This window comes from Flavobacterium riviphilum, from assembly GCF_055231795.1.
Genome location: NZ_JBUYSY010000009.1, coordinates 57,672 through 106,667, shown reverse-complemented (window position 1 = coordinate 106,667; position 48,996 = coordinate 57,672). Strand labels below are relative to the sequence as shown.

Below are 48,996 nucleotides of genomic sequence, written 5' to 3'. Positions count from 1 at the left end.
AGCTTCCCAAACCAATGTGTCTTGTAATGGTGGTTCTAATGGAGCTGCATCTATCAATACACCAACGGGTGGTGCTGGTGGATACGCTTATAATTGGACACCGGGAAATCCAACTGGAGATGGAACCACTTCTGTAACTGGCTTAACAGCTGGAACTTGGACTTGTACCATAACCGATGCTAATAGCTGTACTACTGCTGTTAACTTTACCATTACACAACCAACCGCTTTAACAGCTACTGCGGCTTCCCAAACTAATGTGTCTTGTAATGGTGGTTCTAATGGAGAAGCATCTATCAATACACCAACGGGTGGTGCTGGTGGATATACTTACAATTGGACACCGGGAAATCCCACCGGAGATGGAACCACTTCTGTAACTGGTTTAACAGCCGGAACTTGGACTTGTACCATAACCGATGCCAATAGCTGTACTACTGCTGTTAACTTTACCATTACACAACCAACTGCTTTAACAGCTACTGCGTCTTCGCAAACCAATGTGTCTTGTAATGGTGGCTCAAATGGAGCGGCATCTATCAATACACCAACGGGTGGCGCTGGTGGATACACTTATAATTGGACACCGGGAAATCCTACCGGAGACGGAACCACTTCTGTAACTGGTTTAACAGCCGGAACTTGGACTTGTACCATAACCGACGCTAATAACTGTACTACTGCTGTTAACTTTACCATAACTGAACCAAACGCTTTAACAGCTACTGCAGCTTCTCAAACCAATGTGTCTTGCAATGGTGGCTCAAATGGTTCGGCTTCCGTAACGCCTTCGGGAGGTGTTGGGCCTTATACTTATTCTTGGTCGCCTTCGGGGGGTACAGCGGCTACAGCAACTGGACTAAGTGCGGGTACTTATACTGTAACAGTAACAGATGCTAATTCTTGTTCCGCTACACGAAACTTCACCATTACACAACCAACGGCTATTGATTTCGCAACAACCGTTTTACCTGGTTACGATTACAATTCTAGCTACAACCAATCTATAGTAGCCTCAAGAGGAACAGGAACGAAAACGTACGCCATTACGGCAGGAAGTTTACCTTCTGGTTTTTCGTTATCAACCACTGGACAAATATCAGGTAGTTCAACTCAAATTGCGGATAGTAATTTTACGGTTACTGCAACAGATGCTAATAGTTGTACTGCAACCTATAATTATGTATTAACATTAAATCAAATCCCAATTACAGTAACTGCTGCTCCTTCCCAAACTAAAGTATACGGGGAGAGTGATCCAGTAATAACCTATACAGTTTCCCCAAGTTTGCTTGCTGGTGATTCATTTACTGGGTCTTTAACTAGGGTCAGTGGGGAAGAAATTGGAAATTATGCCATCAATCAAGGTTCGCTTTCAGCTGGGCCCAACTATTTAATTACTTATGTTGGCGCTAACTTTGCTATCACTGCAAAACCAATTACGGTAACTGCTACTCCTTCTCAAACTAAAGTATACGGGGAGAGTGATTCAATAATAACCTATACAGTTTCCCCAAGTTTGATTGCTGGTGATGCGTTCACAGGGACATTAACTAGAGCTGCGGGAGAAAATATCGGAAACTATGCTATTAACCAAGGAAGCTTGAGTGCTGGCACAAATTACACCATTACTTATGTAAGCAATGATTTTGAGATTACCGCCAAACCAATTACTGTAACGTCAACTCCATCGCAAACGAAAGTTTATGGCACGGCAGACCCTATCTTTGCTTATACTGTTGCTCCTGATTTAGTAAGTGGTGATGCATTTACTGGAGCATTAACTAGAGTGGCAGGAGAAAATATTGGAACGTATACCATAAATCAAGGAAATTTGAGTGCTGGATCTAATTATACTATTACTTATGTAAGTAATGATTTTGCGATTACTGCAAAACCAATTACAGTGACTGCAACTCCATCGCAAACGAAAGTTTATGGCACGGCAGACCCTATCTTTGCTTATACTGTTGCTCCTGATTTAGTAAGTGGTGATTCATTTACTGGAGCATTAACTAGAGTGGCAGGGGAAAATATTGGAAACTATACCATTTCACAAGGAGACTTAAGCGCAGGTTCAAATTACACTATTACTTATGTAAGTAATGATTTTGCTATCACTGCAAAACCAATTACGGTAACTGCTACTCCTTCTCAAACTAAAGTATACGGGGAGAGTGATACAATAATAACCTATACAGTTTCCCCAAGTTTGATTGCTGGTGATGCGTTCACAGGGACATTAACTAGAGCTGCGGGAGAAAACATCGGAAACTATGCTATTAACCAAGGAAGTTTGAGTGCTGGAACGAATTACACCCTTACTTATGTAAGCAATGATTTTGCGATTAGTGCTAAACCAATTACAGTTACGGCAACTCCATCGCAAACCAAAGTATATGGAACGGCAAATCCAATTTACTCCTATACTGTTGCGCCAAGTTTAGTAAATGGTGATGTATTCACTGGAACTTTAACCAGAGTATCAGGGGAAAATATTGGAAACTATACCATTTCACAAGGAGACTTAAGCGCAGGTTCAAATTATACTATTACTTATGTAAGCAATGATTTTGCTATCACTGCAAAACCAATTACGGTAACTGCTACTCCTTCTCAAACTAAAGTATACGGGGAGAGTGATACAATAATAACCTATACAGTTTCCCCAAGTTTGATTGCTGGTGATGCGTTCACAGGGACATTAACTAGAGCTGCGGGAGAAAACATCGGAAACTATGCTATTAACCAAGGAAGTTTGAGTGCTGGAACGAATTACACCCTTACTTATGTAAGCAATGATTTTGCGATTAGTGCTAAACCAATTACAGTTACGGCAACTCCATCGCAAACCAAAGTATATGGAACGGCAAATCCAATTTACTCCTATACTGTTGCGCCAAGTTTAGTAAATGGTGATGTATTCACTGGAACTTTAACCAGAGTATCAGGGGAAAATATTGGAAACTATACCATTTCACAAGGAGACTTAAGCGCAGGTTCAAATTATATTATTACTTATGTAAGCAATGATTTTGCTATCACTGCAAAACCAATTACGGTAACTGCTACTCCTTCTCAAACTAAAGTATACGGGGAGAGTGATACAATAATAACCTATACAGTTTCCCCAAGTTTGATTGCTGGTGATGCGTTCACAGGGACATTAACTAGAGTGGCAGGGGAAAACATCGGAAACTATGCTATTAACCAAGGAAGTTTGAGTGCTGGAACGAATTACACCCTTACTTATGTAAGCAATGATTTTGCGATTACTGCAAAACCAATTACGGTAACGGCAACTCCATCGCAGACCAAAGTATATGGAACGGCAAATCCAATTTACTCCTATACTGTTACGCCAAGTTTAGTAAATGGTGATGTATTCACTGGAACTTTAACCAGAGTATCAGGGGAAAATATCGGAAACTATGCTATTAACCAAGGAAGCTTGAGTGCCGGAACAAATTATACTATTACTTATGTAAGCAATGATTTTGCTATCACCGCTAAACCAATTACGGTAACGGCAACTCCATCGCAAACCAAAGTTTATGGAACGGCAAATCCAATTTACTCCTATACTTTTACTCCTGATTTAGTAAGTGGTGATGCATTTACTGGAGCATTAACTAGAGTGGCGGGAGAGAACGTAGGTGTTTATGCTATAACACAAGGCTCCTTAAGTGCGGGTGGAAATTATACCATTATATATAATGGCTCCAATTTTACTATTACCAAAGCAGATCAATTAATTACTTGGAATCAATCTTTAGGATTAGGTTGTAATGGAGAAACTAGTCTTGTTATGACCGCAGTCGCTACTAGTGGTTTAGCAGTAAATTATACTTCATCTAATCCAGCCATCACAAGTGTATCAAATAATTCATTACTTTTCCAAAATTATGGATCAACAACCATAACAGCTTCGCAACCAGGCAACATGAATTACAAAGCGGCTCCAACTGTAGTTATACCAGTAATAATTAGTCAGCCTAACCTAATTAGAAAACAATTTGAAAATATTCTATTCTTTGACAACAGTTCCAAGAGTTTTATATCGTATAGCTGGTATAAAAATGGGGGGTTAGTTCCGGGCCAAACGTCACAATATTTCAAAGAAAGTGGCGCCTTAAATGGAACATATTATGCTGTAGCAACAAAATCAGACGGAACAGTAATTACCACCTGTCCACTAACTTTATCGCCATCAGCAGAAGAGGAGTACATCAGAATTGTTCCAAACCCTGTTAGAAGTAATGCGAGTTTCCAATTGCTGACGAATATTAGTTCAAACAAATTACAAAATTCGCGTATTGATCTCTTTAGTTTAACTGGAACCTTGTTGAAAACTATACCAACAAGTCAAAGTACTATTGACATTATAGCTCCGAGTGTTGAAGGAATCTATATTTTAAAAGTAACCTTGACAAATGGAAAGTATTTCACTAAAAACCTTTTAGTAAAATAATTTACATAATATGACATTCTAATTTTAATAAATGGGGACGGATTATTCTAATAAAAACAAGTTTTAAATCGCCAATTACAACAAGTTTGCGTAATCTAAAACCAATAAATGAAAGGAGATCAATTATTATAAACTCAAAAAAAATTACATCTATGATAGTCAATAGTAAAAACATAATTGGAACCATTGCTTTTTTAATTTCTCACGGAATAGCTGCACAGTTTTATGTAGGCATACAATCTGGAATAGCAGCTATTGAAAGTGATATTAATGGTAAACATACAAGTAATCGCCTAGGCGGAGCTGTAAAAGTAGGTTATATCTACCCTCTAAATACGCATTTTGGCATTGGTTCAGGGCTAGAGTTTTCACAATACAAACAAGAAGTTTCTTTGTATCAACCTTCTGCAACACTTAGTAGTTTTGAAATTGATGCTTCATCTTCTGCATTTATTTATAATGTTTCTACGAAAAATTATAGAGAAAGACAAACCTTACATGCCGTGCAAATTCCTCTTTTTATTCAGTATAAAAGAACTATTAACAAGGGGATTGATTTTAATTTTAGAGCTGGAGCTAAATATTTTTTACCTGTAAACTATAGAATTAAAGCAACGGCCGATTACGTAAAGGGAAGCGCTTACTATCCAGATGTAAACTTGACTATTGACGATTTACCAGAATATGGTTTTGGTAGCCAGACCAATTATTCTTCTTCAGGAAAGTATAAAACCAAAGGAATTATAATGAGTGCTTTTGAGTTAGGATTTTCATTTGATATGGGAAGCAAGCATTCGTTATATACGGCCATGTTTCTAGAAAATGGATATGGTACCATTTTAGACCTAAACAAGAATGAATCCTACATTAGTTATAACCCAACATCAGCATCTGACAGGAAACCTAATGGTTTGTATAGTACTGATAAAGATGCTAAAATTAAACCTGTAGCTTTTGGTGTAACACTAGGATGGAACTTTGAATAAGTTCATTATTCAAAATAACACGAAAGGTCTTGACTTAAAAATCGAGGCCTTTTTTTTCGCAAAATATTCTCTTTCAAGGACATCAATAAAACTACATGAAATTATCATTAGGAAATAGTTTTACTCCTCAAAACAAAAACTGCACGAAAATTACTTTCGAACAGCTTTTTGTTTTAATCGAGAATGATTGGCCTTGATTCAGCTATAGCATTACTTTACCAATAAATTATATAAAATAGTCCATTTTGTCAGTTCGAGCGCAGTCGAGAACCATCTTTACATCTCGACTGCGCTCAATATAACAAGAATACAATTGCATTATATTGAAATAGTATTTATTATTAGTTTAACATCGCTTTTACCTCATCCAAATCACCATCTATAGCCCCTACTTTAAGCCCCAAAATATGAGCAATCAAGGGATACACACTTACGTTCCGGAAAGATTTCACGACTTTATTTTGAGCAAAATTAGGTCCTTTGGCATAAAAAATGGCCTGCATTTCGGGCATTGTATTATCATATCCATGGGTCCCTCCTTTTACAGTATTTTCGGGTTTATAGACCAAACTGTAGCCTTTTTGTGCCTCAATTATAAAATCCAACGCTCTGGGATTGGATCCAAAATGCAATCGCTTAGGCACCTTTTGTGAAGGATACCATTTGATGTTCGGTACTTCTTTTAAGGCCTTGGCTATTGCCTTCTTATACCCTGCTTTGGCTTCAATACTCATAATCGGGTTAATTACTGCAGCATAACCGTACCATTCGGGTTGCAAATAATCCAAAACGGCCACTTTTTTATCATTGCTAATGGGCGCCATACCATGATCCGAAACGACTATCAAATTTATTTCGTTGGCAATAGGAAGGCTAGCCAATTGTTGCTCTAATTGCCCGATAACGGCATCCATTTGAGCAACCATTTTCCTGTTTTGGTCAGATAAAGGACCAAAGTCATGTCCGGTAGCATCGGGTTGATCAAAATAAAGGGTGATGAGATGTGGGCGCTTCGCTTCTGGCAATTGTAACCAATCCATGACCGTAGCAATTCGGGTGTCGTAACTTACGGTATCATCATATTCCCTGAAGATACTTGGACTCATGGCCCCAGTATCCGAACCTGGCCAATAAAAACAAGCCGCTTTTACCCCTTGCTGCTCCGCAAGATGCCAAATGGGAGTGCCTCCAAAAAACTGAGTGTCTTTTTTGGCCGAGGTTTTCAAAGAAAACTGTTGCTTCGTATTGGGGTCTAAAAAGGCATTATTTACAATGCCGTGATGGTCAGGATATAAACCTGTAGCAATAGAATAGTGATTCGGGAAGGTTTTGGTGGGATAACTAGGCTGCATGGATTGGGCTTTTACTCCTTTTTTGGCCATATTATCAAGATTGGGTGTTTCAAAATATTTTGGATAATCCCAACGAAAACCATCTAAAGAGACCAAAACCACATATGGTTTCTTGTTGTTTTGTGCTGTAGCCACTAGACCTACTATTAGCAACAGTACAATATATACTTTTTTCATATTTCTAATTTGGCGCAAAAATACGACATTCAGGAGGAATATTGGGTAAATGAGTGATTTGGCAACTTTCGAAAATCGTAAAACACTGTATAACAAACAATAGGCATGAGTTTTGATACTATTATACCTATTAATATCAACTTAAACAATAGTTTTATGCTTAAAAGAACCGTATTAATCGAAAACAAAAGTTCATTAACTACCAAGCACGGGCAATTGGTTATACAATCTGAAATAAGAGATAGCACCTTACCCATTGAAGACATAGGCTTTTTGGTCCTAGATCATCCCGAAATTTACTTGAGTATTCCTGCCATGAATTTGCTAATCGAAAACAATTCGGCTGTAATTGTTTGCAACAAAAATCATTTGCCCAACGGACAATTTTTGAACCTCAACAGCCATCACATTCAACAAGAAATTTTCAAAAACCAAATTGAGGCTTCGGTGCCACTTAAAAAACAATTGTGGCAACAAACAATAATAGAGAAAATTACCAATCAAGGGCTTTTATTGGCTACTATTACTGGACAAAAAAACAGTTTCGATTTTTTAGCATCCAAAGTACTCAGTGGTGACACTACTAATATGGAAGGCGTAGCCGCAAGTCAATATTGGAAAAGTTTTTTTGAAACCACAGACATCGCCTTCAAAAGGGAACGATTTGGTGATTATCCAAATAATTTTCTCAATTATGGCTATGCTATTCTCAGAGCAGCCACTGCAAGAGCCCTTTCTGGTAGTGGATTGTTGAACACTTTAGGCATTCATCATAAAAGTAAATACAACGCTTTTGCTTTGGCGGATGACATTATGGAACCCTTTCGCCCCTTGGTAGATGAAAAGGTTTTTCAAATCATTCAAGAGTATCAAGAACAAGACCTCAACACCAAAATTAAAGCTGAGTTATTACAAATCCTTACACAGACGGTTTATTTTGAAGACGAAAAAAGTCCATTGATGGTGGCTTTACAAAAAACAGCCAGCTCTTTACAGCAATGTTTTACTGGCGAACGCAAGAAAATAAAATATCCTAAATTATGGACTTAAACGGGTACCGAATTATGTGGTTGTTTGTATTTTTTGACTTGCCCACCGAAACCAAAAAGGATAGAAGAAATGCTTCTCAATTTAGAGGTAATTTACTCAAAGATGGTTTCAGCATGATGCAATTTTCAGTATATATAAGACACTGCGCTAGTAGTGAAAGTGCCGATGTACACGAAAAAAGGATCCACCAACTCTTACCTCCTATGGGTAAAGTAAGTATATTGCGCATCACCGACAAACAATTTGGCAACATTATGAATTTTTGGGGCAAAGCCGAAGTTCCAAAAGCACCGCAGCCCACACAATTGGAATTATTTTAATCTACAAAATAAAAAATGCCTCAATCTTGCTTTATCAGGGCAAAAAAGAGGCATTTTTTTATACGATATTTTCATTTAATTTCTTGATTATTAGAAGGTAAACCACCAACTAATATCGTGTCTTCTAATCTTTAATCAAACCACAACTTAAATCAGCTGTTAAGCAAATGCCTAAAGAATATCGTGTCTTCTAATCTTTAATCAAACCACAACTTGGCTTTCTAGTTCTGCTTTGAACGTGTAATATCGTGTCTTCTAATCTTTAATCAAACCACAACAGCACGCCATTGTTGTAGGTGTATTCCGCTAATATCGTGTCTTCTAATCTTTAATCAAACCACAACTGTAAATCGTCTAAGGTTTTTAGGTTGTTAAATATCGTGTCTTCTAATCTTTAATCAAACCACAACTGCGGTAGTGGTGAGCGTTGCCTTGCTGAAATATCGTGTCTTCTAATCTTTAATCAAACCACAACTCGGATTGCGAGCACTATGAGATAAGACCCAATATCGTGTCTTCTAATCTTTAATCAAACCACAACGATTTCTTTGTCGGTATACATAACTACGCTAATATCGTGTCTTCTAATCTTTAATCAAACCACAACAATAGTTTTTTGTACTCTCTCAAGCTCAGAAATATCGTGTCTTCTAATCTTTAATCAAACCACAACTTGGATATTTACGTTAACCGCAAACAATGGAATATCGTGTCTTCTAATCTTTAATCAAACCACAACCGTTTTTAAATCAACCTTTACATTTTTCCAAATATCGTGTCTTCTAATCTTTAATCAAACCACAACACTCATCCGTATGTACGACCTGCGTAGAGCAATATCGTGTCTTCTAATCTTTAATCAAACCACAACCTACATTTTCTAACCTAGATACTTTAGCAGAATATCGTGTCTTCTAATCTTTAATCAAACCACAACTAATGTTATTGATTTCGTTTTTTTCGGCTTAATATCGTGTCTTCTAATCTTTAATCAAACCACAACTTCTTGGGTTTTGTAGCTGCTTAGTCATTAATATCGTGTCTTCTAATCTTTAATCAAACCACAACTTAGTGACAACGGCAATTGCGCTTGGAGTTAATATCGTGTCTTCTAATCTTTAATCAAACCACAACTACGCAGGGCGAAGTTGAGAAAATGATCAAAATATCGTGTCTTCTAATCTTTAATCAAACCACAACTACGTGACCAACAAAGACCTCAAATCCATGAATATCGTGTCTTCTAATCTTTAATCAAACCACAACAGAAAAAGTGATGAAATAATACAGAAATGGAATATCGTGTCTTCTAATCTTTAATCAAACCACAACCATTGGCGATAAAACACTACGATAAAATAATATCGTGTCTTCTAATCTTTAATCAAACCACAACACTACAGCGTTGAGTTTTGATGACGATACAATATCGTGTCTTCTAATCTTTAATCAAACCACAACTTGATTACCATAATCTTTACTGAAGCTTGAAATATCGTGTCTTCTAATCTTTAATCAAACCACAACACTATATCTGAAGAGCAGTTTTTTTGTATCAATATCGTGTCTTCTAATCTTTAATCAAACCACAACGGTACCAGAATTCAATCACGGAGAAACTTTAATATCGTGTCTTCTAATCTTTAATCAAACCACAACATTTTCGTAGTGCTTCCTATGAAGTGAGTAATATCGTGTCTTCTAATCTTTAATCAAACCACAACAATCGTGACGATCATACGCTTATAATGATTAATATCGTGTCTTCTAATCTTTAATCAAACCACAACCGTTACCAGTAAAGAATTCTATAAAAGCAGAATATCGTGTCTTCTAATCTTTAATCAAACCACAACTGTAAACGAAACCGATACGTTAACTTTAAGAATATCGTGTCTTCTAATCTTTAATCAAACCACAACGCACAGGAGCAAGCTGATATTCGAATGAAAATATCGTGTCTTCTAATCTTTAATCAAACCACAACTACTGATAAAATGTCAAGCACCTATGACAGAATATCGTGTCTTCTAATCTTTAATCAAACCACAACTAAGGCTTCCAAAAAGAAAACGGAAACAGAAATATCGTGTCTTCTAATCTTTAATCAAACCACAACAGATTAACGCTAACGGTTGAAGTACCAAACAATATCGTGTCTTCTAATCTTTAATCAAACCACAACATTAGCAACTATGATATATAACTCTTCTAATAATATCGTGTCTTCTAATCTTTAATCAAACCACAACATTTAAAAGTGAACACAGGGCGAAGTGAAAAATATCGTGTCTTCTAATCTTTAATCAAACCACAACTGTTTTGGCTTTGAAAAATGTAATAAACTGAATATCGTGTCTTCTAATCTTTAATCAAACCACAACAGAAAAGACTGTACAGTTAAGTAGTGACGAAATATCGTGTCTTCTAATCTTTAATCAAACCACAACAGAAAAGACTGTACAGTTAAGTAGTGACGAAATATCGTGTCTTCTAATCTTTAATCAAACCACAACAACAACATACGCCAATGGGCGAACGATAGAAATATCGTGTCTTCTAATCTTTAATCAAACCACAACATCGACCATTGTAATGTAGGGTTATTGAGAATATCGTGTCTTCTAATCTTTAATCAAACCACAACATCTTCAGTTTCATAAAGTCTATCGTAAGAATATCGTGTCTTCTAATCTTTAATCAAACCACAACAAACTTTAATTCAGTTCTTATAAATGTTGAATATCGTGTCTTCTAATCTTTAATCAAACCACAACAAATTCTTCTCCGTGAATGTTCCTTACTAAAATATCGTGTCTTCTAATCTTTAATCAAACCACAACGAGCCAACGACTTATATTTTCCAGCTAAAAAATATCGTGTCTTCTAATCTTTAATCAAACCACAACAGCGTAAAAACTCATTAATTCATCAGGCAAAATATCGTGTCTTCTAATCTTTAATCAAACCACAACTCTCGCTTGGACAAAGGGATTTTCCATGTCAATATCGTGTCTTCTAATCTTTAATCAAACCACAACAGATATATTGAAAACATTTTCAATCATTTTAATATCGTGTCTTCTAATCTTTAATCAAACCACAACTCATAAATTCCTACTTCATTTTTTTTCATTAATATCGTGTCTTCTAATCTTTAATCAAACCACAACTTGCGCTTGGTCAAAGGGATTTTCCTTGTCAATATCGTGTCTTCTAATCTTTAATCAAACCACAACAAAAAACTAAATCGTTTTAGTTAATGTTTTAATATCGTGTCTTCTAATCTTTAATCAAACCACAACTTGCGCTTGGTCAAAGGGATTTTCCTTGTCAATATCGTGTCTTCTAATCTTTAATCAAACCACAACCTATTCGTCCGCTTAACCTATACCGTTGTAATATCGTGTCTTCTAATCTTTAATCAAACCACAACTGTAGTGTTTTACCTTTTCCTCACCCTAAAAATATCGTGTCTTCTAATCTTTAATCAAACCACAACGGTGCTTATGTTCAAGTTCCTGCTGAGTTTAATATCGTGTCTTCTAATCTTTAATCAAACCACAACTTGATAAGTACTCATAATTTAGAATTTCACAATATCGTGTCTTCTAATCTTTAATCAAACCACAACTACGGAAAAGGCTATATTAATAGTATTTCAAATATCGTGTCTTCTAATCTTTAATCAAACCACAACTCATAAATTCCTACTTCATTTTTTTTCATTAATATCGTGTCTTCTAATCTTTAATCAAACCACAACGTATACTTATACACAAATAAAGCTTATTTAATATCGTGTCTTCTAATCTTTAATCAAACCACAACCTTTCGACCTCAACGCCGTAAACTAATGTTAATATCGTGTCTTCTAATCTTTAATCAAACCACAACACAAAGCACCAATCACACCTAACGAGTTTAATATCGTGTCTTCTAATCTTTAATCAAACCACAACGGGATGCGACGATTTTTGAACTATGCAAGGAATATCGTGTCTTCTAATCTTTAATCAAACCACAACAGTATCCTCGAAGTTTAATTGTAGTTGATGAATATCGTGTCTTCTAATCTTTAATCAAACCACAACTTTGTGGCCTAAATTCGCACAATTAGGAGAAATATCGTGTCTTCTAATCTTTAATCAAACCACAACGTTGGAACGATTTTATTACTAATCCTTTAGAATATCGTGTCTTCTAATCTTTAATCAAACCACAACTGAGGCTCTGTAAATGTCGGCTAGTGCGCTAATATCGTGTCTTCTAATCTTTAATCAAACCACAACTTCTCGTTTGTTTTGTGCTTGTATTTTTAGAATATCGTGTCTTCTAATCTTTAATCAAACCACAACTTTTCAGGGAACTTATTTAATATTGCTTGTAATATCGTGTCTTCTAATCTTTAATCAAACCACAACTGGTAACAATATTACTGCTACTGCCGAGGCAATATCGTGTCTTCTAATCTTTAATCAAACCACAACAGATCCACAACAAGGGAGCCCCTTTACGGTAATATCGTGTCTTCTAATCTTTAATCAAACCACAACAGAAAGCTACTGCATCCCTGCTGGGCGGATGCCCTACCTTTCAGTTGTGGTTTGAGATGTTTAAGAGGTCGAAAAACTTATGTCAAAGAACTTTTAGAATTTTTGCCTTCCAATAATTGCCATTATTTCTATTTCATTGGCATTGATTTTATAAAAAATGGTATCAACTCCACAAACACAATATCTATATCCTTGACGAAAACGAATAGCTTCTGGAAATAGATACGGATTTGATGCAATTTTTGAAAAGCAATCAAAAAACATATCATAATATTTATTGGCTTGAAGAATTCCGTAACGACCAATTCCATATTCAAAAATCCGAGCCAAATCCTCCTCAGCTTGAATATTAAGTTTATAACTAAACATTTAGTTTTTTCTTAATATCTGCTAATAATTCCTCTTTTGTTTTGGTGCTAAATCCACTTCGCTCCGCTCTATCAAGCTTCATTCGTACAAATTCAACATATTCATCATGTTCTCTTGCTTGCTTGATTAAATAATTTACCGCTTCACTTTTGCTCGTAAATTCTTCATTTGCTACTTGCTGTTTTAACCATTCATCATTTTGATTGGCTAAAGTGATACTTTGTCGTGTCATAACAATAATTTTAGTTGGTGTAAATTTACACCAAACTTTTGAAAAGAAATTACATTCTTGAAATTTTTACTGATACTTAAATTTTTAGTTTGATTGGATTAAAACACCTATAAAACTCTAACTTTACCTAATGAACTAATTTTAAATTCTATATTATTCAATAAAAAATTAAAATTACCCATTGTTAATCTCAACCATGGTACGGGATTTTCAAATTCTATTTGTGAGTTTTTAAGCCCATTATCAGCCATATATTTTACTATCGTCATTTCTTCTTTATTAGCGCTACTTTGTTGCATAGCGGTTTTGTGATGTCTAAACTGTATTCTACCGTCTGATTCAAAACCGATAACTTTATACAATCTATTTACTAACTCAGAATCTTCTAGTTCTTCTAGCTCTAATTTGCTCTCATTATAAAACAATACAAGATCTCCCTTTTTCACAGTATACTTAAGAGGTAAGTCCGATTTCAAATGAACATCTGGCACAATTGAATTTTGCTTCTTTAAATCATTACTTAATTTATAATAATTACCAGCATCCATATAATTTAATAATTCAAATCCTCGTTTTGTATTACCTTTTTTATCAAGTCCTTCATATATTGCCATAGCATAATTTTCTCCGTTAACACCATATACTTTTTGTTTATGTTCGTGTCGGGATTTTGATAAGTTACCATGTTCTTTAATATGCAATGGATTTTTTACGGAGTTGGCATACAAACGAACTTTCTGAATTGGAATTCCTTTTTCTTCATTCATCCAAACTTTTTGATTATCGGCAATTTTATTTTTTTGTTGAGGATTGGAAGAAATGATCAAAACTTTATTAGCAATGGCTTCTTTTACTTTTTCTTTTACTACTTCATCTACAATGTTTTCTACATCAGTGCCCTTAATACTTTCTATATCTTTACGGATTACATAACGGATTTCTTCTTGATTCAAAGGATTCTTAATAGCTCCGTAAATACTATCTTGATGCAAAGATCCACGAACGGTATCGCCTTGTTGCACTCTTGGTATTCTCTTTCCTTCTGAATTTAACTTATAAATTATTTTACCGTTTTCATCTTTTTGAGGTACTTTTTTACCGTTTTCATCTTTAGTCATTTTAGCCAAATACTGTTTTTTACCACGAACACGAATGATTTTCTTCGACTGTTTTTTTACATTATCAGGAGTGTGATGCGAAACCAATATTTCTTCCTCTATTTTCTTAATATCTTCTGTGAAAGTCGACCAAGGTTTAGAATCGGCTAATAATTTTCTAGCCAATGGTAAGTTTTCATTGTCTTCATCTGTCCAAGCTTTTGCTAATACATCGTACTTGTCTTTGGTCATACAAGCAATAGTTATAGCATCTATTGTATGATGCGTATGCTTACTACGGTCTTTTTCTACATAATATTTTTTACCGTCTTTACTATAACTTTCCTGAATACCCCATATTTTTCTAAATTCGGCAACCATTCCCCCTTTTACACTTTCCACTCTTGTGAAATAAGAGTTTAAATACGCACGAGAATACTTGGTAATAATTCCAGTGTCTGGGATTTGGCTGTTTTTAAAACCTACTTTTGGTTCTTTCCAAACAAATCGATCATATTTGCCTTTAAGATAATCTCTTTTCAACGTTAGAAAATGTCTTCTTCGAATTTTCTTATCTTTAGCATCTTTGGTTGCAGCAGCTTTTATACCTCTAGAAAGCTGTTCAATTTCCCAAGATAGTTTGTCGGCTTCAAATCGCCAGTGGTCCACACGTTTTAGAATCTCCTCGTGATTTGCTAACTCAATCGGCATTTTGTTTTTCTTTATTTCACGATTAAAACGCTGGCTACACAAGGTTTTATTCATTAAGGAATTATCTTGCGAAATACTTCTTGGTACAGTATGTTCGATATCATACTTCGGGTTTTCGCCAATAAAATCACAGATACTGATATTTTTCCCTTCCTCATAGATTTCTTTCTTCTCCTGCTCAATCCATAATTGATAACGTAATAAATCATCTTCTGAAGGTTCAATTTCTTTGTTACATTCCGCAAAATACAAAGCCTTTATTTCTTTTCTGTACTCCTCTTTTTTGATTTGATTTTCTTTTTGAAAATCTTGAATCGCTTTTCGTTTGTTAGCATCGTTTAACTCACGAGCCAATTCGATATGCACTCTTGTTTTTTCATCTACTAAACCTTCAATAATCAAGGTGTTTAAAACTTTACGTAACTGATGCAAAGCCCGCATTGCCATTGGATTTTTAATCGATGAAATTAATGGACTACCTAAAACAACTTTTTTATTACCAAATTCATCTTCAATTACTTTCTTTTTGAAAACATCAATATCCGAAGGATGAAAAAGTTTATTCAACTTGTTAGGATTACTGCAATAGATTTCACCATCTTCATTTTCACCTTTTAAAAATTCCAATACTTTTTCGTCTAAGCGCTTAACAGAAATGTATTCGTATTTCTTTAATTGTTCTATAAAAACTGGGAATAAATCCTCTACAATTTCTTTTTGATTCTCGATTTCTTTAAAAAACGAACTCACTTTTTTAACTAAATCTGCTTTATAAGACGATTCTGCTTCTATTGAATAATAACAATTGTTTACTTTACAATCTTTAATTAACCCGTTTACTATTTCTAGTTTACTGTTCTCAAAACTATTGTTTTCAATAATTTCAGCAATTCTATTTTGGATGTACAGCCTTTCTTCTGGATTTTTCCAAATGTTTTCGTCTACAATCTTTTCAATATTAGCCATAAATACCGCATGCGAATAGAGCAAACCTTGTTTGAGATAAGGAAGTATTTTATTAATTGCACTTAAACTCAAACTCGCAAAATCTTTCTTCAATCTTATTTTAGAATATGATTTGGCTCTTTTTTCATCCAAACCTAATTTCTCCATCGCATATTCTTCCAAATAAGCATCTGAGGTAGAAACCGTCAACAAATGCCATAAATCTTTGTAGTCTACCTCTCGTTTTACAAATTTGCCTTTACTATTTTTTGTTTCATATGTCCACGTTTTTGTATTCCATTCTTCTCCTAATACATTTTTTAAAGAGGCTGAAACTACACAACCAGCAACACTATCTTTTGCTTTGTAATTAAAAATATACGAGGAAGCTTTTGCACTTGATGACTTATAAAAATCAGGAGTATATCCTTTTGGAGTAAGTTCTTTGGATAGGTCTTCGAAATTAAAGTTGTCTTTTTTTCTAAAAAACTTTGGAATTAATTGTTGCTTTTCTTCTATAGTTAAAAAACGCATTTGTTCGTCTTGTGGTGTTTTAATTTTAATAGTATTAAGGTAAGACCACATACGATAGGCTTCAAAATCAGGATGAGAAATGGCGCATCGAGATTTCGTTTTATCCAAAGAACATTTTCCAATTAATCCTTTTTGTGATTTTAAAGGTCGTTGAAAAAATATGGCTCGGTATAACTCTTTAGCCAAACCAGAATATCTTTTTTCAGGTATATTCTCATTTTTGTTAATTGAACTTAAATTTTGCACTTCGCAAATTTTTTCAAATTCATTCAAATAATGAGATTCACGAGCTGTGTAATGATTTCGTATTTTGCCTTTGTTGTATAAACTAAAAAAGTATTGTCCTAAAGTTTCAAAGCCACCATCCTTTATAGCTTGGGAAATCTCTCCAATTTCTTGTTTTACCGCACCTTGATCTTCTTTTCTATTTAATCTAGCTATGATTTCTGTTTTAGCTTTTTCAAATTCATTTGCTTTAATTATTTTATCTAAAGCATTGTATAAAGATTTAAGCTTCTTTTCACCCTCATCTAACTCCTTCGCATTTTTATCTAAAATATCCAAGCCATCAAAATATTCCTGAATTTCAATCTTTAAGTCGTTAATGGTGGTTGTTTCTTCTATTCTGCTTTCAATGTTTGGAGCATGTAACTCAATAACACCCTCAGCGGATTGATCTAAACGATTACTTAAGAAACCTCTTCTTTGTGCCAAATGATAAAAAGCTCTTCCTAATTCATAAAGTGCAACCTTATCTTTACTCGCTTTATCTCTAAATACATAGGGGTTAATATTATTGTCGTCATCGGTACGCAACCACTTTAAGAACTCTTGATTTAATGGATATTGCTTAAACCCTGATTTACGCCAAGCCTCTACTTCATCAAGAGATAATGGACACATCCCATTTTTTGACAAAACTTTTAAAGTTTCATATTTACGAAGTTTTCTTCTAAATTTAATCTTACGTGCACTTCTATAACCTGTTCTTTCAGCTGCTCTAGAACTTTCAATCCCTTTTTCGGACTTCACCCCCTCAGAAAATATTCTAACTCCTTTATCTACCAATGAAAACTCATTACCTTCTTTATCCACAATCGCCCACCCGATCGAGTTCGTACCTAAATCTAATCCCAATATTTTTGCCATAATACAATCAATTTTGTAAGAATTTTTAAAGCTATGAAAAAAATAATTAACCACATTATGGTTTCCCATATTAGGATTAAAGATTTTTTTTCCTACATTTACCTCAGATTAAAACTTCTAATCTTTAATCTTATCACAATAAGGCTATATGCCGTAGGTGAAAGCCTTAAGTCCTGCTTCGGTGGGACTTTTTTTTTGGAACCACATATTTTATTACTTCGTCCTCATCAAATTTTCAATTCATCAGCATGAACTTTTAAATTCGTCCGCATGAGCCAATCAATCGACCGCGGTCGATTCACTAAATGACCGCGGTCGATTGAACAATTGACCGCGGTCAAATTCACGAATCATCAAAACAAATCCGTATCTTTGTCCGTATCATCCCAAATAGCACACCTATGGCTGTACCCTATACCATCGTTCAAAAAAAGATCCCTAGCCCATCAACACCGGCTATTTCCTATTATCCACGCGTTACCAAAAGTGGGGCGCTAGATCTTGACGAATTATCAGAAAGGGTTTCCAATAGTTGTTCGGTAACCCAATCGGATTGCTATGCCGTGGTCATTGGTTTAGTTAACGAAATTGCCAAGGGTTTAGAACAAGGCAATATCGTACATTTGGGGCAATTGGGAGCCTTTCAAATTAGCGTTCAAAGCCACCCTAGTGCCACACCCGATGAGGTAAATCCCTCCAAAATAAAACGAAGCACTATTGTCTTTCGGCCGGGTAAAAAATTAAAAAAAATGCTTGCTCAACTTACATTCATCCCAAAACTCAAATCCTAATCATTTTTTCACTTGATAAATCTTTTTCTATGATAACTTATCTCCCTTTTTTTGTTAGTTTCCTGGTAGCGCTCGCTCTAGGTTTTTTTATGGGCAAAATTTTTTATGCTCAACAATCCAAAACTGCCCTTACGTTTTTGGAGGAAAAAAACAAACTCATAAGCTCTCAACATGCGGCCGAGAAAGAAGCTCTCGAAAAACAACTGGCTTGGCATCAATCCGAAAAAGAGGCCATCCGATTGGAAAAAGACAGCTTGGCACTGCAGCTTTCCAAAAAGGAAGTCGATTTTGATAATCTATTAGAGCGTCATAAAGAACAAAAAAATGAGGTAGAACAATTGCAAGAAAAATTCGCCAAAGAGTTCGAAAACTTGGCCAACAAAATTCTGGACGAAAAATCGAATAAGTTTACTGAGCAAAACAAGGAGAATTTAAAAAACATCTTGAGTCCGCTTCAAGATAAAATCCAATTATTCGAGAAAAAAGTCGAAGACACCCATAAAGAAAGCATTGACTATCATGCGGCCTTGCGTCAACAAATTCTTGGGCTACGCGAAATGAATTTACAAATGAGTAAAGAAACCATCAATTTGACCAAAGCACTTAAAGGCGATAGTAAAATGCAAGGCAATTGGGGCGAGTTGGTTTTAGAACGCGTTTTGGAAAAATCAGGTTTGGAAAAAGGGCGTGAATACGAAGTACAGCAAAGCCATCAAACCGCCGAAGGACAACGCGTATTGCCTGATGTCGTGATTCATTTGCCCGATGGTAAAAAAATGATTGTCGACTCCAAAGTATCCTTGACCGCCTATGAAAAATTCTGCAACGAAGAAGACGATAGCTTGCGAGCAACCTATTTGAAAGAACACGTAGCTTCTATCAAGCGTCACGTAGAACAATTGGGCGAAAAAAACTACCATGACTTGTACCAAATGGAAAGCCCCGATTTTGTCTTGCTTTTCATTCCTATTGAACCTGCTTTTGCCACTGCACTTCAAGAGGAATCGAGTCTCTACAATAAGGCTTTTGAAAAAAACATTGTAATTGTAACCCCCTCCACGCTCTTGGCTACCTTACGCACAATCGATAGCATGTGGACCAACCAAAAACAACAAGAGAATGCTTATGAAATAGCACGTCAAGCCGGAGCATTGTATGATAAATTTGAAGGTTTCCTTGCCGATTTAATCAAAATAGGTAAAAAAATAGACGAAAGTAAAACAGAATACGGAGCTGCGATGAGCAAATTGTTTGAAGGCAAAGGCAATTTGATTATAAGTGTTGAAAAACTTAAGAAAATGGGCGCGAAAGCTAAAAAATCCTTACCCGATGTCGTGCTAAAAAGAGCTGAGATCAATTGCGACTCTCAATTAGAAGCTTAACCGATTGGTTTTTTTATTTACCTTAAGAAATTATTAAGATTTTATAATTGTGAACTACCGCATAAAAACGTAACTTTAAGGTAACCAATAAGTTATCAGCATGACAAGAATTCTACTTTTAATTTTCATCTGGGTTTCCTTTTCTGCTTCCGCTCAAGATCGATTCTCTTCTGATCAGGCGTGGGTTGATTTTGAAGCTTCGGTACCATTATTTGAAGAAATAAAAGCCAAAAACGAAAAGGTTTCCTGTAATGTAGAATTAAAAACCAGCGAGTTAAACTGTACGTTGTACATCAAAGATTTTCAATTTAAGAGAGAGTTGATGCAAAAGCATTTTAACAGCAATTATTTGGAAAGTGATCGTTATCCAAAGGCAACCTTTATTGGCAGGATAAACAAATTTGATTACAAATCATTATCCGCCAACGGCAACGAATATCAGATAAAAGGCATGATTAGAATTCATGGAAAATCCAAACCATTAATTTGCAAAGCTTGGGTTAAGAAAACAGAAAATGGACTAGAAATTAATTCTAATTTTATTTTAGTAACAGATGATTTTAACATAGAAATCCCTTCTTTAATTGCAAACAAAATATCCAAAGAAGTCCAAGTTCGTTTGTTAGCTCAATTGAAATCATAAGCCTACAGTATTCACTCTTAAATTTTGAGATTATGACAAAGGTTACATTTTACCCTGTAAAAAGATTCGCACTTGTTATCTGTGCTCTGGTAGGTTTGTTTTCGTGCAATTCGGACAATTCGGACAGCGATTCAACAACAGCCAACATCAACAATATTGTAGCGATAGTCACTAGTGGAACATGGAAAATCACCTATTTCTATGATTCCAATAAAGAAGAAACCAATAATTTTTCTGGTTATAGTTTTACTTTTGCAAACAGTGGTGTGTTAACAGCAACCAATGGCACGCTAACCCACACCGGAACTTGGTCTGTAACCAATGATGATGATAGCAAATCCGACTTGGACTTCAATTTGGCATTTTCAACTCCGGAAACCTTCGTAGATTTGACCGATGATTGGGATATCATAGAAAAAACAAATTCGACTATTAAACTTAAAGACGTAAGTGGAGGTGACGGGTCGATTGACTATTTAACCTTTACGAAAATCTAAATTGCAAAACTCCCAAATATATACTAAACGTTGAAGACTATTCAACGTTTTTTTTTTAAATTGTATTTTTTTCTAAAATACCAGAATTAAAAATCGGGTGGCAATCGCTTCAAAATCTTACTTAAACCTACTTGACCTTACTAAAAACGTTACCTATGAATAGAATTCAAAATTTCCTTGATCTACATGTTGGAGAAGAAGACAAACAGAAGGTACTTGAAAACGTCAAAGCCAATATTTCATTTAGAGGTTCATCCGTTTGGATTTTGGCCTGTGCCATTGTAGTAGCCTCGGTAGGACTGAATGTCAATTCCACGGCCGTAATTATTGGAGCCATGTTGATATCACCTCTTATGGGGCCTATAGTGGGAGCAGGTTTTGGTTTAGGCATCTATGACTTTGATTTATTAAAAAAAGCCGCCAAAAACATTGCAATTGCAACCATTGTAAGTATTGTGGTTTCTACGATATACTTTTATGTGAGCCCTTTCAAAGAAACGCAATCTGAAATTTTAGCTAGAACAACTCCTACCATCTATGATATACTAATAGCTTTTTTTGGAGGCTTAGTAGGCGTAATTGCGACCACTCGTGTAGAAAAAGGCAACCCTATCCCCGGAGTAGCTATTGCCACTGCCTTAATGCCGCCACTTTGCACCGCTGGCTATGGATTGGCCATCGGTAATTGGAAGTATTTTTTAGGTGCCCTTTTTTTATACACTATCAATTGCGTATTTATTTGTATTTCGACTTTCATTATTGTCAAATATCTAAAATATCCCGAAGTAACTTTTGTAGACTCCAAATACCGCAAGCAAATCAAACAAACCATATCAACTATTATTGTCTTACTGATTGTCCCTAGTGTATATTTTGGCTATCAATTATCGCAAGAGAAAAAATACAACCAACGTGTGGCCGAATTTATAAATGAAGAATTCACAGATAAAGGATACGCCATACTGTATCAAAAAATCAATTATCAAAAAAAGCCAAAAAGTATAGAATTGGCGATTCTCAATAAAAAAATTAACAAACAAGAACAACGCAACCTCAATAACCTTTTAAAGAGGTACAAGATTTTCAATACACAATTGATTTTTAAACAAGATACAACCGATCTTAAAAAGTTTATTTTAGAAAATAGTGTCACAGAAAAGGCGAAAGAAAATGAAAAAGACCTGACGATTATGACTTTAAAAAATAAAATCAAAGCCAATACTTTCAATAACGATAAGCTTCGAGAAGAGGTCTCGATTTTGTTTCCTGAAATCACAGATATTTCTGTAGCCAATCATATTTTTAACGAGAACACAGACAGTACCACGACAAAAACTGTAGCAATTTATCGTAGTTCTAAAAAAATAAGCACAAAAAACGAAATGATTTTAAAACAATGGCTAGCCAAAAGAATCAACAAGAAAAGTGTTGCTTTATACCAAGAAGTGCCTTAAATTATCTCAAAATGCGGTTTACTTGAGCAAAATTTCTATGATAATACGATTCTTTGGTTGAAGATATAATTACCCCCTGAGATGTTGAAGAATGAATGAATTTAATTTCGTCACCAATTACATCTACCACCATACCCACATGATTAATTCTTCGACCACCACGGGTTTTAAAAAAAATCAAATCACCTTTCTTGGCTTCTAAAGGAGCTATTTTCACCCCAATATTTGATTGCTCAATAGATGATCTTGGTAACTTAATATCCATTGAATTAAAAGTAGCACAAATAAGTCCTGAACAGTCAAAACCCGCACGAGTTGTCCCCCCAGGTCGATAACGCACTCCAATATTATCCGATGCTCTTTCTATTAATTCATCAGCAATTGATACATCACCAAAAAAATGATCCGAATGATTTTCAACAACTACAGTATCTTGAGTAACTTCGGATGAAGAAGGAGTCATAGATTGCTCTAAAACAATAGCAGATGGTGCTTTCACTTGCAAAATAGCCCCCACTTTTAAAGCACCTTTGATAGAAGGATTCCATTCTTCTAAGTTTGCTACCGTAATACCGTACTTTTTTGCAATGCCATATTTGGTTTCTTTAGGCAAAACCTCGTGTTGGGTAATGCTTGTGGTTGCTGAAGCAATAGATCCTACCTGTTGCTCTTCGGTTTGCACTATTTTTTCTTCAGATTTTGGTTCCAAAGTAGAAGTAACAGTTTCCGTTTTTGAATTTGTATCAGAGACAACATCTGCGGTAGTTTTTGCATTCATTGGCACTTGAAGCAACTGACCTTTGACTATTGCTGCATTGATGATTGTTGGATTTAATCTTTCCAATTCGGCTACTGTAATACCGTAACGTTTTGAAATTCCATACTTAGTCTCGGCAGTTTGCACTTCATGAGATTGCAAAGCAACATTAGCTGGCAATGAGGTCGAAGTCGATTGAGTACTAGCCTCAACAACAGCGCCCTTTACTTCAGTTGAACCATTTTGAACTAAATCTTGTTTTGCTTCCGTGACTATAGGAAGTTCAAAGTCTTTTGGTACGACAACAGTAATTTTCTTTCCGGTTTGCAAACCTTTTTTTCCAAGATTAGGATTGCTTTTTTTAAGTTCGGCTATTGTAAGATTAAATTTTTTAGCAACACTAAACAACGTCTCTTTAGGCAAAACCTCATACTCTATTGTTTTAGTATCTGCTACTGGAGTTGTTTTAGTTTTGGCTTTAAGTTTTGTTTGTTTTTTGGCATTTTGGTCTGGAATTTTTAATTCGGCTTGCAATTTTAAAATCCCTTTGGCGTGAGGATTGAGTTCAAAAATTATTTTTTGACTAACATTGTATTTTTCAGCAATAGATGAAATGGTTTCTCCTTGTTTAATTTTGTGTGTAATATATTTTTCTTGAGAAAAAAGTGCTGCCGAAGTAAACAAGAAAAACACCAAAAAGAAACCAAAAAACCTCATACTTAATACATTCAAAATACAACAATATTATTACCAAAACACTGGTTTTTATGTTTTTACATCAAAAAACCAAAACTAATAAAGCAAAAAACAAGATAATTATCAATATTCACAAAGATATTGCTTTTCATCTTTGCAAAAATGTTAAAAATTCAAAAAATATTGAATTATATTTTAACCCAATGTCAGCTTTTACTCAAATTAGCAACAGCCTAAAAAGCTTACCAGAGTAAAAATAACAAGCCCGAGCATTACTCGGGCTTGCTTCTCTCTATAAAGAGTTTGAATTATTTTACTAATAACTTATGCGAAGGTGCAAACTTAGTAAGATTGATCCCTTGAACCGCTTTAATATATTCTTCGATAGTTGGCGTTCTTCCTAACAAAGTTGACAAGACCACAACCGGAGTAGAAGACAATAAAGACTCTCCTTTTTTCGTATCTGAATCTTCTACGACACGGCCTTGAAACAAACGCGTCGAAGTCGCCATTACAGTATCACCTTTAGCGGCTTTTTCTTGGTTACCCATACAAAGATTACAACCTGGACGCTCTAAGTACAACATATTCTCATAAGATGTTCTTGCGGTTGATTTTGGCGCATTGTCATCAAACTCGAATCCGGAGTATTTCTGCAAAACTTCCCAATCACCTTCTGCTTTTAATTCATCTACGATATTATAAGTTGGTGGCGCTACTACCAATGGCGCTTTGAACTCCACTTTCCCTTCTTGCGCTTCAATATTTTTAAGCATTTGCGCTAAGATTTTCATATCGCCTTTATGAACCATACAAGACCCAATAAATCCAAGATCTACTGTTTTAGTTCCACCATAAAAAGACAAAGGTCGGATGGTATCGTGAGTATAACGTTTGGATACATCTGCATTGTTTACATCTGGATCGGCAATCATTGGCTCTGCAATTAAATCCAAATCCACTTCAACCTCGGCATAGTATTTCGCGTTGGCATCTGGGCGTAAGGCAGGATTTGCTCCAGATTGGATTTCAGCAATTCTAGCATTCGCTTTATCGATTAAACCTTGTAAAACTTGGTTTTTATTATCCATTCCCTTATCAATCATGATCTGGATTCTGGATTTAGCTATTTCCAATGATGCAATTAAAGTAGCATCTTCAGAAATACAAATAGAAGCTTTGGCTTTCATTTCTGCTGTCCAATCCGTAAACGTAAAGGCCTGATCAGCAGTTAATGTTCCAATATGAACTTCAATAATCTTCCCTTGGAACACATTTTCGCCTCCAAATTTTTGTAGCATTTGTGCTTGCGTTGCGTGTACCACATCGCGGAAATCCATGTATTCCTTCATCGTTCCTTTGAAAGTAACTTTAACAGAATCAGGAATTGGCATAGAAGCTTCACCTGTTGCTAAAGCCAAAGCCACAGTCCCAGAGTCGGCACCAAAAGCTACCCCTTTGGACATACGAGTATGCGAATCGCCACCAATAATAATTGCCCAATCATCTACAGTAATATCATTCAATACCTTGTGAATTACATCGGTCATTGCTGGATATACTCCTTTGGGATCGCGAGCCGTAATCAACCCAAAATTATTCATAAACTGCATCAACTTTGGAATATTAGCTTGCGCCTTTTTATCCCAAACCGAAGCTGTATGACAACCTGATTGGTACGCTCCATCTACTATTGGAGATATCACAGTAGCTGCCATAGACTCTAATTCTTGAGCTGTCATTAACCCTGTAGTATCTTGAGAGCCCACGATATTCACAGTAACGCGAACATCTGAACCCGAATGCAAGACTTTGCCTGGAGTAACTCCAACAGCATTCTTGTTGAATATTTTTTCCACTGCAGTTAATCCTTGCCCTTCATGAGAAATTTCTTTTGAAGGAGCATATACTGTAGGAATAGCTATACCAAGTACATTGGCTGCAAATGTTTGTAATTTTTTACCAAAAACGATCGCATATGATCCACCAGCCTTGATGAATTCCATTTTTTGCGGAGTGAAAGATTTAGATAAATCAATCAACTCTTTATCTCCGTTGTATAATTTTTTGGTCTTAGTATTTATTGTCAATACCGTACCAGTAGCTACCGAATATACTTCCTCCAAAATAGGATCTCCATTTTCGTTTAGCACAACTTTTCCTTCGGCATCTACTTTCTTTACCCAGTTTTTAAGATCAATTCCGATACCTCCGGTAACATCCACCGTAGTTAAGAAGATAGGAGAAATACCATTGGTACCAGCTACAATTGGAAAATAATTCACAAACGGCACATATGGACTGGCTTGTTTACCTGTCCATAAAGCTACGTTGTTCACTCCTGACATTCTAGAAGATCCAACACCCATAGTACCTTTTTCGGCAACCAACATCACAGATTTATCGGGGTGTTGCGCTTGCAAAGCTTGGATTTCTTCTTGTGCTTTTGCCGAAATCATACACTTTCCGTGTAATTCACGATCGGAACGTGAATGTGCTTGATTTCCTGGAGAAAGTAAATCCGTTGAAATATCACCTTCACCAGCTATAAAAGTAACCACTTTTATTTCTTCGGCTACTTCTGGAAGTTTCGTAAAAAACTCCGCCTGAGCATAACTTTCAATAATCTCTTTAGCATAAGGGTTACCGTTTTCGAAAGCCACTTTCAAACGCTCGGTATCTGCATCATAAAGATAAACCTGCGTTTTTAAAACTTGAGTAGCTTGCTCAGCAATAGCCGTATCATTACCTAATGCAAGATCCAACAAAACTTTGATAGAAGCCCCCCCTTTCATGTGCGACAACAATTCAAATGCAAAAGCAGTTGAAATTTCATTTACCACAGCTTGACCAAGAATAATTTCCTTCAGAAAAGCAGCCTTTACTCCTGCCGCACTTGTGGTACCTGGCAAAGTATTGTAGATGAAGAACTGCAATGAATCATTTCGATAAGGATGTCCCTCCTCTTTAATTTGAGCAATGATCTCACTCAAGAGTGTTGCATCATCTATAGGTTTTGGATGAAGACCCTGAATCTTTCTTTCTTCTATCTCTTTAATGTATTCGGCATATGTATTCATAATATAAAGTGATGTTTTTTTGGGCTCTGATACATGAGAATCTCACCACCAAAAGCCTAGTTGTAATAGGTGTGTTTTATTAAGGTAGGCAAATGTAAAAATTAAACATGAAATTTAAAATTATTTAATCAAAGACCCTGTTTGGAAAATTATTATTGTCAAAATCGGATTTCGATTGCTTTTTATTGACAAAAAAATATTTTTTTATTAAAATTTTGAATTATCAATATTTAAACATTAAAATATTGTGAAAACCAGAAAAAGTAAAAGATAAAAAAATGGTTCTTTATTCATATTTAAACAAAGAACCATTCTAAATTGACAAACTAAAACGTTATAAAAGGGTCGAAATGATCATTTCTTCAGAAATACCTTCCGCTTCTGCCTTATAGTTTTTAATGATTCGGTGACGCAAAATCCCTTCGGCTACAGCTTGCACATCTTCAATATCAGGTGAGAATTTCCCTTGAAAAGCAGCATGCGCTTTGGCTGCAATAATTAAGTTTTGAGAGGCTCTTGGTCCTGCCCCCCAATCCAAATATGTATTTACATAATCGGTCGCCAATGTACTATTCGGACGTGTTTTTCCAACAAGCGTTACCGCATATTCAATTACATTGTCTGCTACTGGAATACGTCGAATGAGTTGTTGAAAAGCAATAATCTCTTCGGCGGTAAAAAGTGGATTGATGGTAGGTTTTGCATCCGATGTGGTATTTTTTACTACTTGCACTTCTTCTGCAAACGAAGGATATTCTAGCTTAATTGCAAACATAAAACGATCCAACTGTGCTTCTGGCAAAGGATATGTCCCTTCCTGTTCAATTGGATTTTGGGTAGCCAACACAAAGTAAGGCAAATCTAACTGATATTTTTGTCCTGCAATGGTCACCGAACGTTCTTGCATAGCCTCAAGCAAAGCAGCTTGGGTTTTAGGAGGTGTTCTGTTAATTTCGTCAGCAAGAATGATATTCGAAAACACTGGCCCTTTAATGAATTTAAAATGACGATTTTCGTCTAAGATTTCACTACCCAATATATCAGAAGGCATTAAATCTGGCGTGAATTGAATGCGTTTAAAGTTCAACCCTAAAGCTTGCGCAAGTGTATTTACCATCAGGGTTTTGGCCAAACCAGGCACCCCAACTAACAAAGCATGCCCTCCTGAAAAAACCGACAATACTATTTGATCCACTACCGCGTCTTGTCCAACTATTATTTTGGACACTTCTTCTTTGAGTTGAATTCTTCTTTTTACAAGTGACAAAACAGCATCTACATCTGACATATTCAAAGGGTTAAATTAAAAAAGAGTTAGCAATATGAATTCATAAAACTAACTCTTTTTATTTATTTTAAAAAAATTATTTTTTCAACCAATTATTAGTAAAAGCACAATCACGATATTCACCATTTATTTTAATGTAGGTTTCTTTTATCTTTTCGTCAAACCACTTCCCAACAGCTTTGATTTGCTTTTCCTTTAAAGCCAATTCTTTAATTTTGATGTAATCTTTTGAGTAATCTGCCGTGTGCTCTTCAATTCGATTGGTCACGGTAATTATTTTGAATGTTTTTTTACCTTGTTCTTCTTCTAAAAATGGAAGAGAAATTTCTTGATCTTTCAAATTCGAAACCCTGCTGTATAAAGTTGGATCCATTTTGGTCAACTCAAATCGAGTATCTTGTGTTTTTGGATTGATCAACACCCCACCATTGGCTCTCGTTTCTTTTTCATCTGACATTGTTCTTGCTGCTTCTGCAAAAGAAATTTCTTTATCCAAAATTCTTTTTCGAATTAAACTAATTTTTTCTTGCGCCTCTTTAATCGCCTTGTCAGTAACAGTAGGAGTCAATAAAATATGACGTAATTCTAATTCTTGTCCTTTGATTTTCTCAACCATTATGATATGAAAACCAAAATCCGTTTCAAAAGGTTCGGAAATTTCACCTTCAGCCAATTTGAAGGCAACCTCTTTGAATTCTTTTACAAAAGGGGTTTTTCGGTTCATTTTATAAAAACCACCTGTTGCTCTGGAACCAGGATCTTGGGTATACAATACCGCTTTGGTAGCAAAACTTGCCCCGGCTAACACATCATTTTTAAATCCTTTCAATCGATCAATTACTTTTTGCTTGTCTTCTTGAGTAATTTGAGGCGCTACTACAATTTGCGCTACCTCCATTTCGGCACCAAAGAATGGCAAATCTGCTTTGGGGATGGCTTTAAAATAATTGCGAACTTCTTCGGGTGTTATTTCAACATTTTCAACGATTTTTTTTCCCATTTCGCTACTCAATTTCTGTTCCTTCAAAACATCAAAAAAAGTAGAACGCAGCTCTTCTTCGTTGCTTTTTTTATACATCTCTACCACTTTATCCATTGAACCCAAATTCTCAATCATGTAGTTCAAACGATCCTCCATCATCGATTTGATTTCGGCATCCGAAACCACTATACTGTCTTGAATGGCTTGATGAGCGTAAAGTTTGTCTTCTAACAATTTACCTAACATTTGACATCTTGACACTCCTTTTACCGAACCACCCGAGGCGGTAATCTCAAGAAAAGACTTATCAATGTCTGAATCCAAAACAATATAATCTCCTACCGTTGCAATTACTCCGTCTACTTTTTGACGTTGCACTGTTTTTTCTTTAGATTTTTCAGGAACAACATCTTTGATAACCTCTTGAGCTTGCATACCAAAAGAAATCAAACTCAAAAAAACAGAAAGTACGAAATTGGATTTTATAAAATTCATTGAAAATAAGTTAATATGTTTAGTTATTGTTATCAGTTTTAAATAGAATCTCGTTTGTTATTCTTAAAAAGGAAGAATCACCATGCTACTATAGGTTAAAAATCCCCTTATTAAAAACAAGAAAAACGCAAACAAAAATAACAATTCGAAGAGATAATCCAACCAAAGACCCTACTATTAACATAAAATTATTACTCATTTCCTTTTCTTAATAGAATCCTTTGGTGTTAACCCATAGAAATACCTTCTCATTTTTTTAAATCGCATTTATTAGTAGTACTTTTGCAAGCAATTTTTAGTACCTATGAGTTTTTTAAAAGAAATACAAAGAAGACGAACATTTGGCATCATTTCGCATCCTGATGCCGGAAAGACCACCCTTACTGAAAAGCTGTTACTTTTCGGTGGTGCCATACAAGAAGCAGGCGCAGTTAAGAGCAACAAAATAAAAAAAGGAGCCACGAGTGACTTTATGGAAATCGAACGCCAAAGAGGAATTTCGGTTTCTACCTCTGTACTTGCTTTTAATTACAAAGACAAGAAAATTAATATTCTTGATACTCCAGGACACAAAGATTTTGCCGAAGATACCTTCCGAACATTAACAGCCGTTGATAGTGTAATTGTAGTTATTGACGTTGCCAAAGGGGTGGAAGAACAAACCGAAAAACTAGTAGCGGTTTGTAGAATGAGAAATATTCCAATGATCGTTTTCATCAACAAATTAGATCGTGAAGGTAAAGATGCCTTTGATCTAATGGACGAAGTCGAACAAAAATTAGGTCTTACAGTAACCCCACTAAGTTTCCCTATCGGAATGGGGTATGATTTTCAAGGAATCTACAATTTATGGGAACAAAACATCAATCTTTTTAGTGGTGATAGCCGAAAAAACATTGAAGAGACCATTGCTTTTTCTGATGTAAAAAATCCAGAATTGGATAAAATTATTGGAGAGAATCCTGCTGCAAAACTACGAGATGAATTAGAATTAATAGATGAAGTCTATCCAAAATTCGACCAACAAGCCTATTTAGATGGAAAAATCCAACCCGTTTTCTTTGGTTCGGCCTTAAATAATTTTGGAGTTCGAGAACTATTAGATTGTTTTATCAGCATTGCTCCAGCACCTCGACCAAAAGAATCCGAAACAAGATTGGTGTCTCCTGAAGAGGAAAAAATGTCTGGCTTTGTTTTCAAAATTCACGCCAACATGGATCCTAAACACAGAGATCGTTTGGCTTTTATCAAGATTGTTTCTGGTACATTCGAAAGAAACAAACCCTATTATCATGTTCGTCAAAAGAAAAATTTAAAGTTTTCAAGCCCTAATGCCTTTTTTGCCGAGAAGAAAGAAATTGTGGATATTTCCTATCCTGGAGACATCGTTGGCTTGCATGACACAGGAAATTTCAAAATTGGAGATACCTTGACCGAAGGAGAAATCATGAGTTTCAAAGGAATTCCGAGTTTTTCACCTGAACACTTTAGATACATTAACAATGCCGATCCATTAAAGGCCAAACAATTAGACAAAGGTGTTGATCAACTAATGGACGAAGGTGTTGCACAGTTGTTTACTTTAGAAATGAATAATCGAAAAGTAATTGGAACAGTGGGTGCGCTACAATATGAAGTAATTCAATACCGTTTGGAGCATGAATACGGCGCAAAATGTACTTACGAAAACTTTCCCGTACACAAAGCTTGCTGGGTAAAACCTGACGATGCTAGAAATGAAGAATTTAAAGAATTCAAACGCATCAAACAAAAGTTTTTGGCCAAAGACAAGTACAATCAATTGGTTTTCTTAGCCGATTCTGATTTTACCATTCAAATGACACAAAGCAAATTCCCAAGTGTTAAGCTATTTTTCACCTCTGAATTTGATTAATAAAAAAAAGCCAACTAATGTTGGCTTTTTATACGGCACAAAAAAAGACTTCATATAGAAGTCTTTTTTTTATTACGCTTGTCCTGCTGGACCAAAATTTAGCGGAATCGGAGCCTGCTCGGTATCTTTTATCTCTCCATGAGTCATTTCAAATCGATGCACATTATCGGCTAATGCTTTTATCAAACGTTTAGCGTGTTGTGGCGTTAATACTATTCGTGACTTCACTTTGGCTTTGGGTAACCCAGGCATAATACTCACAAAATCTACAACAAATTCAGAAGAAGAGTGATTAATAATAGCCAAATTGGAATATACACCTTCGGCTACATGTTCCTCTAATTCGATATTAATTTGTTCTTGTTGTTCTTTCATGTCAAAAAAATTTAAAAACTGAAAGATTTTTTGATTTAAGAGCTTAAAAACAATCCTAAGATCATCTCTAAACTCTTAAATCTTTCAATCTTTAAATATTAGTAAATATACTCTTCTTTATTTGCCATCATATCATTGTAATCGTCTTTGGAACCAACAATGGTATTGTCATATTCTCTCATACCAGTACCAGCTGGGATTCTATGACCCACAATTACATTTTCTTTCAAGCCTTCTAATAAATCTACTTTACCTGCTACAGCTGCTTCGTTCAATACTTTTGTAGTTTCTTGGAAGGAAGCTGCAGAAATAAACGATTTGGTTTGTAAAGAAGCTCTTGTAATACCTTGAAGAATTGGCGTTGCAGTTGCTGTAATTACATCACGAGCTACTACTAAATTCTTATCGGTACGTTTCAACAATGAGTTTTCATCACGCAACTGACGTGGAGTAACGATTTGACCGGGTTTCAATACAGTAGAATCTCCTGCATCTTCCACCACTTTCATACCGTATAAATTATCATTTTCAACGATAAAGTCTTTAGTGTGGATCAATTGATCTTCTAAGAATAAAGTATCTCCTGGATCTTCAACTTTTACTTTACGCATCATTTGACGAATTACAACCTCAAAGTGCTTATCATTGATTTTTACCCCTTGTAAACGGTATACTTCTTGAATTTCATTTACCAAATACTGTTGTACAGCTGCTGGCCCTTGAATTCTTAAAATATCGTCAGGCGTAATAGCACCATCTGATAATGGCATACCTGCTCTTACGAAGTCATTTTCTTGTACAAGAATTTGACTTGATAATTTCACTAAATACTTACGAACATCACCAAATTTTGATTCGATGATAATTTCACGGTTACCTCTTTTAATTTTACCAAAAGAAACCACACCATCAATTTCAGAAACTACTGCAGGATTCGAAGGATTACGAGCTTCTAACAACTCGGTAATTCTTGGTAAACCTCCGGTGATATCGCCTGATTTTGAAGAACGACGAGGGATTTTTACTAAAACTTTACCCGCTTTAATTTTCTCTCCATTTTCAACCATCAAGTGAGCTCCTACTGGTAAGTTGTATGAACGAATTAACTCACCATCACTTCCATAAACTAGTAAGGTCGGGATTAACTTCTTGTTTCTTGATTCAGAAATTACTTTTTCTTGGAAACCAGTTTGCTCGTCAATTTCAACCATATAGGATTGACCTTGTTCTAAATCTTCGTAAGCAATTTTACCAGTAAACTCAGAAACAATAACACCATTATATGGATCCCACTTACAGATTACATCTCCTTTACCTACAGATTGACCGTCGGCAACAAAAATACTAGATCCGTAAGGAATGTTGTTCGTACTTAATAAAATACCTGTTTTCTCATCGATTAATTTCAATTCCGTAGAACGAGAAACCACAATATCAACTGAATTTCCTTCGTGATCTTCTCCTTTTACAGTTTTTAAATCTTCAACTTCGATTTTACCTGCAAAACGTGCTACTATACTTGAATCTTCTGAGATACCTCCAGCAACCCCTCCAACGTGGAACGTACGAAGTGTCAACTGTGTACCTGGCTCACCAATGGACTGAGCAGCGATAACTCCAACTGCTTCACCTTTCTGAGTCATTTTACCAGTTGCTAAGTTACGTCCATAACATTTAGCACAAATTCCTTTGGTAGCTTCACATGTTAATGGAGAACGTACTTCTACTTTTTCTACCGGAGAAGCTTCAATAGCTTTAACAATAGCTTCTGTAATTTGCTCACCAGCATGTACTAAAACATCAGACGTTAAAGGATTGATAACATCTTGTAAAGCAACACGTCCAAGGATTCTTTCACCTAAAGATTCAACAATCTCTTCGTTTTTCTTTAAGGCTGTTACTTCAACTCCTCTTAGGGTTCCACAATCTTCAGTATTAACAATAACATCTTGTGAAACGTCATGCAATCTACGAGTTAAGTAACCCGCATCGGCCGTTTTCAACGCCGTATCCGCAAGACCTTTACGAGCACCGTGAGTAGAGATAAAGTATTCAAGAATCGAAAGACCTTCTTTAAAGTTAGAAAGAATCGGGTTTTCAATAATCTCTCCACCACCAGCAGTCGATTTTTTAGGCTTAGCCATCAAACCACGCATACCGGTTAACTGACGAATTTGTTCTTTAGAACCCCTCGCTCCAGAATCAAGCATCATGTACACCGAGTTGAATCCTTGTTGATCTTCTCTAATGTTTTTCATTGCTAATTCTGTCAATTGGGCATTGGCAGAAGTCCAAACGTCAATTACTTGGTTGTAACGCTCATTATTTGTAATAAGACCCATGTTATAGTTAGCAGAAATTCCTTCTACTTGTTCTCTAGCATCGGCAATTAATTTTGTTTTTTGTTCTGGAATTCTAATATCACCCAAAGAGAAAGATAATCCTCCTTTGAAAGCGAATTTGTATCCCATATTTTTCATATCATCCAAGAAAGCCGCAGTAGTTGGAACATCAGTACAACTTAATACGTGACCGATGATGTCTCTAAGGTTTTTCTTAGTCAATACGTCATTGATGTATCCTGCTGCTTCTGGTACTACTTCGTTAAACAATACACGACCAGCTGTAGTTTGGATAATTTGGTATACTAAATTACCATTTTCATCAAAATCTTTAGCTCTAATTTTAACGCGAGCATTCAACTCTAATCTTCCTTCATTCAAAGCAATGTTAACCTCTTCTGCAGAATAAAAAGTTAACCCTTCTCCTAAAATAGTTAATTCAGGAGTAGACAAACGTTCTTTGGTCATATAATATAGACCCAAAACCATGTCTTGAGAAGGTACGGTAATTGGCGCACCATTGGCAGGGTTAAGAATATTGTGAGATGCCAACATTAATAATTGAGCCTCAAGAATTGCCTCAGGTCCCAATGGCAAGTGAACCGCCATTTGATCCCCGTCGAAATCCGCGTTGAAGGCCGTACATACTAATGGGTGTAATTGAATCGCTTTTCCTTCAATTAATTTAGGTTGAAACGCTTGAATACCCAAACGGTGCAAAGTAGGAGCACGGTTAAGCAATACTGGATGTCCTTTGATTACATTTTCAAGGATATCCCATACCACAGGCTCTTTCTTATCAATTATTTTCTTAGCTGATTTTACGGTTTTTACAATACCTCTTTCAATCAATTTACGGATAACAAAAGGTTTGTACAATTCTGCCGCCATGTCTTTTGGCAAACCGCACTCAAACAATTTCATCTCTGGCCCAACAACAATTACCGAACGAGCAGAATAATCCACACGTTTACCTAATAAGTTTTGACGGAAACGACCTTGTTTTCCTTTTAAGGAATCAGAAAGTGACTTCAATGGACGGTTAGATTCTGTCTTAACAGCAGAAGCTTTACGTGTGTTGTCAAACAATGAATCTACCGATTCTTGCAACATACGTTTTTCGTTTCTCAAGATTACTTCTGGAGCTTTAATCTCCATCAATCTTTTCAAACGGTTGTTTCTTATGATAACACGACGGTATAAATCGTTCAAATCTGAAGTTGCAAAACGACCTCCATCTAGTGGAACTAATGGACGTAATTCTGGTGGAATAACAGGAATTACTTTCATAATCATCCATTCTGGACGATTCTCACGGTTCAAGTTAGACTCACGGAATGACTCTACTACTTGAAGACGTTTTAAAGCCTCAGTTTTACGCTGTTTAGACGTTTCGTTGTTAGCGCTGTGACGCAATTCATATGACAATTCATCTAAATCGATTCTAGCCAACAAGTCCATAATACACTCTGCTCCCATTTTGGCAACGAATTTATTAGGATCAAAATCATCTAAATATTGATTGTCAACTGGAAGTGAATCTAAAATATTCAAATATTCTTCTTCCGTTAAGAAATCAAGTCTTTGTAAAGATTCTCCATCAGCATTTTTAGCAATACCTGGTTGAATTACCACATATCTTTCGAAGTAAATAATCATATCTAACTTCTTAGATGGCAATCCTAAAATGTAACCAATTTTGTTTGGCAAAGAACGGAAATACCAAATATGAGCAATTGGCACTACCAAATTGATATGTCCTACTCTATCTCTACGCACTTTTTTCTCGGTTACTTCAACCCCACAACGGTCGCAGATAATACCTTTATATCGAATTCTTTTGTATTTACCACAAGCACATTCAAAATCCTTCACAGGACCGAATATTCTTTCACAGAACAATCCGTCACGTTCAGGTTTGTGTGTTCTATAGTTGATAGTTTCAGGTTTTAAAACCTCACCTCTTGACTCTTTCAAAATAGATTCAGGAGAAGCTAATCCTATCGAAATTTTGTTAAACCTTTTAACAGGGTTTTTATCTTTATTATTTCTATTATTCATCATAGTAATACTATTGATTTTTTTGATAATTGAAAACATTTTTGAAGTTATCAGTGATTGAATCAGAAATACTGACACAATCACTTCCAACTATTATTATTCTTCTAATCTAATGTCAAGTCCAAGACCTTTCAATTCATGCATTAATACATTGAATGATTCTGGCAATCCTGGTTCTGGCATAGATTCACCCTTAACGATAGCTTCGTAAGATTTAGCTCTACCAATAACATCATCTGATTTCACTGTCAAGATTTCACGTAAGGTACTTGAAGCTCCATAAGCCTCTAAAGCCCAAACCTCCATCTCTCCAAAACGTTGTCCTCCAAATTGCGCTTTACCTCCTAAAGGTTGTTGCGTAATCAATGAGTAAGGTCCGATAGAACGAGCGTGCATTTTGTCATCAACCATGTGACCTAACTTCAACATGTAAATAACTCCTACTGTTGCCGCTTGATGGAAACGTTCTCCGGTACCACCATCATAAAGATGGGTGTGTCCAAAACGTGGTACACCCGCTTCGTCAGTTAAGGCATTGATTTGATCCAAAGAAGCACCATCAAAAATTGGAGTAGCAAATTTTCTACCCAAATTCATTCCTGCCCATCCTAATACCGTTTCATAGATTTGTCCAATGTTCATACGTGAAGGTACCCCAAGTGGGTTCAACACGATATCTACAGGAGTACCATCTTCTAAGAAAGGCATATCTTCATGACGAACAATACGAGCCACAATACCTTTGTTACCGTGACGACCCGCCATCTTATCACCTACTTTCAACTTACGTTTCTTAGCGATATATACTTTGGCCAATTTCAAAATTCCTGAAGGCAATTCATCTCCAACAGTGATAGTGAATTTCTCTCTACGTAATGCTCCTTGTAAATCGTTCAATTTAATTTTATAGTTATGAATTAAATCATTAACCATTTTATTTGTAGCTTCATCAGCTACCCATTGACCTTTACTTAAATGAGCAAAATCTTCAACTGCATACAACATTTTTTGAGTGTATTTTTTACCTTTTGGTAAAATTTCTTCACCCAAATCATTCATTACACCTTGTGAAGTTTTTCCATTAACAATCAAAAATAACTTCTCGATTAATTTGTCTTTTAACTCAACAAACTTAACCTCGAACTCCATTTCTAGAGCGCTTAAAGCATCTTTATCTTGAGAACGTTTACGTTTATCTTTTACCGCTCTAGCGAATAATTTTTTATCAAGAACAACTCCATGTAAAGAAGGAGAAGCTTTTAATGAAGCATCTTTCACATCTCCTGCTTTATCACCAAAGATGGCACGCAATAATTTTTCCTCAGGTGTTGGATCAGATTCTCCTTTTGGAGTAATTTTTCCAATCAAAATATCACCAGGTTTTACCTCGGCACCAATTCTGATCATACCATTTTCATCCAAATCTTTGGTTGCTTCCTCAGATACGTTAGGAATATCATTAGTTAACTCCTCGTTACCTAATTTAGTATCTCTAACCTCTAAAGAATAATCATCAATATGAATAGAAGTAAAAATATCATCGCGAACAACTTTTTCAGATATTACAATAGCATCCTCAAAGTTGTACCCTTTCCATGGCATAAACGCTACTTTAAGGTTTCGACCTAACGCCAATTCACCATTTTGAGTAGCATACCCTTCACAAAGTACTTGTCCTAATTTAACTCTATCCCCTTTTCTTACAATTGGTTTTAAGTTAATACTTGTCCCTTGGTTGGTTTTTCTAAACTTAATTAAGTTATATGTTTTCTCATCTGCTTCAAAACTAACCATTCTTTCTTCTTCTGAACGGTCGTATTTAATAGTGATGATATTTGCATCTACATATTCAACAACTCCTTCTCCTTCAGCATTGATTAGTACTCTAGAGTCTGAAGCTACTTGACGCTCTAAACCAGTACCTACAATTGGTGCTTCTGGACGAATCAACGGAACGGCTTGACGCATCATGTTTGATCCCATCAACGCACGGTTCGCATCATCATGCTCCAAGAAAGGAATTAAAGAAGCCGAAATAGAAGCGATTTGATTTGGCGCAACGTCTGCATAATGTACTTGATTAGGCTCAATTACAGGGAAATCTCCTTCTTGTCTAGCAATTACATTTTCTGCAGTAATTTTTCCAGAAGCATCCATTTCAATGTTTGCTTGTGAAATCATCATGCCTTCTTCTTCTTCAGCACTTAAGTAAATTGGGGTAGATTCTAAATCTACAACTCCATTTTCTACCTTACGATAAGGTGTTTCAATGAAGCCCATCCCGTTTACTTTAGCATATACTCCAAGAGAAGAAATCAAACCAATGTTTGGTCCCTCAGGAGTTTCAATTGGGCATAAACGTCCATAATGCGTATAGTGAACGTCACGTACCTCAAACCCGGCTCTCTCTCTAGAAAGACCACCTGGTCCTAGGGCTGATAATCTTCGTTTGTGAGTAATCTCTGCTAATGGATTCGTTTGATCCATAAATTGAGACAACTGATTGGTTCCAAAGAATGAGTTGATAACCGAAGATAATGTTTTAGCATTGATCAAATCAATAGGTGTAAATACCTCATTATCTCTAACGTTCATACGCTCACGAATCGTTCTAGCCATACGCGCAAGTCCAACGCCAAATTGTTGAGACAATTGTTCTCCTACGGTACGTACACGACGATTGGATAAGTGATCGATATCATCAATCTCAGCTTTTGAGTTGATCAATTCAATCAAATATTTAACGATAGTTATGATATCCTCTTTGGTAAGCACTTGCTTTTCCATAGGAGTATCTAAACCTAATTTTTTATTAATTCTGTAACGACCAACTTCACCTAAGTTATAACGTTGATCAGAGAAGAATAATTTATCTATAATGCCACGAGCCGTTTCTTCATCAGGCGGTTCAGCGTTACGCAACTGACGGTAAATGTGCTCTACAGCTTCTTTTTCAGAGTTAGTAGGGTCTTTTTGTAAAGTATTATGAATGATAGAATAATCTACCGCATTATTATCTTCTTTGTGTAATAAAATAGATTTTACATTAGACTCGATAATTTCTTCTACATTATCTTTATCTAAAATTGTATCTCTATCTAAAATAATTTCATTACGCTCAATAGAAACCACTTCTCCTGTATCCTCATCTACGAAATCTTCATGCCATGTATTCAATACACGAGCGGCTAATTTGCGTCCAATATACTTTTTAAGACCAGTCTTTGACACTTTAATTTCCTCAGCAAGATCAAAAATTTCAAGGATATCCTTGTCTCTTTCAAATCCAATTGCACGGAATAAAGTGGTTACAGGTAATTTTTTCTTTCTATCAATATACGCATACATAACGCTATTGATATCTGTTGAAAATTCTATCCATGATCCTTTAAAAGGGATAACACGAGCAGAATATAATTTAGTTCCATTAGCATGGAAGGATTGTCCAAAGAACACACCAGGTGAACGATGTAATTGAGAAACAACAACACGTTCTGCTCCGTTGATTACAAATGTACCACTCGGTGTCATATACGGTATTGTACCAAGGTAAACATCTTGTACAATAGTTTCAAAATCTTCGTGTTCTGGGTCTGTACAGTAAAGTTTTAGTCTAGCTTTTAAAGGCACACTATAAGTAAGTCCTCTTTCTATACATTCTTGAATAGTATAACGTGGTGGATCTACGAAATAATCTAGGAATTCCAATACAAAGTTGTTTCGGGTATCTGTAATTGGAAAGTTTTCCATGAAGGTGTTGTATAAACCTTCGTTGCCTCTTTCGTCAGATTTAGTTTCTAATTGAAAAAAATCTTTAAATGACTTTACTTGAACATCCAAGAAATCTGGATAATCTGGAATGTTTTTAGTAGAGGCAAAATTCAATCTTTCAGTCTGATTTGTTAACATCAATGGACAAAATTTTGATTAAAAAAAAAGTAAAAATATCGTATGAATTTATTATACGAAAAAGGGTTTAGGTCTTTGGAACTTAATCCAAGACCTAAACCTAGTTCTCAAAACTGAGTTTAACTATTTAAGCTCAACTACAGCTCCAGCTTCTTCTAAAGATTTTTTAAGACCTTCAGCCTCTTCTTTAGAAACACCTTCTTTAACGTTGCTAGGAGCGCTATCCACTACATCTTTAGCTTCTTTCAAACCTAAACCTGTAAGTTCTTTTACTAATTTAACAACCGCTAATTTAGAAGCACCTGCATCTTTCAATACAACTGTAAATTCTGTTTGAGCTTCTTCAGCAGCACCTTCACCACCACCAGCAGCAACTACTACAGCTGCAGCAGCTGGTTCGATACCATACTCATCTTTCAAAATTGTTGCTAATTCGTTAACTTCTTTTACAGTTAAATTAACTAATTGTTCTGCGAATTGTTTCAAATCTGCCATTTTTTCTATCGTTTAAAATGATTTGTGTAATATATTAAATTTATTGTGCGCTTAATTAAGCAGCAAGTAATTTATACTTGCTTGAGCTATTATGCTTCTGTCTCTTCGCTGTTAGCAAATTGATTTTGTAAAGCTGAAATAACTCTTTGAGCAGGAGATTGTAATAATCCAATAATTTCTCCAATAAGCTCTTCTTTAGATTTAATTGTTGCTAAGGTATCTAATTGATCATCTCCAATAAAGATTTCAGCATTTATATAAGCCCCTTTCAATAGAGGTTTAGCAGCTTTTTTTCTAAAATCTTTAATGATTTTTCCAGGAGCATTAGCTACATCAGCAATAAAAATTGCACTGTTACCAGTCAAAACTGATGGTAAATCTCCATAATCATTATCAGAAGCTTCCATTGCTTTTGCAAGCAAAGTGTTTTTAACTACCTCTAATTTAATTCCAGCTTTAAAACAAGCTCTTCTCAAGTTTGAAGTGGTTTCTGCGTCTAAACCAGAAATATCAGATACATATACAATATTAGTACCAGCTAACTGTGCAGTTAAATCTTCAATAGCGATTGCTTTTTCTTCTCTAGTCATACTAAAAATTTTTAACTACCAATTATACTGCTTTTGGGTCCAAAGCAATAGCTGGACTCATAGTGCTTGTAAGGTGAATACCTTTAATATAGGTACCTTTAGCAGCAGTTGGCTTAAGTTTGATTAATGTTTGAATAAGTTCGTGTGCATTGTCAAAAATTTGCTCCGCTCCAAAGGATACTTTACCAATTCCTGCATGAACAATCCCAGTTTTATCAACTTTAAAATCGATTTTACCAGCTTTAACTTCTTGAACAGCTTTTGCAACATCCATAGTTACAGTACCTGTTTTAGGGTTTGGCATTAACCCTCTAGGTCCTAAAATACGACCTAATGGACCTAATTTACCCATAACAGCAGGCATTGTAATGATCACATCAACATCTGTCCAACCGTCTTTAATTTTTTGTAAATATTCATCTAGTCCTACATAATCAGCACCTGCTGCAGTAGCTTCGGCTTCTTTATCTGGAGTAACTAATGCTAATACTTTTACGTCTTTACCAGTTCCATGAGGCAATGTTACCACACCTCTCACCATTTGATTCGCTTTTCTTGGATCAACTCCTAAACGAACTGCGATATCAACAGACTCATCAAACTTTGCAGAAGCAACCTCTTTAATTAATGCAGCAGCATCTTTCAAAGAGTATAATTTGTTCTTTTCAATTTTTGAAGCAGCCTCTTTTTGCTTTTTTGTTAATTTTGCCATCTTTTTCTCTTAATTAAAAAGGAGAATCTCCTGATACAGTTATACCCATAGATCTAGCTGTTCCAGCAACCATACTCATAGCAGACTCGATTGTGAATGCATTTAAGTCTGGCATTTTGTCTTCAGCAATAGCTCTAATTTGTTCCCAAGTAACGCTAGCTACTTTTTTACGATTAGGCTCACCTGAACCAGATTTTAGCTTTGCAGCTTCCATTAACTGAACCGCTGCTGGAGGAGTCTTAACAACAAAATCAAATGATTTGTCTTTATACACAGTAATTTGTACTGGGCATATTTTGCCAGGTTTATCTTGTGTTCTAGCATTAAATTGCTTACAGAACTCCATGATATTAACCCCAGCAGCTCCTAAAGCAGGTCCAACCGGTGGCGACGGATTCGCAGCACCTCCCTTAACTTGTAGTTTAACTACCTTACTAATTTCTTTAGCCATTTTTTAAAAAATTTAACACAACTATCATTGGAAGCGACAGTTGTGATTATTATAGTGTAACAAAATTATACTTTTTCTACTTGCATAAAACTCAATTCTAATGGTGTTTTTCTTCCGAAGATTTTCACCATAACTTCGAGTTTTCGCTTTTCTTCGTTGATTTTCTCCACCGTACCATTGAACCCATTGAAAGGTCCATCAATAACTTTGATGGTTTCACCAACTGTAAAAGGTATTGATTGCGTATCAGTACTCACCGTTAACTCATCAACTTTTCCTAACATGCGGTTTACTTCTGACAATCTTAAGGGTACCGGCTCTCCACCTTTAGTTTCACCTAAAAAACCGATAACACTAGTAACTGATTTGATAATATGTGGTATTTCTCCAACCAAGTTCGCTTCTACCATTACATATCCAGGAAAATACACTTTTTCTTTAGTGATTTTTTTTCCATCTTTTACCGTTACCACTTTTTCAGTAGGAACCAATACTTGTGATACATAATCAGACATTCCTAATCTAGAAATTTCTGTCTCGATATACGCTTTAACTTTGTTTTCTTGCCCGCTTACTGCACGAACGACATACCACTTTTTCAAATTATTTTCAGTCATCCCCAGAAATTTACGCTTTCATCATGTTAAAAAATCTCTCTAATGCTTTTGCAAACATTTCATCTACTCCCCATGTTGCTAGAGCGAATAGTACTGAAAAAACAGCAACAACAATTGTTAAACGTTGAACCTCAGCCCATTCTGGCCAAGTAACATTTGACTTTAATTCCTCAAATGCCTCCGAAATGTAATCAACAACTTTTGCCATATAAATATTGTGTATTTTATTTTGCACGGGCGGAGGGATTCGAACCCCCATCAACGGTTTTGGAGACCGCTATTCTACCCTTGAACTACGCCCGTATGAAAGCCAGTAACCAGATTGGCTACCGGCTTTTAAAATATTTTAGTTTAAAAACTATAGGATTTCAGTTACCTGACCAGCTCCAACAGTTCTACCACCTTCACGGATAGCGAAACGTAAACCTACGTTCAATGCGATCTCGCTTAACAATTTAACTTCGATAGTTAAGTTGTCACCAGGCATTACCATCTCTACACCTGCTGGTAATGTAATAATACCAGTTACGTCAGTTGTACGTACGTAGAATTGTGGACGGTAGTTATTGTGGAATGGAGTGTGACGTCCACCTTCTTCTTTTTTCAAGATATACACCTCAGCTTTGAAGTGATCGTGAGGTTTAACAGAACCTGGTTTACAGATTACCATTCCTCTTTTAATATCTTCTTTTTGGATACCTCTTAACAAGATACCTACGTTATCTCCAGCTTCACCTCTATCAAGGATTTTACGGAACATCTCAACTCCAGTAATTGTAGAAGTTAATTTTTCAGCTCCCATACCAATGATTTCAACTGGATCTCCAGTGTTAGCAACACCAGTTTCGATACGACCAGTAGCAACAGTACCACGTCCTGTAATTGAGAATACGTCCTCAACTGGCATCAAGAATGGTTTGTTAACATCTCTTTCTGGCTCTTCAATCCAAGCATCAACAGCTTCCATCAATTCAATAATTTTAGGAACCCATACTGGATCATTATTCAATCCACCTAAAGCAGAACCTTGAATAACTGGACCATTATCTCCATCATACTCATAGAAAGACAACAAGTCTCTGATTTCCATCTCAACTAACTCTAACAACTCAGCATCATCAACCATATCCACTTTGTTCATGAATACAACGATTCTTGGAATACCAACTTGACGACCTAACAAGATGTGCTCACGAGTTTGTGGCATTGGTCCATCAGTAGCAGCAACAACAAGAATAGCACCGTCCATTTGAGCAGCACCAGTAACCATGTTCTTAACGTAATCCGCGTGACCTGGACAGTCTACGTGAGCGTAGTGACGGTTAGAAGTTTCATACTCAACGTGAGAAGTATTAATAGTAATACCTCTTTCTTTTTCTTCTGGAGCATTATCAATTTGATCAAATGATTTTGCTTGACAGTAACCTGCATCAGACAATACTTTAGTAATTGCTGCAGTTAATGTAGTTTTTCCGTGATCTACGTGCCCAATTGTACCAATGTTCAAATGGGGTTTCGTACGGGTAAAATTTTCCTTTGCCATTTTACTTAATTTTTAATCTTAGTTATATATTTATTTCAATTTCCTACTTAGAGCCAATGTCGGGATTTGAACCCGAGACCTCTTCCTTACCAAGGAAGCACTCTACCCCTGAGCTACACCGGCAGAATCCCTGATTAAGAAGTTTAGAGTATCACTACTCACCATCTGTAATCCTTTATTCTATTCTTGTGGGAAGAGCAGGATTCGAACCTGCGAAGGTTACCCAACGGATTTACAGTCCGTCCTCGTTGGCCGCTTGAGTATCTTCCCTACTTTATTATTAAATCGAATTATCAAACCAAACTTGACAAAACCAAGAGCCGGTGGAGGGATTCGAACCCACGACCTGCTGATTACAAATCAGCTGCTCTAGCCAACTGAGCTACACTGGCAATAATTAATAAAAAAGTCCGCTATTTCTAACGGACTGCAAATGTATAGATTTTATCTCTTATTCAAAACATTTTTACAAAAAAAAATAAATTAATTGTGAGATCTTATTTTTTCCTTTCTCTTAACCAGCAATCTTTCTAGTGATTCTGCCGATAAATCGACCGCTTCTTCAAATGTTTTACATTGTTTTTTAACCAAAAAATCATCTCCAGGAACATTAATCTTGACCTCTACTATTTTATTCTCCTTATCACTTGTTTTTTCCACCTTTAAAAAAACATCCGAAGATATTACTTTATCATAGTACTTTTCCAGTTTATCCATACGGGCATGAACAAAATCAACAAGTTTTCGGTCAACATTAAAGTTAACAGCATGAACATTTACCTTCATAATCAAAACATTTTATTGGGTTAAACATTTTGGAATTATTTATTATTTCTAGGATGCGCTTTACCATAGACATGCTTTAATTCTGCCAAACTTGAATTAGTATACACCTGCGTAGAAGCCAAACTAGAATGCCCTAATAATTCCTTAATTGAATTCAAATCTGCTCCATTATCTAACAAATGTGTAGCAAAGGTATGCCGCAGCACATGAGGACTTTTCTTTACCTTTTCGGAGACACTACTAAAGTACGAATTAATTGTTCTGTAGACAAAAGATTGACTTAATTTTAACCCTTTTGAACTCAAAAAAAAATACTCCCTATCTCTTACAATCTCTAAAGTCGCACGCAAATTCAAATACTTCCCAATAGCTTCCATAACACCCGGCAAAAGCGGCACCACTCTTTCTTTCCTTCCTTTACCCAAAACCCTCAACACTCCTTCCTCAACACTAACGTTTTGCAATTTTAATTCTATCAACTCGGTTTTCCGCAGACCCGTAGCATAAAACAGCTCTACCATTAAATAATTCCGAAACTCCTCAAAGCCCTCCCCCGTCTTCTCAACACCCAAACACTGCATCATTTCTTTTTCAGAAAAAGGCACCTGAATGCTTTTCTTTAACTTCAAAGCCCTATGCTTAACCAAAGGATCTTTTTCAATTTGTTTTGTTTTCAACAAAAACTTATAAAATGACTTCAAAGAAGCCACTTTTCGATTTACCGAATTGTTTGTCAATCCCAAATCGACCAAACTTACCAACCAATTACGGACATCTCTATAAACCACACGTTCCAAAACAACTGGAGGGTCTTGAACAAACAAAAACGATTCAAATTCAGACACGTCTTTACAATACGCCTTTTGCGTATGCAGAGAAAAATTCTTCTCCAAAAGAAGATAATCCCGAAATGCTATTATGTTATTTTTTTCCATAAAAAAACCGTTAGAATCAAAGTTAAAGAACTTTGATTACTAACGGTATTTAATTTTTAAAAAGATATTAGATATTCTCTATACTGTCTTTTAATTTTTGGATGTAAGCCGCTTTTTGAATTTTCATTCTATGCGTTACTGAAGGCTTAATAAAAGCTGTACGTGCTCTTAACTGACGAACAGTTCCAGTTTTATCAAATTTTCTTTTATAGCGCTTTAGTGCTCTATCAATATTTTCTCCGTCTTTAATTGGTATAATCAACATAATTTTATCACCTCCTTTCGTTAAGGCTGCAAAAGTATACATTTTTTTTAAACCACACTATACTTTGTTAAAAAAAATCAACACTTGTTTACCCTTTAAGTATTTCTCTTGCAATCACTAACTTTTGAATCTCAGTTGTCCCTTCGCCAATTGTACACAATTTAGAATCTCTGAAAAATTTTTCAACCGGAAAATCTTTGGTATAACCATACCCTCCGTGAATTTGAATTGCCTCAGTAGCCACTTTTACACACATTTCGGAGGCGTACATTTTAGCCATGGCCCCAATTTTAGTTACAGGACGATGCTCATTTTTCATGTAGGCCGCTTTATGTATTAACAATTCTGCAGCTTCTATTTCTGTTGCCATATCAACCAATTTGAACGAAATTGCTTGAAATTGCGATATCGGTTTTCCAAATTGCTGTCTTTCTTTGGAGTACTGCAAAGCTGCATTATACGCCCCTTTGGCAATTCCCAAGGACAAAGCTGCTATAGAAATACGCCCTCCGTCCAAAATTTTCATTGCTTGAACAAATCCTTCTCCAACTTCACCTAATCTATTCGCATCCGGAACACGGCATTGGTTAAAAATCAATTCAGCCGTTTCACTAGCCCGCATACCTAATTTATTCTCTTTTTTTCCCGAGCTAAAACCCTCCATTCCTTTTTCCAAAACAAAAGCAGTCATCCCTCTTGAGTCTCCTTTATCGCCGGTCCTAACAATAACCACTGCTATATCTCCAGAAATAGCATGCGTTATAAAGTTTTTCGAACCATTAATTACCCATGAGTCTCCTTCTTTGACCGCCGTTGTATTCATTCCTCCTGCGTCTGACCCGGTATTATGCTCGGTCAACCCCCAAGCACCTATAAACTGTCCAGTTGCTAACTTTGGCACCCATCTTTTTTTCTGCTCTTCGGTCCCAAACATCACAATATGATTAGTACACAAAGAATTATGCGCCGCTACCGACAATCCTATCGATGGATCAACTTTGGCTAACTCCTCAATAACCGTAACATATTCATGATATCCCAAACCTGCTCCACCATACTCTTGCGGTACCAAAACTCCCATATATCCCATTTGTCCTAATTTCAAAAACAAGTCTTTGGGGAAAATTTGTGCCTCGTCCCATTCCATTACAAATGGTTTGATATGTAAATTGGAAAAATCCCTAATCGTTGGGGCTATCAATTCTTGCATTTCGTTGTTATCAAAATTCATCGCAAAGGAAATTAGGTTAGTACTTCAAATATAAAGCAATTATTTTTGCCTTTTCTACTGGAAAATCTTTAATTTTTATCAAATCATCACTATTCTTGATATCACCATTCATACTTCGGTATATTACTATTTGTCTCGCCAAAGCATACCGGAAATAATAAAACTGTGACAATTCTTTCAAGGAAGCATTATTGATATCTATCAATTTCACCTGAGGCTGAACTTTGACTTCGAAATGTGTCTTTATATTTTCGATTACTTCAGGGCTCAAACCCCAAATATCATTGAGCTGCTCCATCGCAACAAACCCTCCTAACTGCTCTTTATGCTTAAAAATTCTAGCAGCTAAGGCATCGCCTATACCATAAATCTTTTTGATTTCTTCTAAAGTCGCTAAATTAATATCTCCTTTAGAAACCACTTTACGAGTAGCATCATCCCATTTTTTAGACAAAAAAGATGCATGCTCTTTTTTATTATTTACCCATTCTGGAAACTTAAAAAAAGGGGCTATTTTCTGTAACAGTTCATCAGATACCCCTGTTACTTGTTGAAACTCTGAAACAGAATTCACATAACGGTTCGACTTTCTAAAAGCATGCAATTTATCAATTTCCTGAATCGACATCCCTAATTTGTATCCTTTGTAATCTGAAATAAAATTTGGATTGAAGGGTGTCATTTTATATTGACTTACCTGCCCCTTTCCCTTAATTTCATCTATTTCAGCTTGAAGCGAAAGCCAATGCTTGTCTTCAACTAAGAAACTTCTACCA

The 48,996-nt window shown here is 35.7% G+C and carries 34 protein-coding genes, 4 tRNA genes and 1 CRISPR repeat array (1 of these 39 cut by a window edge); of the genes, 11 read left to right on the top strand and 27 right to left on the bottom strand.

Annotated features, from left to right (window positions below):
• Both ACZIX2_RS09855 and ACZIX2_RS09850 read left to right on the top strand, forming a co-directional pair.
• A partial coding sequence (locus tag ACZIX2_RS09855) for an MBG domain-containing protein (protein ID WP_463339926.1) occupies window positions 1–4,471 on the top strand: 4,471 nt, incomplete at its 5' end.
• A 152-nt stretch (window positions 4,472–4,623) separates the two neighbouring features.
• Window positions 4,624–5,457 carry an outer membrane beta-barrel protein gene (locus tag ACZIX2_RS09850; protein WP_463339925.1) on the top strand — a complete coding sequence of 278 codons (834 nt, stop codon included), beginning with the start codon at window positions 4,624–4,626 and terminating at the stop codon, window positions 5,455–5,457.
• A 341-nt stretch (window positions 5,458–5,798) separates the two neighbouring features.
• On the opposite strand, the gene ACZIX2_RS09845 is transcribed toward ACZIX2_RS09850, so the two are convergent.
• Window positions 5,799–6,986 carry an alkaline phosphatase family protein gene (locus ACZIX2_RS09845; RefSeq protein WP_463339924.1) on the bottom strand — a complete coding sequence of 396 codons (1,188 nt, stop codon included), beginning with the start codon at window positions 6,984–6,986 and terminating at the stop codon, window positions 5,799–5,801.
• 156 nt (window positions 6,987–7,142) lie between these two features.
• Here ACZIX2_RS09845 and cas1 point away from each other — a divergent pair, with 156 nt between their 5' ends.
• Together cas1 and cas2 are read left to right on the top strand one after the other, a co-directional pair.
• The gene (cas1, locus tag ACZIX2_RS09840) at window positions 7,143–8,036 is read left to right on the top strand and encodes a type II CRISPR-associated endonuclease Cas1 (protein ID WP_463339923.1); all 894 of its coding nucleotides are present in this window, start codon (window positions 7,143–7,145) and stop codon (window positions 8,034–8,036) included.
• The gene (gene cas2, locus ACZIX2_RS09835) at window positions 8,027–8,356 is read left to right on the top strand and encodes a CRISPR-associated endonuclease Cas2 (protein WP_064716554.1); all 330 of its coding nucleotides are present in this window, start codon (window positions 8,027–8,029) and stop codon (window positions 8,354–8,356) included. The genes cas1 and cas2 overlap by 10 nt, the downstream gene beginning before the upstream one ends.
• A 111-nt stretch (window positions 8,357–8,467) precedes the next feature.
• A CRISPR array of direct repeats spans window positions 8,468–12,912; the repeat unit is 36 nt; unit sequence AATATCGTGTCTTCTAATCTTTAATCAAACCACAAC.
• A gap of 93 nt (window positions 12,913–13,005) precedes the next feature.
• Here cas2 and ACZIX2_RS09830 read toward each other — a convergent pair.
• From ACZIX2_RS09830 to cas9, 3 genes are all read right to left on the bottom strand, one after another.
• Window positions 13,006–13,281, bottom strand: a complete 276-nt coding sequence (locus ACZIX2_RS09830; protein WP_463339922.1) for a type II toxin-antitoxin system RelE/ParE family toxin — start codon at window positions 13,279–13,281, stop codon at window positions 13,006–13,008.
• Complete coding sequence (locus ACZIX2_RS09825) at window positions 13,274–13,513, bottom strand: CopG family transcriptional regulator (RefSeq protein ID WP_315176619.1); 240 nt, start codon at window positions 13,511–13,513, stop codon at window positions 13,274–13,276. Before ACZIX2_RS09825 ends, ACZIX2_RS09830 begins: the two co-directional genes overlap by 8 nt.
• Window positions 13,514–13,620: 107 nt before the next feature.
• The gene (gene cas9, locus ACZIX2_RS09820) at window positions 13,621–17,949 is read right to left on the bottom strand and encodes a type II CRISPR RNA-guided endonuclease Cas9 (protein WP_463339921.1); all 4,329 of its coding nucleotides are present in this window, start codon (window positions 17,947–17,949) and stop codon (window positions 13,621–13,623) included.
• Window positions 17,950–18,350: 401 nt separating this feature from the next.
• On the opposite strand from cas9, the gene ACZIX2_RS09815 reads away from it, so the two are divergent.
• The 5 genes from ACZIX2_RS09815 (at window position 18,351) to ACZIX2_RS09795 (ending at window position 22,716) form a co-directional block, all read left to right on the top strand.
• Window positions 18,351–18,740 (top strand): HU family DNA-binding protein, encoded by a 390-nt coding sequence (locus tag ACZIX2_RS09815; protein ID WP_463339920.1) that lies wholly within the window; start codon window positions 18,351–18,353, stop codon window positions 18,738–18,740.
• A gap of 29 nt (window positions 18,741–18,769) precedes the next feature.
• Complete coding sequence (locus ACZIX2_RS09810; protein ID WP_463339919.1) at window positions 18,770–20,122, top strand: DNA recombination protein RmuC; 1,353 nt, start codon at window positions 18,770–18,772, stop codon at window positions 20,120–20,122.
• A 100-nt stretch (window positions 20,123–20,222) separates the two neighbouring features.
• A complete protein-coding gene (locus ACZIX2_RS09805) occupies window positions 20,223–20,765 on the top strand; it encodes a YceI family protein (RefSeq protein ID WP_463339918.1) in 543 nt (180 codons plus the stop codon).
• Window positions 20,766–20,797: 32 nt separating this feature from the next.
• Entirely contained in the window at window positions 20,798–21,262 is a 465-nt protein-coding gene (locus ACZIX2_RS09800) for a hypothetical protein (protein ID WP_463339917.1), read from the top strand.
• 155 nt (window positions 21,263–21,417) lie between these two features.
• Window positions 21,418–22,716 (top strand): DUF389 domain-containing protein, encoded by a 1,299-nt coding sequence (locus tag ACZIX2_RS09795; RefSeq protein WP_463339916.1) that lies wholly within the window; start codon window positions 21,418–21,420, stop codon window positions 22,714–22,716.
• A gap of 1 nt (window position 22,717) precedes the next feature.
• On the opposite strand, the gene ACZIX2_RS09790 is transcribed toward ACZIX2_RS09795, so the two are convergent.
• Window positions 22,718–24,190, bottom strand: a complete 1,473-nt coding sequence (locus tag ACZIX2_RS09790; protein WP_463339915.1) for a LysM peptidoglycan-binding domain-containing protein — start codon at window positions 24,188–24,190, stop codon at window positions 22,718–22,720.
• Between the two features lie 50 nt (window positions 24,191–24,240).
• On the opposite strand from ACZIX2_RS09790, the gene ACZIX2_RS09785 reads away from it, so the two are divergent.
• Complete coding sequence (locus ACZIX2_RS09785) at window positions 24,241–24,423, top strand: hypothetical protein (protein WP_463339914.1); 183 nt, start codon at window positions 24,241–24,243, stop codon at window positions 24,421–24,423.
• Between the two features lie 54 nt (window positions 24,424–24,477).
• Here the strand turns inward: ACZIX2_RS09785 and ACZIX2_RS09780 are convergent, their stop codons facing one another.
• From ACZIX2_RS09780 to ACZIX2_RS09770, 3 genes are all read right to left on the bottom strand, one after another.
• Window positions 24,478–27,249 carry a bifunctional aconitate hydratase 2/2-methylisocitrate dehydratase gene (locus ACZIX2_RS09780; RefSeq protein WP_463339913.1) on the bottom strand — a complete coding sequence of 924 codons (2,772 nt, stop codon included), beginning with the start codon at window positions 27,247–27,249 and terminating at the stop codon, window positions 24,478–24,480.
• A 334-nt stretch (window positions 27,250–27,583) separates the two neighbouring features.
• Window positions 27,584–28,537 (bottom strand): AAA family ATPase, encoded by a 954-nt coding sequence (locus tag ACZIX2_RS09775; protein WP_463339912.1) that lies wholly within the window; start codon window positions 28,535–28,537, stop codon window positions 27,584–27,586.
• A gap of 76 nt (window positions 28,538–28,613) precedes the next feature.
• Window positions 28,614–30,014: a peptidylprolyl isomerase gene (locus tag ACZIX2_RS09770; protein ID WP_463339911.1), complete on the bottom strand. Its 1,401-nt coding sequence runs from the start codon at window positions 30,012–30,014 to the stop codon at window positions 28,614–28,616.
• Between the two features lie 304 nt (window positions 30,015–30,318).
• Here ACZIX2_RS09770 and ACZIX2_RS09765 point away from each other — a divergent pair, with 304 nt between their 5' ends.
• Complete coding sequence (locus tag ACZIX2_RS09765; RefSeq protein ID WP_463339910.1) at window positions 30,319–31,908, top strand: peptide chain release factor 3; 1,590 nt, start codon at window positions 30,319–30,321, stop codon at window positions 31,906–31,908.
• Window positions 31,909–31,980: 72 nt separating this feature from the next.
• On the opposite strand, the gene ACZIX2_RS09760 is transcribed toward ACZIX2_RS09765, so the two are convergent.
• The 19 genes from ACZIX2_RS09760 to ACZIX2_RS09670 all read right to left on the bottom strand — a co-directional run.
• Window positions 31,981–32,283 (bottom strand): DUF3467 domain-containing protein, encoded by a 303-nt coding sequence (locus ACZIX2_RS09760; protein WP_463339909.1) that lies wholly within the window; start codon window positions 32,281–32,283, stop codon window positions 31,981–31,983.
• Between the two features lie 98 nt (window positions 32,284–32,381).
• Entirely contained in the window at window positions 32,382–36,689 is a 4,308-nt protein-coding gene (rpoC, locus tag ACZIX2_RS09755) for a DNA-directed RNA polymerase subunit beta' (protein WP_463339908.1), read from the bottom strand.
• A 93-nt stretch (window positions 36,690–36,782) separates the two neighbouring features.
• A complete protein-coding gene (gene rpoB, locus ACZIX2_RS09750; RefSeq protein ID WP_463339907.1) occupies window positions 36,783–40,595 on the bottom strand; it encodes a DNA-directed RNA polymerase subunit beta in 3,813 nt (1,270 codons plus the stop codon).
• 123 nt (window positions 40,596–40,718) lie between these two features.
• Window positions 40,719–41,090: a 50S ribosomal protein L7/L12 gene (gene rplL / locus ACZIX2_RS09745; protein WP_300977835.1), complete on the bottom strand. Its 372-nt coding sequence runs from the start codon at window positions 41,088–41,090 to the stop codon at window positions 40,719–40,721.
• Window positions 41,091–41,179: 89 nt separating this feature from the next.
• Window positions 41,180–41,680, bottom strand: a complete 501-nt coding sequence (rplJ, locus tag ACZIX2_RS09740; RefSeq protein ID WP_463339906.1) for a 50S ribosomal protein L10 — start codon at window positions 41,678–41,680, stop codon at window positions 41,180–41,182.
• Between the two features lie 22 nt (window positions 41,681–41,702).
• On the bottom strand, window positions 41,703–42,392 hold the full coding sequence (gene rplA, locus ACZIX2_RS09735; protein WP_463339905.1) for a 50S ribosomal protein L1: 690 nt from the start codon (window positions 42,390–42,392) through the stop codon (window positions 41,703–41,705).
• 13 nt (window positions 42,393–42,405) lie between these two features.
• The gene (gene rplK / locus ACZIX2_RS09730) at window positions 42,406–42,843 is read right to left on the bottom strand and encodes a 50S ribosomal protein L11 (RefSeq protein WP_064716536.1); all 438 of its coding nucleotides are present in this window, start codon (window positions 42,841–42,843) and stop codon (window positions 42,406–42,408) included.
• Window positions 42,844–42,908: 65 nt separating this feature from the next.
• Complete coding sequence (gene nusG / locus ACZIX2_RS09725) at window positions 42,909–43,460, bottom strand: transcription termination/antitermination protein NusG (RefSeq protein WP_463339904.1); 552 nt, start codon at window positions 43,458–43,460, stop codon at window positions 42,909–42,911.
• 10 nt (window positions 43,461–43,470) lie between these two features.
• Window positions 43,471–43,668 carry a preprotein translocase subunit SecE gene (gene secE, locus ACZIX2_RS09720; protein WP_463339903.1) on the bottom strand — a complete coding sequence of 66 codons (198 nt, stop codon included), beginning with the start codon at window positions 43,666–43,668 and terminating at the stop codon, window positions 43,471–43,473.
• A gap of 24 nt (window positions 43,669–43,692) precedes the next feature.
• Window positions 43,693–43,763, bottom strand: a tRNA-Trp gene (locus ACZIX2_RS09715).
• A 55-nt stretch (window positions 43,764–43,818) separates the two neighbouring features.
• Window positions 43,819–45,003 carry an elongation factor Tu gene (gene tuf / locus ACZIX2_RS09710; protein ID WP_463339902.1) on the bottom strand — a complete coding sequence of 395 codons (1,185 nt, stop codon included), beginning with the start codon at window positions 45,001–45,003 and terminating at the stop codon, window positions 43,819–43,821.
• Between the two features lie 51 nt (window positions 45,004–45,054).
• Window positions 45,055–45,126 (bottom strand) — tRNA-Thr (locus ACZIX2_RS09705).
• Window positions 45,127–45,192: 66 nt separating this feature from the next.
• A tRNA-Tyr gene (locus ACZIX2_RS09700) sits at window positions 45,193–45,273 on the bottom strand.
• Window positions 45,274–45,321: 48 nt separating this feature from the next.
• Window positions 45,322–45,395: transfer RNA gene (locus ACZIX2_RS09695), tRNA-Thr, on the bottom strand.
• A 91-nt stretch (window positions 45,396–45,486) separates the two neighbouring features.
• Window positions 45,487–45,789 carry a ribosome hibernation-promoting factor, HPF/YfiA family gene (hpf, locus tag ACZIX2_RS09690; RefSeq protein WP_463339901.1) on the bottom strand — a complete coding sequence of 101 codons (303 nt, stop codon included), beginning with the start codon at window positions 45,787–45,789 and terminating at the stop codon, window positions 45,487–45,489.
• A gap of 35 nt (window positions 45,790–45,824) precedes the next feature.
• Entirely contained in the window at window positions 45,825–46,724 is a 900-nt protein-coding gene (locus ACZIX2_RS09685; RefSeq protein WP_463339900.1) for a tyrosine-type recombinase/integrase, read from the bottom strand.
• A 67-nt stretch (window positions 46,725–46,791) separates the two neighbouring features.
• A complete protein-coding gene (gene rpsU, locus ACZIX2_RS09680; protein WP_463339928.1) occupies window positions 46,792–46,989 on the bottom strand; it encodes a 30S ribosomal protein S21 in 198 nt (65 codons plus the stop codon).
• A gap of 88 nt (window positions 46,990–47,077) precedes the next feature.
• Window positions 47,078–48,220: an acyl-CoA dehydrogenase family protein gene (locus ACZIX2_RS09675; protein WP_463339899.1), complete on the bottom strand. Its 1,143-nt coding sequence runs from the start codon at window positions 48,218–48,220 to the stop codon at window positions 47,078–47,080.
• 16 nt (window positions 48,221–48,236) lie between these two features.
• Window positions 48,237–48,996, bottom strand: partial view of a ComEA family DNA-binding protein gene (locus ACZIX2_RS09670; RefSeq protein WP_463339898.1) — the 3' portion only. It continues 125 nt past the right edge of the window; the window shows 760 of its 885 coding nt (coding positions 126–885); its start codon lies beyond the right edge, outside the window; it ends in the stop codon at window positions 48,237–48,239.

Bases quoted from the DNA above. Each gene is read 5' to 3' on its own strand.
- ACZIX2_RS09850 (WP_463339925.1), top strand. From the start codon at position 4,624: ATGATAGTCAATAGTAAAAACATAATTGGAACCATTGCTTTTTTAATT.
- ACZIX2_RS09845 (WP_463339924.1), bottom strand. From the start codon at position 6,986: ATGAAAAAAGTATATATTGTACTGTTGCTAATAGTAGGTCTAGTGGCT.
- cas1 (WP_463339923.1), top strand. From the start codon at position 7,143: ATGCTTAAAAGAACCGTATTAATCGAAAACAAAAGTTCATTAACTACC.
- cas2 (WP_064716554.1), top strand. From the start codon at position 8,027: ATGGACTTAAACGGGTACCGAATTATGTGGTTGTTTGTATTTTTTGAC.
- ACZIX2_RS09830 (WP_463339922.1), bottom strand. From the start codon at position 13,281: ATGTTTAGTTATAAACTTAATATTCAAGCTGAGGAGGATTTGGCTCGG.
- ACZIX2_RS09825 (WP_315176619.1), bottom strand. From the start codon at position 13,513: ATGACACGACAAAGTATCACTTTAGCCAATCAAAATGATGAATGGTTA.
- cas9 (WP_463339921.1), bottom strand. From the start codon at position 17,949: ATGGCAAAAATATTGGGATTAGATTTAGGTACGAACTCGATCGGGTGG.
- ACZIX2_RS09815 (WP_463339920.1), top strand. From the start codon at position 18,351: ATGGCTGTACCCTATACCATCGTTCAAAAAAAGATCCCTAGCCCATCA.
- ACZIX2_RS09810 (WP_463339919.1), top strand. From the start codon at position 18,770: ATGATAACTTATCTCCCTTTTTTTGTTAGTTTCCTGGTAGCGCTCGCT.
- ACZIX2_RS09805 (WP_463339918.1), top strand. From the start codon at position 20,223: ATGACAAGAATTCTACTTTTAATTTTCATCTGGGTTTCCTTTTCTGCT.
- ACZIX2_RS09800 (WP_463339917.1), top strand. From the start codon at position 20,798: ATGACAAAGGTTACATTTTACCCTGTAAAAAGATTCGCACTTGTTATC.
- ACZIX2_RS09795 (WP_463339916.1), top strand. From the start codon at position 21,418: ATGAATAGAATTCAAAATTTCCTTGATCTACATGTTGGAGAAGAAGAC.
- ACZIX2_RS09790 (WP_463339915.1), bottom strand. From the start codon at position 24,190: ATGAGGTTTTTTGGTTTCTTTTTGGTGTTTTTCTTGTTTACTTCGGCA.
- ACZIX2_RS09785 (WP_463339914.1), top strand. From the start codon at position 24,241: ATGTTTTTACATCAAAAAACCAAAACTAATAAAGCAAAAAACAAGATA.
- ACZIX2_RS09780 (WP_463339913.1), bottom strand. From the start codon at position 27,249: ATGAATACATATGCCGAATACATTAAAGAGATAGAAGAAAGAAAGATT.
- ACZIX2_RS09775 (WP_463339912.1), bottom strand. From the start codon at position 28,537: ATGTCAGATGTAGATGCTGTTTTGTCACTTGTAAAAAGAAGAATTCAA.
- ACZIX2_RS09770 (WP_463339911.1), bottom strand. From the start codon at position 30,014: ATGAATTTTATAAAATCCAATTTCGTACTTTCTGTTTTTTTGAGTTTG.
- ACZIX2_RS09765 (WP_463339910.1), top strand. From the start codon at position 30,319: ATGAGTTTTTTAAAAGAAATACAAAGAAGACGAACATTTGGCATCATT.
- ACZIX2_RS09760 (WP_463339909.1), bottom strand. From the start codon at position 32,283: ATGAAAGAACAACAAGAACAAATTAATATCGAATTAGAGGAACATGTA.
- rpoC (WP_463339908.1), bottom strand. From the start codon at position 36,689: ATGATGAATAATAGAAATAATAAAGATAAAAACCCTGTTAAAAGGTTT.
- rpoB (WP_463339907.1), bottom strand. From the start codon at position 40,595: ATGTTAACAAATCAGACTGAAAGATTGAATTTTGCCTCTACTAAAAAC.
- rplL (WP_300977835.1), bottom strand. From the start codon at position 41,090: ATGGCAGATTTGAAACAATTCGCAGAACAATTAGTTAATTTAACTGTA.
- rplJ (WP_463339906.1), bottom strand. From the start codon at position 41,680: ATGACTAGAGAAGAAAAAGCAATCGCTATTGAAGATTTAACTGCACAG.
- rplA (WP_463339905.1), bottom strand. From the start codon at position 42,392: ATGGCAAAATTAACAAAAAAGCAAAAAGAGGCTGCTTCAAAAATTGAA.
- rplK (WP_064716536.1), bottom strand. From the start codon at position 42,843: ATGGCTAAAGAAATTAGTAAGGTAGTTAAACTACAAGTTAAGGGAGGT.
- nusG (WP_463339904.1), bottom strand. From the start codon at position 43,460: ATGACTGAAAATAATTTGAAAAAGTGGTATGTCGTTCGTGCAGTAAGC.
- secE (WP_463339903.1), bottom strand. From the start codon at position 43,668: ATGGCAAAAGTTGTTGATTACATTTCGGAGGCATTTGAGGAATTAAAG.
- tuf (WP_463339902.1), bottom strand. From the start codon at position 45,003: ATGGCAAAGGAAAATTTTACCCGTACGAAACCCCATTTGAACATTGGT.
- hpf (WP_463339901.1), bottom strand. From the start codon at position 45,789: ATGAAGGTAAATGTTCATGCTGTTAACTTTAATGTTGACCGAAAACTT.
- ACZIX2_RS09685 (WP_463339900.1), bottom strand. From the start codon at position 46,724: ATGGAAAAAAATAACATAATAGCATTTCGGGATTATCTTCTTTTGGAG.
- rpsU (WP_463339928.1), bottom strand. From the start codon at position 46,989: ATGTTGATTATACCAATTAAAGACGGAGAAAATATTGATAGAGCACTA.
- ACZIX2_RS09675 (WP_463339899.1), bottom strand. From the start codon at position 48,220: ATGAATTTTGATAACAACGAAATGCAAGAATTGATAGCCCCAACGATT.